This is a genomic window from Oceanicella sp. (genome assembly GCF_056449545.1).
Window position 1 is genome coordinate 1 of the sequence record NZ_JBWOMN010000093.1, and the last position, 41,005, is coordinate 41,005.

The following is a 41,005-nucleotide window of genomic DNA, read 5'->3' on the forward strand; positions in this document are numbered from 1 at the left end:
CGCCCCCGCGACGTCGCGGGGGCGGCGACGGGCGCGGATGGCGCCGCGCCAGACCCCGCCGCGCCCGAATCCCCACCCGAATCCCCACCCGACCCGGCGCGCGGCGCACAGGCGCCGCCGGATCTGAACCCGATCCTGCGCCCCCGCGGCCCGGCGCTGGACGGCGTCGCCGCGCGGCTCGACATCGGCGCGCTGCGCCTGATTCTGGTCAATCCCCGACTGCGCGACCCGGCATCCCCCATGCCCGCCTATTACGACGTGTCGCTGACTCAGGCCGAACGCACCCCGGGGCTGCGCCAGCCGTGGCTTTCGGCGCAGGACATCGAGGACCTCGTGGCCTTTCTGGCCACGCTGGACCGCCCGGCGGCGCCGGCGGCCGGGCCGTCCGCGGCGCCATCCGGTTCGCGCGACACGGGAAATTGAACCCCATGCGGCGCCGGACGCCGGTGACGCGACGCCCGCGATCGGCTAGGGAGGCTGTCTGACCGCGCAGACTGGAGCCCGACAGCATGGCCGATTTCGGCATCATCACCGCATTCCTTGGGGGATTGCTGAGTTTTCTATCGCCCTGCGTGCTGCCCCTGGCGCCGCCCTATCTGGCCTTCATGGCCGGGACCACCATGGATCAGCTCACCGGCGAATCCGAGACCGAGGTCGATGACGGGCTGGCCCGGCGGGTGCTGATCTCCTCGCTGTTCTTCGTCGCCGGACTGGCGACGGTGTTCGTGGCGCTGGGGGCCACGGCCTCGCTGATCGGGCAGACGCTGGCGCAGTACAAATACGAATTCGGCATGGTCGCGGGCTTCGTCATCTACGCGCTCGGCCAGCATTTCATCGGCTTTCGCAAGTCTCTGGCGACGGCGGCGGCGATCCTCGCGGTCTCGCTGCTCTACGCGCTGGCCAACGGCGCGGTGGATTCGGCCGCGGTGCTGTTCGCGGACAACTGGCAATGGGTCGCGGCGCTGATCGCGCTGGCGACGGCGCTGCAGTTCAGCGGCCTCGACCACCTGCCCTTCCTGATGCAGGAGGCCCGGTTCAACGCCAGCGGCTCGGCCGGCAGCTTCGCCGGCGCCTATGTGATCGGACTGGCCTTCGCCTTCGGCTGGACGCCCTGCATCGGGCCGATCCTCGGTTCGATCCTGTTCCTCGCCGCCCAGACCGAGACCCTGAGCACCGGCGTCGCCATGCTGTTCGTCTATTCCCTGGGGCTGGGCACGCCCTTCGTGCTGGTGGCGCTGTTCGTGAAGCCGTTCATGCGCTGGATGCGCGGGTTCCGCCGCCACATGGGCACGGTGGAGCGGGTCATGGGCGGGCTGCTGGTGGTGGTGGGCGTGATGATGCTCACCGGCAATTTCTCCAACCTGTCCTTCTGGCTGCTCGACGCGTTCCCGATTCTGGGCTCCATTGGCTGAGCGCGCCGCCGGCCGCCATTGGCGGACGGGTCAAGCGTCCGGCGCGCGGCCCGCCGCCTCAAGCGCCGCCTGGCGGATGGCGCTCGCCAATCCCAGCCCGGGCGGACGCGCCGCGTCGATTTCCGCGGCGAGCGCGTTCAGCGCCATGCCGCGCGCCGCCGCCATGGCGCGCAAGGCCTCCCAGAACATCGGCTCCAGCGACACCGACGTGCGATGCCCGCGCAGCGTCAGGGACCGTTTCCGCGGCGGCGCATAACCGGGGCCTTCAGTCCGGCGAGCGGTCATGCGTCGCCCGCCTCCTCGCCGTCGCCTTCAATGCGATCGCCGGCTCCCGGGCTCAGGCGATGCCCGTCCAGCCTGGCCTTGTCCAACGCGGCGAGCTTGTCGGCGCCCGCCTTTTCGGCCTTGCGGCGCCCGAACCTCACGGCGTTCTCGTCGCCCCGGCGGCGCGCCGCGTCGCGCGCCTTGCGCTTGCGGGCCTGTCGCAGATTCGTGATGTCAGCCATTGTCGATCCCTCCAGATTCCTGGCGAAACGCGCCCGGCCGAGAACCGGGCGGCGCTGGGCGGGGCGGATGTCATCCATGGGGCCGACGCCGCGACCGCCTCACTTCGGCCCGAGCATGTCTTTGGGCCGCACCACCCGGTCAAAGGTCTCGGCATCCACGAAACCCAGCGCGACGGCCTCCTGTTTCAGCGTCGTGCCGTTCTTGTGCGCGGTCTTGGCCACCTTGGTGGCGTTGTCATAGCCGATCTCCGGGGCCAGCGCCGTCACCAGCATCAGGCTTTCCCACATCAGTTTCGAGATCCGCGCCTCGTCGGCCTCGATCCCGACCACGCATCTGTCGGTGAAACACGCCGCCGCGTCGCCGAGCAGCTGCATCGACTGCAGCAGGTTGTAGATCATCATCGGCTTGTAGACGTTGAGTTCGAAATGCCCCTGCGAACCGGCGAACCCGATGGCCGCGTCATTGCCCATCACATGGGCGCAAACCTGGGTCAGCGCCTCGACCTGCGTCGGATTGACCTTGCCGGGCATGATCGAGGATCCGGGTTCGTTCTCGGGCAGGATCAGTTCGCCCAGACCGCAGCGCGGGCCGGAGCCGAGCAGGCGGATGTCATTGGCGATCTTGAACAGGGACGCCGCGACGGTCTTCAGCGCGCCGGACATTTCCACCACCGCGTCATGGGCGGCCAGCGCCTCGAACTTGTTGGGGGCGGTGACGAAAGGCAGGCCGGTGATGCGGGCGATGTTCGCGGCCACCGCTTCGGCGAAGCCCACGCGGGTGTTGAGCCCGGTGCCCACGGCGGTGCCCCCCTGCGCCAGCGCGTAGATGTTGGGCAGCGCCCGCTCCGCCCGGGCGACGCCCTGGGCGACCTGAAAGGCGTAGCCGCCGAATTCCTGCCCCAGCGTCAGCGGCGTGGCGTCCTGGGTGTGGGTGCGGCCGATCTTGATGATGTCGGCGAAAGCCTCGGATTTCGCCGCCAGCGCCGCGTGCAGCTTCTTCAGCCCCGGCAGCAGCACGTCGCGCATCGTGGTCGCGGCGGCGATGTGCATGGCGGTGGGGAAAGTGTCGTTGGAGGATTGCGACCGGTTGCAGTGGTCGTTGGGGTGCACCGGGGTCTTGGACCCGATCTCGCCGCCGAGCATCTCGATGGCGCGGTTGGCGATCACCTCGTTGGCGTTCATGTTGGACTGGGTGCCGGACCCGGTCTGCCACACCACCAGCGGGAAATGATCGTCGAGCTTGCCGGCGATCACCTCGTCCGCCGCGGCGGCGATGGCCTCGCCGATCGTCGGATCGAGATCGCCCGCCGCCATGTTGGCCTCGGCCGCCGCCCGCTTGATCACCCCGAGCGCGCGCACCAGCGCCACCGGCTGCTTTTCCCAGCCGATCGGGAAATTCATCAGCGAGCGCTGGGTCTGCGCGCCCCAGTACCTGTCGGCGGGAACTTCGAGGGGACCGAAGCTGTCGGTCTCGGTCCGCGTGGCGGGGGCGGTCATGCGCTGTCCTCCATTGGCTGCCTGTGGGCGGGTTCTATCGCGAGCGGCGCGCCCGGCGCAATGGCCCGCCGGGGGTGCATCGGGGGCCGACCCGGGTTTCGCGGGGCTTGCGCCGCGACGGCGCCGCTGCAAGGATCGCCCGGGGGATGAACGCCCGAGGCCCGGCGGTCCGGGCCCGCGATCCGGGCCCCCGATCCTGGTTTGCGATCAGGCGGCCCCCCGCCGCAGGAAACCGATGGAGAGCCGCGAATGCGCGCAGCGACTGAATGCCGGATCAGGGGCGCGGGCCGCCTTCGCGCCGCGGCGATGATCGGCGCGCTGCTTGCCGGAACCGCCCCGCCGCAAGCCGCGGGCGCCGAACCGATCCCGGAACTCGATTGCGTGATCAACCCGTCCCAGACCGTGCGGCTGTCCACCGCCGAACCCGGGCTGATCGCGCGTGTGCTGGCGCATCGCGGCGACGCCGTGGAAAAGGGCGACGTGGTCGCCGAACTGGTGGCGGACGCCGAACGGACGGCGGTGGACCTCGCCCGCGCCCGCGCCGGCGACGAAACCGAGCTGGCCTCCGCGACCAGCCGCGCGGCGATGCTGTCGCGCCGTGTGGCGCGCAGCGAAAAGCTGCTGAAATCGCGCATCGTGGCGGAATCGGCGCTGGACGAACTGCGCACCGAACTGCTGGTCGCCGAGCAGGAGGCCGAGGCCGCGCGCGCCCGCCTGGCGCTGGCGGCGCTGGAACTGCGCCGCGCCGAACAGCTGCTGGCGCGGCGGCGCATCGTCGCGCCGGTGTCGGGGATCGTGGTGGAGCGGCTGCTGTCGGCCGGCGAGTATTTCAACGAGACCGACAGCGTCGCCACCATCGCCGTGCTCGACCCGCTGCACGTGGAGACCTTCGTGTCGGTGACGCTGTTCGGGCGCATGCGCGAAGGCGACATCGCCCTGGTGCGCCCCGAGGCGCCGGTCGGGGGCGCCTATCGCGCCCGGGTCGACGTGGTGGATCGGGTGCTCGACGCCGCCAGCGGCACCTTCGGCGTGCGCCTGCTGATCGAGAACCCGGATTTCTCCATTCCCGCCGGGGTGAACTGCCGGGTGCAGTTTCCCGACGCGGCGAACTGAGCCCCGCCAGGGATCCTGCGCCGCGGCGATGAACGCGGCGCGGGCGGCGGTCGCCCCCGGTTCGCACCCCTTGCGCGACAGTCTCGCCGCCGCGGCGCAGCCTTGGCGCGAAGGCCGCGACGCAGGGTCGCGCCGCGCCCGGCGCCGCCGCCAGGCTCCCCGGAAAAAAGTGACACTTCTCTTAATGAATCGTTTATTCTGGCGGGTAGGGAGCGGCCCGTCAGATCGTGTTTTACTTCCCGTCAGGCGTGCATTTTCGGCCCTCTCTGCGTGAATTTAGTTCTTGGGGGAGACGTTCATGATGGAGTCACTGGATAAATCCGAAGGTTCGCTTGCTTGGGAAACTGACCCGGAAATCGATTCAGCAGACGGCGAGGGGCCGGACGCGCCGACCGCACGCGCCGGGGGGGCGAAAAAATTAACCAACGATCCCCTTGCCGAAGATGAGAAACTGTCGCGGGTGGTTCATTTTGAAACGCTCGACGACCGGGTGCTGCTCTCCGCCGACCTGATCCCCATCGAAGGCGCCATCGACCTGCCCGGCGAACAGGACGCCTACGTCTTCACCCTGACCGAACCTCAGGACGTGGTGTTCGACTCGCTGACCGGCGATTCGCAGCTGCGCTGGTCGCTGGAAAGCGAATCCGGCGCTCTCGTGTCCGACCGCCGCCTGGATCGGAGCGACGCCGGCGCGGTCTCCGACCCGATCCTGTCGCTGGAGCCGGGCGAATACCGGCTGACCATCGACGGCATCGGCGACCACACCGCGGATTACGGCTTCCGGCTGCTCAATGTCAGCAACGCCGAGACCCTGGTCTTCGGCGAGGTCGCGACGCCCGATCTGGACCCGGCCAACCAGGCCAACATCTTCACCTTCGACGCCGAGGCCGGGGACGAACTGATCCTCGACCTGCTCGACCGCACCGGCGGGTCGCCCAATGTCACGCTGGTGGATCCGTTCAACCAGGTCGCGCATAATCAGTTTTTCGGCCAGTCGCTCGAAATCCCGGTGCTGGCGCATTCGGGGACCTACACGCTGATCGTCGATTCGAACGCTTTCGACGCCTCGGCCAGCGCGATCCGCTTCCGGCTCGATCGCATCCTCGACATATCCCGCGACATCGCGGTGGGGGAGATGGTCGCCGACCGGCTGGCGCTGCCGGGCCAGACGGTGCGGCTGAACTTCACCCTCGACGCCGATGCGACGATCTATTTCGACGCCCTGACCGACAGCGACCTGCGCTGGCGGCTGACCGGCCCCTATGGCGAGGAATCCAGCACCGCCCCCTTCAGAAGCGCCAATATCAGCGGCGCCGTGAAGCTGTTCGACCTGACGGCGGGCGATTACGCGGTCGAGGTGACCGGGACGGCGGGGCTGACCGGCGATTTCGCCTTTCGCCTGATCGACGCCGCCGACGCCGAGGCGCTGGCCCTCGGCGATGGCCTGGAGATCACGCTGGGCGATCGCGGCGCCGCGAACGCGCAGGCGCGCGCCGCCGAGGCGCCGCCGGTCGCGGGGCTTGGCGGCGGCGCGCGATCGCTGCGCGTCAGCGCCTCGATCCCGGGCGCCAGCGTCCCTGACGCCCCGGCGCTGAACCCGGAAACGCTGACGCTGGAGGCCTGGTTCAATCCCGACCGCAACCAGCGCTTCAACGCGCTGGCGATCGGCAAGACCTTTCCGGCCTCGCTGTTCGACGGCTACGGGCTGGTGATGCTGGGCGGCGGCGAGATCGGGTTCTTCGTCGGCAATTCGGCAGGTTTTCCGGTGCGCGCCACGCTGCCCACCGAACAGTGGAGCCACGTGGCCGGGACCTATGACGGCAGCGTCATGCGGCTTTACGTGAATGGCGAACTGGTCGCGCAGGGCGATCAGGCGGGGCCGTATGATCAGAGCGCGGCGCCGCTGGGCATCGGCGGCGACGGCCTGGGCGGCGGCAACGATTTCGCCGGGTTGATCGACGAGGCCCGGCTGTGGGACGGCGCCCGCAGCGCCGCCCAGATCGCCGCCGCCTACAACAAGACCGTGGCCCCCGACGCCGCCGGGTTGATCGGCTACTGGAAATTCGACGAATCCGCCGGGCCTCTCGCCGCCGATTCCGCCGGCGATCTGGACGCGACCGCCGCCGCGCCGCCGCTGGAAACCCGCATCCTGCGCTTTGCAGGGACCGCCGGGCAGCAGTTGTTCATCGATGGCGACAACCCGAATTCCGCCCGCTTCGCCATGCGGCTGCTGGACCCCACGGGCAGGCAGGTCCGCCTGGAAACCGGCGACATCGGCGCGGTGACGCTGGCGCTGGACGGCGATTACCTGCTGCTGATCGAAGGCTACGACGCAAGCCGCGCCGCCGCGGCCTTCACGGTGACGGCGCGGGCGGTCCCCCCGGCGGCGCGGGCGACGACGGTGGGCGCCAAGGTGGAAAGCGAAATCGCCTTCCCCGGCCAGGTCATCGACTACGCCTTTGACATGGACGCCGCCGGGCCGCTGCTGATCGACCCGATTTCGGGCAGCGCCGCCATCTGGGCGCTGATCGACGGCGACGGCGCGGTCATCGACAGCCGCCGCTTCGATCAGTCGGAGTATTCCCAGGGCTTTGGCGACTGGCTTGAGCTGCCGTATCTGGAGGCCGGCGCCTATGCGCTGCGCATCTCGGGAAGCGGCGATCAGACGGGGGGCTTCGCCTTCGCGCTGCGCAGTCCGGGCGCCGCCGCCGCCTACACGCTCGGCGCCGACATCGACGCAAGCATCGCGCCGGGCGAGACCATCCTGCGCCGCTTCACCGGCTCGGCGGGCGACCTGCTGACGCTCACCCGGCGCGAGGGCATGGACCCCATTGTTTCGATCGGGCTCGCCGACGCCGAGGGGCGGATGCTGCTGCGCCCCGGCACGACGCCGGACGCGCAGTTCCGCCTGACAGCGGACGGCGCCTATTACCTGATCATCGAATCGCCGTTGTTTCTGACCGATGCGCGCACCGTGGCGGCGAAAGTCGCCGTGGAGGCCGGCGACGCCCCTGCGCCGCGCGGAACCGCGACCTCGATCGGCAGCGAGATCAGCGGCTCGCTGGCCAGTTCCGGCGATGTCGACGTCTTCAATTTCACCATCGACGCGCCGGCCTATCTGCGGTTCGATTCGCTGCTCACGTCCAGCTTCGATTTCCGCGGCCGATTGCGGCTGATCAGCCCCAGCGGCGCGCAGATCGCCGAGGGCAGGTTCTTCGATCTCGACGGGTTCTTCCAGTCCAACGATCCGGGCGGCTACCGGCTGACCCAGATCGGGACCTATGAAATCGAGGTGACCAGCCAGGCGGGCGCAAGCACGCTGGACTACGCCGTGCGGCTCATGGATCTCGACGCCGCCGCCGCCGTGACGATGGACGAGACCATCACCGGCGCCCTGACCCCGGGGCGGGCCGCGGCGGCCTATGCGTTCGATGCGACCGCCGGCGACCGGTTCGCCATCGAGGTCAACGAGGCCGGGGTCAGCAACGTCTTCGGCGCCGAAGTCCTGCTGATCGACCCCAAGGGCAAGCTGCTGGTTTCACGCCATTATCTGCGCGACCTGGCGCCTGTGGATCTGAGCGTCTCGGGAACCTACACGCTGATCGTCAAGGGCTCGCGCAACAACAACGACAACCCGTTCGTCTATGATTTCACCCTGCGCGCGCCGGCGGTTCAGGAAACCGCGATCAGCCTCGACACCCTGGTCGAGGACAGGTTCTCGCTGGCGAAGGGCGAGAACCGCTTCACCTTCGACATCGCGACGCGGACCCGCGTGGCGTTCGACGCCACGATCTACGCCAACCAGCTCTACTGGTGGCTCGAAGGCCCGCAGGGCGAAATCGTCACCCAGCGCTGGCTGCCGAGCGACGGTCAGGATTTCGGCGCCGCCAACCCGGCGCTGACGCTTGAGCCGGGCAGCTACACGCTGCGGGTCAACGCCCTGAACTCCGGCGTCGCGGACGTGGATTTCGCCTTCCTGCTGCGCGATCTGGGCGAGGGAGCGGCGCTGGCGGCTGACGATACGATCACCAGCGCCATCGCGTCGCGCCAGACGCTGACCTTCCGCATGACCCTGACCGCCGGGCAGGCCTATCTGGTGACCGCGCCTCGGCCCGCGGGCGCCGTGTATGAACCCTATCTGCGGGTGATCGACGCCAACGGGCGCCAGATCGCAGCCGGCCTGGCCAGTGATTTCCCGCCCTTCACGCCGGTGATCGGCGGCGCGCACACGCTGCTGGTCGAACGGCGGATCTTCGACAACGGCGCCGAGGCGGAGATCACCGTCGGGCTGCAGACGGTGGGCGTGGACACGCCGGTGGCGGTGGCCGTGGGCGATCAGACCGACGTGGAGGTCGCCCGCCCCTATCAGATCAAGACCTTCGAATTCACGCTCGGGGCCGACACCGACCTGTATTTCGACGCGCTGACCGACAGTTCCCAGCTGGAATGGAAGATCACCGGACCCGCGGGCGATCTCGCCCCCTTCCGCTCCTTCCAGCGGTCCAGCGGGGCCAATCTGTCCTCCGGTCTCAGTTCGATCTTCGCCGCGCCGGCGGGGGATTACACCCTGACCGTGCGCGGCCTGAACGGCCGCTCGGCCACCGGGGCGGCGCGGTTCCAGATCATCGACGCCGCCGCCGTCGCGCAGCCGACAAGCTTCGACGGCGTGACCCGCGCCACGCTCGACGCCGCGACGCAGACCCGGATCTACAGCTTCGACGCCGCCAAGGGCGATGTGATCTATCACGAATTGCTGTCCTCCACGCCCAGCTACCTCGACAGTTTCCGGCTCATCGGACCCGACAACCGCACGGTGGCCGGCCCATCGTCGTATTTCCGGTCTCTGGGCCGGGTGACGCTGCCCCGCGCCGGGCGGTACTATCTGGTGACCGAGGCGCGGCCCGGGCTGACCGACCCCGGGGTTTCCGTCGATTTCGCCATGCATCGCCCCGGCGGCGCCACGCGCGGCATCACGCTGGAAGGCCCCAACGGCCCCACCGGGCTGCTCAGCCGCGACGGGCGGGCGGGCAAGGCGGTGGCCTTCGGCGGGCATGAATACCTCGCCGGGGCGGCGCCGCTCGACGTGACCTCGGCCACCGATCTCACCGTCGAGGCCTGGATCCGCCCCGACCGGCCGCCCGCCACCTGGCAGCCGCTGGTCAACCAATACGCCAGCGGCGCGCGGGCGTTCTCGATCTGGCTGCGCAGCAACGGCGCGCTGTTCGTCAGCGCGCGCACCGCCTCCGGGGAGCAGACCTTCACCACCGGCGCCGGGCTGATCCGGTTCGAACAATGGTCTCACATCGCCGTCGTCACGGACCGCGCGGCGGGCACGCTGAAGCTCTATGTCAACGGCGCCGAGTCCGCGGCCTTCGCCATCAACGTCGATGCCGGCGACTGGACCGCGGACGGGGCGTTCCTGATCGGCGAATACGAAGGCGCGCGCAGCGGCTCCAACGCCTATTACGAAGGCCTGATGGATGACGTGCGGGTCTGGAGCGCGGCGCGCAGCGCCGCCGAGATCGCCGCCGCCATGAACGGCCCGCTGACCGGCGCCGAGGCCGGGCTGGCGCATTACTACGCATTCGACGATGCCGAGAGCGCCGCGCAGCTGACCGACGGCGGGCCGGGGGGCGTCGGGCTCGACAAGAAACTGCTGATCCCCACCGACGGCAACGCCGTCGCCGGGCGTTTCGCCAGCCCCGGCGACACCGATGTCTACACCTTCACGCTGGACGCGGACAAACGGCTCTATATCGACAATCTGATCAATGATTCCAATGTGGAGCTGGTGATCTCCGGCCCCGCCGGCCTGTCGATCACCCGCCGCCTGCACGCCGCCGACGGCAATGATTTCGGCGGCGGCGATCCCAGCTTCTTCGCGCCCGCGGGGGATTACGCGGTCACCTTGCGCGATCTGGGCGATGACAGCCCGACCTACGCCTTCCGGGTGGTGGATCTTGGCGACGCCACGCCGATCACCGGCTTCGAGGAGGTGCAGACCGGGATCCTGGCGCCGGGCAACGCCTCGTCGATCTTCAGCTTCAACCTTGCGGCGGGCGAACGGATCTATGTCGACTGGCAATCCACCGGGCTGGCGTCGCATACCGGGCGGCTGCGGCTGCTGGGGCCCAGCGGCGCGCAGGTGACCAGCGGCGGCTTCGCGGACCTTGCGCTGACGGCGCTGACCGGCGGGCGCTACACGCTGATCGTCGCCAGCGACGACGACATCCGCGACGCCAGCCGCGCCTTTCGCTTCGCGATCAACAAGTTCGCCGCCGAACCGGCCCCCAGCCCGCTGGCCGACGCGGTGGCGGTCACCGGCCCGGCGCGGGTCGCGGACCGCAACGGCGACCCGGGCGCGCTCGGGCTGAGCGGGGCCGAGTATTTCGCGGTTCCCGACGCGCCGGAACTCGACCTGATCGGCGACGTCACCGTCGAGGCCTGGATCCGCCCCGATCCGCAGCACACCACCTGGTCGCCGCTGATCGCCAAGGACGCCGAAGGGCGCAATGGCGGCTACGCCATGTATATCAACCGCAACGGCTCCATCTGGTTCGGAACCAGCCGGGCCAACGGGTCGAACGTCTCCACCCAGACCGCCGCGAACGCGACCGCCGTGGGCGAATGGGCGCATGTGGCCGGGGTGATCGACCGCACCAGCAACGAGTTGCGCATCTATGTCAACGGCGCGCTGGTCGCCAGCGCCGGCAACGTCGCCCCGGGCGGGCCGCAGGACGGGTTGGCGCTCGACAGCGACCTGCGCATCGGCTGGAGCACCCGTTCCTCGACCAGCTACCAGTTCTATGAAGGCGCCTTCGACGACGTGCGGCTGTGGTCCACGGCGCGCACGCCCGAACAGCTGATCGCGGGCCAGGACGGGGTGGCCCCCGACGCCCCCGGGCTGGTGCTGGATCTGGGCTTTGACGAGGCCGCGGGCGACGCCGCGCGCGACGCCACCGCCAACGGGCTCGACGCCGCCTATGCGGGGCTGGCCGAGGACGCGCTGCGCGGACGGATATCCCGCCCCAGCCAACGCGACGTCTACGAGTTCACCCTGACCGAAGAAACGCTGATCCGCTTTGACGCGTTCAACGACAACGACCGGCTGACGGCGACGCTGACCGGGCCGCAGGGCGTGGTGCTGAGCCGGGTTCTCAGCCAGATCGACGCCGCCGGGCTCAACGCTCCGGTGCTGCGCGCGCCGGCCGGGGATTATGCGCTGACCGTCAGCGGCGTCGGCGACGCCACCGGCTGGTACAATCTGCGGCTTCTGGACTTCGCCGCCGCCACGCCGCTGTCGCTGGGCACGGCGGTTGAGGCCGAGCTGAACACCGGCAAGCGCACCCATCTCTACAAGTTCACCGCCGCCGCCGGGGACCGGGTGTTTCTCGACAGCATATCCTTCGATCGCGAGATCAGCTGGCAATTGGTGGATTCCGCCGGGCGCCAGATCTATCAGCGCGACAGCAATCCCGTGGACGTGGAAAACCTGCTGCTGCGCGCCGGCGGAACCTATTACCTGCTGGTCGAAGGCAACGTCGCCTCGGACAAGAACTCCGCCTATTCGCTCGCCGTCTATCCCATGTCCGTGGGTCAGAGCGCGCTGACGCTCGACGCAAAGGCCGTGGGGGCCATCGCCACGCCGGGCGAGATCGACGAATGGGCCTTCACGCTCGACACGCCGTCGCGGCTCGTGTTCGACAGCCTCACCAATGATTCGGGGTTGCACTGGTCGCTCACCGGGCCCGAGGGCGTGGTGTTCGCGGGCCGGCGCATGGATCAGGCTGACTCCAACAGCTTCACGCAGGTGTCGCCGTTCTCGGGGTTCTCGGGCAATTACGACCTGCTGCCGGCGGGCGACTACGTGCTGCGCATCGACGGCGCCGGGTCGACCACCGGCGGCTACGCCTTCAGGATGATCGACCTCGCCACCGGGCCGCGATCCGTCAGCTTCGATTCGCTGATCGGCGGGGCCATCGGCGAAGACGGCCGCGAGACCGACGCGATTTCCTTCACCGCCGCGGCGCGCGAAACCATCCGCATCACGCTGCAGCCGGAAAGCTCCACCGAACCCTACTGGCGCCTGATCGGCCCCGACGGGGTCGAGGTGTTCGGCGTGCGGCGCATGGCCAGCACCGGGCTGATCACCCTGCAGCAGCCGGGCGACTACGTGCTGCTGATCGAGGGACGCATCACTTCCAGCGCCGATCAAAGCTACCAGTTCACCATCGAGAAAGAGAGTTTTCCCGCCGCCGTGGGCGAGACCGGCCAGACCTTCTCCGGCGCCGGCATGCCTTATGTGCTGTCCAACGAGGGCGGCGACGCCGCGACGCTGGAGCCGGGCGGCCCCACGGGCGCGTTCCTGCGGCTGGCCTCGCGCGACAGCGACAACGCCGCCAACGGCGTGTTCTTCTCGCGGGTCACGTCCGGGCGGCTCGACACGCTCGACATCGGCTTTGATCTGCGCATGACCCCGAACCCGGCGCTGAGCGGGCGCGCCGAGGGGTTCGGCTTCGCGCTGCTGCCGTCGTCGCTCTACGGCGACGGCGGCGTGGCGCCGTTGCCCACGGTGGAGCCCAATCTCACCGGCGCGCTGGGGCTGGGCTTCGACATCAACCAGGATGGCGGCGATCCCAACGATTCGGCGGTGTCGCTGCACTGGAACGGCGCCCGGATCGCCGACGCCGCCGATCCGGGGCTTGACCTGGCGTCGGGGGATTTCTTCCGCACCCGGGTCAGCCTGGAACGGGTCGCGGGCGGCGCGCTCGTCACCGTCGGACTCACGCCCGATGGCGGGGCGGAAAAGATCCTGTTCGATCAGGTGTTCCTGCGCGCGCTCGATCTGGGCGACAGCCGCATCGCCTTCAGCGCCCAGACCGACAGCCGCACCGCGCATCACGATCTGGACAACGTGACCCTGGCCGCCGCGGCCGCCGCCGATCCGGCCCCGACGGTGACGTTCGACGACGAGATTTCGGGCAACATCGTCACCGGCGGCGGCGTCGACCGCTTTTCGATGACCGTCACGGAACGCACGCTCGTGGCCTTCGACGCGCTCACCAACAACAGCGACCTGCGCTGGAACATCGCGCGGCCCGGCGGGGTCAGCGCCGCCGTCTTCACCGGCACCCGGTCCTTCACCGCCTCGGACGCCAACAACAGCACCCCGTTCGTGCTGGAGCCCGGAACCTACGAACTGCGGATCTTCGGGCGCACCGACGCCTTCACCGGCTCCTACGCTTTCCGGCTGATCGACGTCTTCGCGGGCGAGGCGATCACGCTGGGCGACACGGTGACCGGCGACCTGACGCCGGGGCGGGTGTCGCGGGCCTACAGCTTCGACGCCACCGCCGGGCAGCCGCTGTATTTCGACTATCTGTCCACCACCGACGGCAACATGGACTGGTCGCTGTTCGCGCCCGACGGCAAGCGGCTGTTCGGGCCGGTCAATTTCAACGCCAACGATCCGGGCACGGTGGTCGCGCCCGTCGACGGCGCCTACGCGGTGCTGGTCGAGGGGCGGATCTCGCGCGCCAACGCCATCGATTTTTCCTTTCGCGTCGCCGACGCCACCGCCAAGACCGCGGCGCTGACCCTGGGCGACATCGTCAGCGGCGCGGTGGATCAGCCGGGGCAGGCCGCGATCTACGCGTTCACGCTCGACGACGACGCGCGGCTGCTGTTTGACAGCCTCACCAACCGCTCCGACCTGAACTGGTCGCTGAGCGGGCCGGCCGGCGTGGTGGACGGGCGGCGTTTCGATCTGTCGGATTCGACCCGGCGCAGCGACGCGGCGACGATCTTCGCCCCCGCCGGCGCCTACACGCTGAGCGTCGCCTTCGATCGCGGCGCCACCGGCGATTTCAGCTTCGCGCTGCTGGATCTGGCCGACGCGACCAGCTTCGCGCCGGGCGAGGCGGTGACCGGCGAACTGGCCGCGCCCTTCGCAACCCGCATCTACAGCATGCAGGGCAGCGCCGGGGACGAGGTGTTCTTCGACCTGCGTTCGGTCGCCGGGCGCTACCTCACGGCGAAGATCATCGACCCGTTCGGCGGACTGGTGGATCGCGACACCTACAACCGCGACCCGGGCGCCGCCACCCTGCCCTTCGACGGCGTCTACACCATCGTGCTCGAAGGCCAGTTCGACATCAGCGAACCGATCAGCTTCGACTTCGCCCTGAACCCGGTGGAGCGCACGCCCGCGGCGCTGACCCTGGGGGACACCGTGTCCCAGACCCTGTCGCCCTCGGGCGACGTGGATGTCTACGCCTTCACGCTCGACGCCGAAACCCGGATCTACGTGGACCTGCTGAGCCCCGGCGACGGCAACCTGTCCTGGGTGCTGAACGGCCCCGGCGGGCGCATCGACGGGCGCGGCTTTTCCAATTCGGATTCCTACAGCGCCAATTCGGCGCCGATGCATCTGCTGGCGGCGGGCGCGTATTCGCTGACCGTCAGCGCCGCCAACGATTTTTCCAGCGGCTACCAGCTGCGGGTCCTGGACGTGGCCGACGCTGTCGCGCTGACCCCCGGCACGCCGGTGGAAAGCACCCTGGCGCCGGGCAGCGAGACCGAAATCTACGCCTTTGACGCCGAGGTCGACGACCGGTTCTTCTTCGACGCCATCTCCAATGCCGGCAACACCGCCTACTGGCGGCTGATCGGGCCGCGCGGCCAGCAGATCTTCGCCAGTTTCTTCCAGGACGCCGAAGACGTGCGCATGCCCGAGACCGGGCGATACCTTCTCGTCGTCGCGGGCAACATCTTCAGCTTCGCCGGCAGTTCGGACTACCGCTTCAACCTGCTGGCGGCGATCGACCGGGCGCCGATCCGCATCAACACGCTTGAAATCCTGCCCGGACCCGACCTCGCCCTGTCGGGGCTGGGGGCGGCGGCCGCGGGCGGCGGGGCCATCCGGTCGGGCGACGAGATCACCGTATCCTGGACCCTGAGCAATTCCGGCGACGAGCCCATGACCACGCCGATCGTGGAGCGCGTGCAGATCCTCAACGCCGCGGGCGACGTGCTGGCCGACAAGCTGGTGGATTTCACGCCGGGCGGCGGCGGGCTGGCGGTCGGGGGCGCAACCGCGCGCGCGACCGTCATGCAGCTGCCCGAGGGCGCCGCGGGCGCCGGCGAACTGACCCTGCGCGTCGAAACCGACGCCGAGAACGCGGTGGACGAATTCGCGCCGCTGGGCAACGCCGAGGCCAACAACGTCGCCACCTTCGGCTTCGTCTCGGCGCTGGCGCTGGACCCGGATCTGCGGGTGCGCGACCTGACCGCCGATCCCGCCGCCGGCTGGGCCCCGGGGGATTCGGTGACGCTGGCCTGGGTGTCGGAAAACATCGGCGGCGAGGCCACGGACGGCGGCTGGACCGAACGCGTCACCGTGCGCAACGTCAACACCGGGCAGGTGGTGGTCACCCGCGACGTGGTGACGCCGGCCGCCAACGGGCTGGACGCGGGCGCGGAGGTCGCGCGTTCGGTGCAGATCACCTGGCCGGGCGGGCGCAGCGCCACCGGGCGCTTCGTGATCGAGGTGACCACGGATTTCCTCAGCGAGATCCGCGAGACCGCGGAGGGCCACGACGCCGAGGCCAACAACGCCGCGCCGATCACCGTGTATTCGGCCCCGGATCTGGTGGTCGAGACCCTCGCCGTCACCGGCGCGCTGCGCGCCGGCGGGACCGTCACCGTCACCTGGGACGTGGTCAACGCCGGCAACGCCGCCACCGCCCAGGACTGGAGCGACCGGCTGTTCATCCAGCGCGTCGACACCGGCGAGACGCTGGCCGACGAATCGATTTCCCATGACGGCGCGCCGCTGGCGCCGGGGGCGCGCCTGACCCGCAGCGTCAGCGTCGCCCTGCCCGAAGGGCTGCGCGGCGTCGGCGCCCTGCGCGCCATGCTGCGCGCCGATTTCGGCCCCTTCGGTCAGAACACGGTGATCGAGGCGGCCCCGGGGGTCAACGCCGAGGCCAACAACCTCGCGCAGGTGGACTTCATTTCGGAAGAAACGCCTTACGCCGATCTGCGCGTCACCGCCGTGACCGCGCCCGCCACCGCGCGCGGCGGCGAATCCCTGACCGTGGGCTGGACCGTGCGCAACGCCGGCGGGGCCGCGGCCTCGGGCGCCGGCTGGGTCGACCGGGTGATCGTGTCGCGCAACGCCATCTTCGGCGACGGCGACGACGTGGCGATCGGCGAACTTGCCCGCGACGCGGCGCTGGCGGCGGCTGACGAATACACCGCCAGCCTCGATCTGATCCTGCCCACCGGGCTCGAGGGCCCGAGCTTCATCTTCGTGCTCGCCGACGCGGACGCGGCGATCATCGAACCCGACACCCGCGGCGACAATGCGTCCGCGCCGAAATCCATCACGCTCAGCTCCCCGGCCGCGGATCTGGCGGTGCAGGCGGTGTTCGGCCCCGCCGAGCAGGTGACCAGCGGCGAAAAGATCACCGTCGCCTGGCGGGTGCGCAACGCCGGCGCCGACGCCGCCGTCGGCGGCTGGACCGACCGGGTGATCCTGTCGCTCGACGGCGTGGCGGACGCCGATGACGTGGTGCTGGCCGACCTGGCGCGGGCCGCGCCGCTGGACCCGGGCGCCGAATACAGCGCCGCCGTCGAGGTGACGCTGCCGCTGTCGCTGTCGGGCGAATACCGGCTGCTGGTGCTGGCGGACGCCGACGGCGCGGTCTTCGAACGCGGCGACACCGCCAACAATCTGGGCGAGGCCGGGGCGCTGGTGCGCATCGCCGCGGCCCCGGCGCCGGATCTGGCGGTCTCCGCCGTGACCGGCCCGACCGAGGGCCGCCCCGGACAGGGGGTCGAGGTCACCTACACCGTGACCAACACGGGCGTCGGCCCGGCCCGCGCGCCCTGGTCCGACCGCATCCTGCTCAAGCGCCCCGGCGGCGGGCAGGACGCGCTGGCGGTTCTGGACCGCAGCTTCGATCTGGCGGTGGGCGAAAGCTACACCGACACCGTGACCGTGGTCCTGCCCGACCGCGCAGACGGCGAATACGAATTCGTGGTGGTCAGCGACTGGCGCCACGAGGTCTATGAAGGCGGGCTGGAGGCCAACAACACCGCCAGCCCGACGGCGCCGCTGACCCTGCGCCACCCCAATCTGGTGACCGGCGCGGTGTCAGTCCCCGACGGCGCGCATGATTCCGGCGACGTGATCACCGTGGCCTGGAGCGTCGGCAATCAGGGCGCGGCGCCCACCGGCGGCGCCTGGCGCGATGAAATCTGGCTGTCGCGCGACGACGTGCTGGACGGCGACGACATCCTGCTGGGATCGCTGACGCGGGACGCGGATTTCGCGCTCGGCGTCGGCGAAAGCTACGACGCCGCGCTGGACGTGACACTGGGGCTGGGGCTGTCGGGCGCCTACCGGGTGCTGGTGTTCGCCGACGCGAGCGACATCGTCGAGGAACGCGGCGACGAGGGCGACAATGTCGCGGGCGACGCGCTGTCGGTGACCCTGTCGCCCTTCGCCGATCTCGCGGTCACCGCCGTGACCGCCCCAACCCGCACCATTGGCGATCCGGCGCGCGTGAACATCGGCTGGACGGTCGAAAACAGGGGCACCGGCGCCGGCTTCGCCGCCAGCTGGACCGACCGGCTGATCCTGTCGCGCAACGATGTGCTGGGCGACGCCGACGACGTGACGATCGGCGAATTCCGCCGCGACGGCGCGCTGGAGGCGGGGGCGAGCTACGAGCGCATCGAAAGCATCCTGCTGCCGCCGGCCTTCCTCGGCCGCTTCACGCTCCACGTGGTCACGGATTCCGACGACGAGGTGTTCGAGAACGGCTCGGAAACCGACAACGCCCTGAGCTTCGCCGAGGATTTCGACGTGATGCCGCTGCCGTTCTCGGATCTGGTGGTGGAGAGCCTCGCCGTGTCCCCCGGGGCGCAAAGCGGCGATCGGCTGGAGGTGACATGGACGGTGCGCAATCAGGGCATCGGGCTCACCAACAGCTTCGCCTGGACCGATCAGGTGTATCTGAGCCAGAACCCCGACGGCTCCGACGCGGTGCGGCTCGGCGTGTCCGAACATCTGGGCGCGCTGGACGTGGACGGGCGCTACACCACGACGCTGGACGTGACCCTGCCCGACGGCATTTCCGGCACGTGGTATGTCCGGGTCGACGTCCCCGGGGGCGACCGGATCATCTCCAACCCCTTCGAATTCGTGTTCTCGGACAACAATTCCACGGTCTCGGCCGGGTTCGAGGTGGCGCTGGCGCCGACCGCCAACCTCAAGGTCACCGACGTGATCGCGCCCGACACGGCGCAGGAAGGCGCCGTGGTCGACATCACCTGGACGGTGACCAACGCCGGCGCCGAGACGGCGCGCGAAACCTGGGTCGACCGGGTCTACATGCGCCGCGCCGGCGATTCCGGGCTGGGGGCGCTGATCGGGACCTACACCTATGCCGAGGGGCTCGACGCCGGGCGCAGCTACACGCGCACGGAACAGATCAAACTGCCGAGCAAGACCTCGGACCGGTTCGAATTCTTCGTGGTCACCGACCAGACCGACAAGGTCTACGAACAGGGCGGCGAGAACGACAACACCTCGACCGCCGACGCCTCGGTGCTGGTCAGCGTGCTGCCGCGCCCGGATCTGCAGGTGTCCGGGATCGTCGCGCCGGACGTGGTGGACGCCGGCGGCACGGCGTCGCTGGAATTCACCGTCATCAATCAGGGGCCGGTGGCCACCAACGTGCCAAGCTGGACCGACGCGGTGTATCTGTCGCTCGACGCCAAGGTGACGGCGGACGACATCCTTGTGGGGCGCTACGCCAACGGCGCGGCGCTGGACGCCGGCGAACAGTATCGCACCATCGCCGACAGCTTCAGCATCCCGATCCGCTATCGCGGCACGGTCTACCTGATCGCCGTGGCCGACGATCAGACCCGCGTCGACGAATGGCCCAATGACGACAACAACCGCCGCGTGCACGAACTGTTCGTCACCCCGGCGCCCTTCGCGGATCTGGTGGTGTCGGAGGTGGCCTCGCCGGCGCAGGCCTTCACCACCAACACCATCGAGGTGAAATACACGGTCACCAATCTGGGCGCCGGGGCCACCAACACCGGGGCCTGGACCGAACAGATCTGGCTGACGCTGGACAAGAACCGCCCGCATCCGGGCCAGGGCGACGTGCTGCTGAGGACCATCCAGTACACCGACGGCGTGCTGGCGCGCGAGGCCGGCTACGACCGCACGGTGACGGTGACGCTGCCCGACAACATCCCCTCGGGCGAATATTTCATCACCCCCTGGGTCGATCCCTATGACGTGGTGCTGGAGGACACGCTGGCGATCAACGTCAACCCCGACGATCCCAACGAGATCGACAACAACAACTACAAGGCCGGCGGCGGCGACGTGATCGGCCAGAAGCGGCTGGTGCAGATCGTCGCCAAGCCCGCCGAGCCGCCCCTGCCCGTCGACGTGCGCGTGGAGACGGTGAACGCCACCGCCACGGCGCGCGGCGGCGACGTGTTCGAGGTGAGCTGGGAGGTCAGGAGCGTCGGCGAGGGCCGGGCCGCGGGCATGGAGGACTGGGTCTGGCTGTCGGACAAGCCGGGCTTTGACGACCCGGACGCCAGGATGACCTTGCTGGGCCGCTTCCCGGCCAGCGAAACGCTGGAGACCGGCGAAAGCTACACGCGCAGCATCTCGGTGACCCTGAACCCGTCGGCCCATGGCCAATACGTGTTCGTGCAGTCGGATTTCAGGCTGGACGAGACTCCGAACAACAATATCGCCGTCGGCGCCACTGCGGTCACCGACCTGAAGGCGGATCTGCAGGTGGCCTCGGTCACGCCCTCGGCGGGCGCGACCTCGGGCGAGACGGTGACCGTCGACTACGTGGTGGAGAACCGCGGAACCGACGCCATGTGGTCGGGCACCCAGTTCTGGACCGACCAGATATGGATCACCAAGGATTCCGAATTCATCCTCGAACGCGCGGTGTTCATGGCCAGCGAGCGCGTGGCGCTCGACGAACCGCTGGCCGCCGGGGACAGCTACGCGCGCAGCGTCGACATCACCCTGCCGCCGGGGATCGAAGGCGACTGGCATGTCTACGTCATCACCAATGTCAGCCCCCGGGCGCGCAATCCGCTGGATCACAGCGCGCCCGACAGCGGCGACAACGACACGCTCACGGAAGACTACACGCTGCGCCACGCCTACGAACCCGAGGCCGGCAAGTTTCTGACCGCCGACATGCCGGTCATCTACGCCGAACCGAACCTGACCATCTCGGACATCACGCTGCCCGACAACCTGCAGGCCGGCGCCCGGGTGGAGGTGACATTCACCGTCACCAACAGCGGCAACCGCGCCACGCGCGAGGACCGCTGGACCGACCGGGTGTATCTGTCGCTCGACGGATCGCTGGACCGGCAGGATTACGAATTGCCGCTGCCGGGCGTGAGCGGGCTGTTCGCCGCCAACATCCATTCCGGCGTGCTGGAGGCGGGCGAAAGCTACACCGCCACGGTGACGCTGGATCTGCCTTTCGATGTCGAGGGCGACTACAGCGTGCTGGTGGGCGCCGACAGCACCATCCGCCAGACCTTCCAGCGCCAGAGCAGCATTTCCCCCCGCCTGCCGGGGCTCGGCAATCCGCCGCGCGCCGATGGCGAGACCGGGGCATTCGATTCCACCGGGCTGGTGCGCGAATTCGCCGGCGAGGGCGACAACATCGCCGCGCGCGCCGTGACCATCGCCGCCTTCGACGGGCCCGACCTGCAGGTGACCGCGGTCGCGGCGCCCGAACGCGCCACCCGCGGCCAGCCCTTCGACCTGTCATGGACCGTGACCAACAAGGGCCAGGCGGTGTTCGCGAACCAGACCAGATGGACCGATCTGGTCTATCTGTCGCGCGATCCGTTTCTTGACCCCCGCGCCGATCTCTATCTCGGGTCGGTCGAACATGTCGGGGCGCTCGGGGCCGGGGAAAGCTACACGGTGGACAAGGCCTTCACCATGCCCGCCAATCTGGCGACCGAGGCGTGGTATGTGTTCGTGATCACCGACCCGACCCAGACCAGCGTCAGCGGCAAGGTCTACGAGGGCGGGCGCGAACGCAACAACAACCGCGCCGCCGACCTGCCGGTGATCGTGGAGCTGCCGCCGCCCACGGATCTGGAGGTGACCGCCGTCACCGTGCCCGCCAACGCCAAGGCGGGCGAGCCGATCTCCGTCACCTGGACGGTGACCAACACCTCCGACGAACCGGCCAAAGGCACGTGGTCCGACGCGGCGTTCCTCAGCACGGACGCCACCTGGGACATCGGCGACCGGCCGCTGGGCCGGATGCAGTTCACCGGCACGCTGCTGCCGGGCGAAAGCTATTCCCAGACCCTGACCGTCACCATGCCCGGCGTCGCCGGCGGCGATTACCGGATCATCATCCGCGCCGACATCTTCAATCAGGTGCATGAGGGCGATCAGGAGGCCAACAACCGCACCGCCTCGCCCGACGCGATCAGCCTCGCCGTCGATCCGATCTTCCTCAACACCCCGCTGACCACGCGGCTCGACCCCGGGCAGGAACGGCTGTTCCGCATCGAGGTGCCCCAGGACCAGACGCTGCGCGTCACCCTGTCGTCCAGCAGCGACGCGGCGGTCAACGAGATCTTCATCCGCCACGACGCGGCCCCGACCTCGGCGCAGTTCGACGCCACCTATGAAGGCATCGTGTCCAGCGACCTCACCGCCATCGTGCCCTCGACCGAGCCGGGGGTGTATTACATCCTCGCGCGCGGATTCTCGGGCGCCGCCGAGGGCTCCGACGTGACCCTGCTGGCGGAATTGCTGCCGCTGGTGATCACCGACGTGAAAACCGACACGGGCGGCGATTCCAAATGGGTCACCACCCGCATCACCGGGGCGCAGTTCAGCGAAAACGCCGTGGTGAAGCTGATCCGCCCCGGCATCGCCGAATACGAACCGGCGCAGTGGAAGGTGGTGAACTCGACCGAAATCATCGCCGCCTTCGACCTCTCCGACGCGCCGCACGGGCTGTATGACGTGGCGGTGATCAACCCGTCGGGCGACATCGCCTCGGCGCCGTATCGCTTTCTGGTGGAACGGACCATCGAAGGCGACGTCACCATCGGCATCGGCGGACCGCGCGCCATCCTCGCCGGGGACACCGAGACGTTTTCGATCGCGCTGCAGAACACCGGCAACATCGACGCGCCCTACACCTTCTTCCAGGTCGGGGCGCCGCAGCTCAACATCAACCCGCGGGTCTACGGCCTGCCCTATCTGGAGGTCGCCTCCAACGTCAACGGCACGCCCGAAGGCGCGGCGGGAACCGACAATGAAAACGTGCCGTTCTTCGACCTCGACGGGGTCACCAACACCAACGGCCAGCTGCTGAGCGAAGGGTTCCTTTACGACCAGCCCGCCGACGGCTTCGCCGGGTCCAGCTTCAACGTGTCCACCTATCCCGGCCTGCGCGAACTGCACGAACAGGCCTTCGCGGCGTTCAAGGACCGCATGGCGAACTATTTCCCCGATCTGGCGGAAGAATTCCTCACCGACGGGCCGGAGGGGCTGGAAGGCTTCTTTGACGCGGTGCAGGAAAAGGCGGCGGATATCGACCCGCGTCTGGGCCAGGCGCTGGCCGGGCTCGACCTGTTCGAGATGTATCAGGAGAACACCGCCGTTCCCGACAAATGCGCGCAGCTGTTCATCCCGTTCCGCTTCCACCTGTTCGCCACCGCCACCACCATGAGCCGCGAGGAATACGTCGCGTTCCAGACCGAGCGGGCGCTGGACCTGCGCCAGGCGATCCTGAACGCCCCGGCGGGCGAGGTGAACGCATCGCTGCTGGCGCTGGCGGGCGATTCCGGCGACTGGACGAACCTGTATCTGGCGGCGCTCGAAGACGCCGGGCTGCTGCGCCCGGACGGGGTCGAGCCGCCGATCCGCGAACGCCAGGAAATCATCAGCCTGATGGCCACCATCGCCTCGGGCGTGCTGTTCGGCCCGGCGGGGGCGGAGGTGCGCGGCGACGCCGACATTCTCGGCTTTTTCGAACAGCTGCGCACGCTTTACGGCCATGACCTCAACCGGCTGGCGGAGATCGAATTCTGGGAAGAGCGCGGCAGCATCGAATGCGGCTTCGGCGAAATCCCGGTGCCCGCGCTGCCGGATTTCGAAGACTACGATCTGGGGCTGGACAACCAGACCCATTTCGAGGCCTTCCGCATCTTCGTGCCCTGGATCGCCTTCGAGGAGCGCGGCGCCGGGCTGCCCGCCGATTTCCAGATCAACGGCCCGCCCCCGGTGGGCGGCGAGGGGTTCTCGGCGCTGGATTTCAGCGAATTCCTCGAACGCGAGGGCGCCACCGGCGCCACCGCCTCGATCACCGGACCGCAGACCGTCGACACCAATGGCTGGCTGCCCGCCGGGCAGGCCCTGCCCTACGCGGTGAATTTCGTCAACGACCCGTCCTCGTCATCCTTCGTCAACGAAATCCGCGTGGTCGCCACGCTGGACGAGGACGTGGACGCCAACAGCTTCCAGCTCGGCGACATCAAGATCGGCGAATTCACCATCGACGTGCCCGACGGGCGCTGGATGTTCCAGCAGGATTTCGATTTCGTCGATCAGCGCGGCTTCATCCTGCGCGTCAGCGCCGGCGTCGACCTGTTTCAGGACCCCAAGGCGGCGAGCTGGCTGCTGCAGGCCATCGACCCGCTGACCGGCGAACTGATGCAGGATCCCTCCAAGGGCCTGCTGGCCCCCAACGACGCCTTCGGCAACGGCGCCGGCTTCGTCAGCTGGACCGTGAAGCCCGCCGCGGACATCGAGACCGGGCGCGAGATTTCCGCCTCGGCGCGGGTGATCTTCGACACCCAGGCCCCGGCGGACACGGCGGTGCTGTCGCAGATGGCGGACGGGCGCGCGCCGGTCACCAGCCTGAGCGCGACGCGCATCGGCGCGACCCGAAATTTCGTGATCAACTGGGAGGCGAGCGACGATTTCTTCGGCTCCGGCGTCAAGCACGTGACGCTCTACGTTGCCCAGGACGGCGGCGATTTCAAGATCTGGCAACGCCGACTGACCGAATCCTCGGGCGAACTGGTCTATGAAGGCGAGGCCGGAAAAACCTATGAATTCCTGGCGCTTGCCACCGACAACGCCGGCAATCAGGAACAGCCGGAGGCCGGGGTCAACGCGGTTTCGGACGGCTCGGAGGTCAATCTCGGGGGGACGCCCGCCGTCGCCGGCACCACGCCGCCGAATTTCGGCATCCCGCCGGAACCCACGCCCGTTCCCTCGACCAACCCGCTGTTCACCGCGGCCGAGGACGGCATCCCCTCGGCGCTGGTCCACATCAACCCGGCGGCCTTCGGCGAGACCCTCGCCCCCTTCGCGGCGCGCGCCTTCGCGGTGGGGATCCCGGCGAGTTTCTCGGGCATTGCGCCCATGGCGATCGCCGAAACCCCGGACGGCGATTTCCTGATTTCCGGCGGCGCCAATCGCGGCAGCATCTTCCGCGTCGATGCGCTGGGCGGCCCGGTGGGCGATCCGCTGATCACGCTCGATTTCCCGGTGTTCAACCTGCTGTTCGACCATGACGGGCGGCTCTGGGCGACCACCGGCGGCGACAAGCTGCTGGAACTGGACCCGGCCACCGGCGGCATCCTCGCCGAGCACGGCGTCGGGGTGTCCATGGGGCTCGCGGTCGATCCGGTGTCGGGCGATCTTTACGTGGGCACAAGCCAGGGCGTGGAGATCTTCGACCGCGCCGCCGGCGAATTCAAGAAATTCAGCCGCGACCAGAACCTGCGCGTGGGCTCGCTGGCCTTCGCCGGGGACGGCACGCTCTGGGGCGTCACCTGGCCGGACCGCGAACAGGTCGTCAGCTTCAACGACCGCGGCCGCGCCGAATTGCAGCTGAAATTCGACGCGCCGGTGGACAGCCTGGCCTTCGGGCAGGCCGGCACCGATCTGGAGGATCTGCTGTTCGTCACCCACACGCGCGGGCTGGCCGACGCGGCCGGGGCGGCGATCTCGGGATCGACCCTGACCATGGTCGACGTCGCCACCCTGCGCCGCGTCGAAGTGGCCCGCAAGGGCGAACGCGGCGACGTCGTCATCACCACCTCGGACGGCCGGATCATGGTCAGCCAGTCGAGCCAGGTGGACGTGCTGAGCCCGATCTTCGCGCCCTCGGTCGTGGCCACCAATCCGCCCGATCAGGGGGTCGCGGCGCTGCCCATGCCGTTCCTGCGGGTGACCTTCGACATCGACATGCTGGCCGGCGACGCCAACGCCTCGGGCTCGGTGCTGAACCCCGACAACTACGCGCTGACCGGCGCCGACGGCGACGCGATCGAGGTCAAGGGCGTGGTCTACGACGCCCAATCCCGCACCGCGATCCTGACCTTCGGGGCGCTCAATCCCGACGAATACACGCTGGTGGTGTCGGATCGGGTGTCCTCGGCGTTCGGGCAGACGCTGCTCGACGACTATCGGACCAGCTTCACCGCCGTCACCGACCTGTCAGCGGTGCTGCGCGTGACCTTCGCCAACACCCGCTTCGATCGCGCCGCCGGCGCGGTGTCCTATGACGTGGAGATCACCAATGCCGGCAACCGCCCGGTGGCGCTGCCGGTGGTGCTGGCGCTGGACCCGCAGGACGGCTACGAGGGCCTGCCGCTGGGCGTCGTCGCGCCAGGCGCCGACGGGCGCTGGCTGATCGACCTTTCGGACGCGCTGCCGCCGGGCGGGCGGCTGGAGGCCGGAGAGACCGCCGCCGGGCGCACCGTGTCCATCGTCACCCGCAACCGCGCGCCGGTGGCCTTCGACGTGGATCTGCTGGGCAGCGCCCCGGACAACACCGCGCCGGAGATCACCTCGACCCCGCCCGAGACCGCCGAGATCGGCCAGCCCTTCGCCTACACGGTCGAGACCAGCGACGCCGAGGGCGACGCCATCGCCTTCCACCTGCTCGGCGGCCCGGCGGGCATGACCGTCGACGCGCTCACCGGCGCGATCGCCTGGACCCCCGGCGCCGAGACGCCGGAAACCGTCGAGGTCTCGGTCATGGCCTTTGACAGCCTCGGCGCGGCGGTGATCCAGGGTTTCGCGCTCAGCGTCGAGGGCGGCAACCGGGCGCCGGAATTCCTCGCCTCCTCCACGCGGCTGCTGCTGGTCGAGGGCCAGCCCTTCGAGATCGCCATCGCGGTCAGCGACCCGGATCTGGACGACATCACCGTATTCGCCGACGGGCTGCCGCGCGGCGCCAGCTTCGATTCGCAGACCCGCAAGCTCAGCTGGACCCCGGATTACGACAGCGCCGGGACCTATCCGAACGTGCGCATCATCGCCACCGACGGCACGGCGGAGGCGATCCTGAACCTGCCGATCACCGTGGCCCCGCATGCGCGCCCGCTGGACCTGATCGCGCCGGCGGCGCGCACCCTGGCCGAGGGCGACCGCATGGTGCTGCGCCTGACCGCCAACGCCGACGAGGGCGCGCCGCTGCAATTCACCGCGCTGCGCGGCGCCCTGCCCTACGGGGCCAATCTCGACCCGGACACCGGGGTGTTCACCTGGTCGCCGGACTTCGCCTCGGCCGGCGAATACGACATCGAATTCGCGGTCAGCGACGGCGAACAGGCGGACACCGTCACCACCCGCATCACCGTGCTGCCCGCCAACGGCGCGCCGGAATTCGAACCGCTGGACGGCTGGCGGATCTTCGAGGGCCAGCTGCTGAACGTCCGGGCCTTCGCCTTCGACCCGGACAACCCGTTCTACGTGGCCCCGGAACGCTACGCCAACGGCGACCTGGCGCCCTTCGCGCTGAGCGACCCCACCGTCACGGTCAAGGTGATCGGCGACCTGCCCGACGGCGCGACCTTCGACGCCGACACCTGGGAAATCCGCTGGCGCCCGGGCGCCGATCAGGCCGGGGTCCACGCCATCACCCTTGAGGCCACCGACGACGGCGGCGGGGTCGGCGACCCGCTGAGCGCCCGCACCACCTTTGAGATCGAGGTGCTGGACCTCAACATCACCCCGAGCCTCGCGCCGCTGGACCCGGTCTCCGTCGCCAAGGGCGAGGTGCGCGAGATCTCCATCGCCGCCACCGATCCCGAGGGCGGCGCGCTGACCATCCTGGGCGAGAGCGAGAGCCCCGGCTTCCCGCTGCCCGATTTCATCACCCTGACCGATCACGGCGACGGCGCCGCGACCCTGCGCATCGCGCCGGGGGCCGGGGATCGCGGCGATCACCCGATCCGCATCATCGCGCGCGACGACGGCAACGGCGACCCGGACGCCATCGGCGAGACCGAATTCGTGTTCGTGGTCACCGCCACTTCGGACAACGAGGCCCCCGAGATCGGCTTCATCGGCGACGTGGTGGCGATCCCCGGGCAGGCGATGCGCCTGGTGATCCCGGTCACCGATCTTGACGGCGACACGCTCGGCTACAGCGTCGCGGGCCTGCCCGCCGGCGCGGTCATCGCGCCGGATCCGGCGATCTACGGGCTGGCGGCGCTGACCTGGACGCCCACGGCCGGCGACATCGGAACCTACGCGGCCGTGGTCACCGCCACCGACGCCGGCGGCGGCGGCGCGGCGGCGCCGGCCTCGGCGACGCTGGGCTTCAACGTCATCGTGCGCGCCGCCAACGCGGCCCCGCTGCTGGCCCCGCCCGACCCGCTTCTGGCCGTCGAGGGGCAGGAATTCGCCTTCACGCCAGCGGCCTTTGACGGCGACGGCGACGCGCTCACCTTCAGTTCGAGCGACCTGCCCCCGGGCGCCTCGCTGAACCGCGCCACCGGCGAGATCCGCTGGACGCCGGGGCTCAACCAGGCCGGGGTCTACAGTTTCGAGATCAGCGCCAGCGACGGCGCGGCGGTGGACGTGCAGACCGTGCAGATCACGGTCGAGAACCAGAACCAGGCGCCGGAATTCGTCACCGTCGCCACCCAGCTGGCGCGGGAGGGTCAGGAGATCCGCTTCGCCATCGCCGCCGGCGACGCCGACGGCGACACGCCGGCCCTGGCGGTGATCGGCGACCTGCCGCGCGGCGCGGCGTTCAACGAACTGACCGGGCAGTTTTCCTGGTTCCCCTCCTTCGATCAGGCGGGCGAGCACGAAATCGCGCTCTCGGCCACCGATCCCAGCGGCGCCCGCGCCGAGGTGCGCTTCATCATCGACGTCGCCAACGTCAACCGGCCGCCGGTGCTGGCGGCCTCGGACCGGGCGGTGCTGATCGGCGAGCCGACGCGCTTCAGCGTCGCCGCCACGGATCCGGATTCCGGCGACACGCTGAGCTTCGCCGCCATCGGCCTGCCCGACGGCGCCACGCTGGACGCCGCCACCGGCGAGGTGGCCTGGACCCCGACCGCCGGCCAGCAGGGCGACCACGTGGTCACCTTCATCGCCTCGGACGGCCAGGCCACGGACCGCCAGACCATCGTGCTGCGCGCCGATCTCAGCGCCCAGCCGCCGGCGGTGCGCATCGTGCTCACCCCCGGCTTCGCGGCGCTGCCGGGCCAGCAGGTTCTGATCAACCCCATCGCCGTCAGCCTCGCGGACATCGAAAGCGTCACCCTGTTCGTCAACGGCGCCGAAGCGGCGCTGGACGAGGAGGGCCGCGCCCGCGTCACCGTCGAGGCCCCCGGCAAGCTGACGGTGCGCGCGGTGGCGCTGGACGCCGACGGGCTGCGCGGCGAGGCCGAGACCGTCATCAAGGTGCGCGATCCCGCCGACAGCGCCCCCCCGGCGCTGACCCTGACCGGTCTGCTGGCGCGCGACGACGTGGCCGCGGCGCGCGAAGTGCTGATCACAGTCGCCGATGTCAATCTCGATGACTGGAAGCTGGAGATCCTGCGCCGCGACGGCGCCGGCGACCCGATCCCGCTGGCCAGCGGCGGCGAGACCGTGGACCAGCTGGCGGTGACCCTGGACCCGGGCGCGCTGGCCAACGGGTTCTACACGCTGCGCCTGACCGCGGCGGACATCGGCGGGCGCGTGGCGGTCGGGACCGTCGATTTCGCGGTGGATTCGGCCGTGAAAACCGGGCGCCACGCCCGCGAAATCGCCGATCTGTCGGTGATGCTGGGCGGCGAGGCCTTCGCGCTCACCCGCATCTATGACAGTTTCGGCGGCGACGCCTCCGGGCGCGGCAAGCTGGCCTCGGGCTGGTCCTTCGCCGGGCTCGACATGGACATGGAAAGCGACGCGCCGAAAACCGGGCGCGAGGCGCTCGGGGTGTTTTCGCCCTATCGCATCGGGCAGCGGGTGTTCCTCACCCTGCCCACCGGGGACCGCGTGGGCTTCAGCTTCACGCCGCAAAGCGAGATCATTCGCGGCAAGACCTTCTGGACCCCGTCCTGGACCGCCGACGGCGGCCATGGCTGGTCGCTCGGATCGGCGCCTGCGGTGCTGACGCGGGCCGGATCGGCGTTCTTCGCCGCGGCCGACGGCTTTCCCTACAACCCCGAACAGACCGGCGACGCGGCGAAGGGCTTCACGCTCACCGGGCCCGACGGCGCGCGCTACGATTTCGAAACCAGCCGCGGCGTCAATCGCATCGTCACCGCCGGCGGGCGCAAGCTGTTCGTCTCCGATGACGGGATCACCGCCGAAAACGGCGAACGCATCGCCTTCCTGAAGAACCCTGCGGGGTTCATCGACCGGGTGAGCGCGCCCGACGGCGAGACCCTGGTCTACGCCTATGACGAGGCCGACCGGCTGGTCGCGGTGCGTTCGCTCAATGACGGATCCGGCCAGCGCTACGGCTATGCCGACGGGCGGCTGGTCACCGCGGTGACCATCGGCGGCGCCGGCGAGCGGGTGGATTATCCCGACGGCGCCGCGCCGGCGGCGTCGCCCATCGCCGAGGATCTGGGCGGGCTCGGCGATTTCACCGGGCGCGCGGTGGCCGGCGATCTCGGGGGCGGGGGCGACCTGTCCTACGCCTTCGCCATCCGCAAGAGCGAAATCGCCTCGGCGGCGGGCGGCGCGGTGCTGCTGCGGGTCGAAATCGACGGCGCCGGCCTGACCGGGGTCGCGCTGGCGGGCATCGCGCCGAGTTCGGTGGAACGCCGCGGCGACGTCACCGTGGCGCTGTTCGCCATCCGGAACAGCGGCCTGCACCGCATCACCCTCGACGGCGCCGGGGCGGTGACGCTGCGGCTGTCGGCGGCCGGCGATCTCGATCTTGACGGCGACGTGGACGGCGACGACAGCACCGCGCTGTTCGCCGGCGCGGCGGGCGCCGACATCGACGGCGACGGGGCCGAGGGCTTTGCCGACCGGCTGGCGCTCAACGTCAATCTGGGGCTGACGAGGAACGCCGGGCCGGAGATCGACGCGGCGGCGCTGGACGCGCTCACCCATGTGGATCTGCCCATCGAGATCGACCTGAACGCCATCACCGCCGATCCCGACGGCGACCCGCTGTTCTACCGGGTGATCAATGAGGTCAACGGGACCGCGCGGCTGTCCTCGACGCCCGGCGGGCTGATCTTCACCCCCGATGCGGGCTTCACCGGCGAGGCGCGCGTCACCATCGTCGCCGATGACGGCTTCAACGCCTCGGCCGAAACCGAACTGGTCGTCACCGTGTCGGCGGCCAGGCTGGTGGCGATGCGGTTTTCGGAAACCGAGATCCGCACCCCGGGCGCGGGCGTGGTCAAGGTGGTGACGCTGCGGGGCGATTTCGCCGATCAGCAGGATGTGGAACTGCCCCTCGACTACGCCAGCGTCTCGGTGCTGGATCCCGACATCGCGCAGGTGTCCTCGCGCGGCGTGCTGACCACGCTGGCCAACGGGCACACGGTGCTGAGCGCGGCGCGCGACGGCATCAACGCGGCGACGCTGGTCGGGGTCGGCACGACCACCAGGCTCGACGATCTGCTGACCATTCTGAGCGGCATCGACGCCTACCCGGACGCGGTCACCATCCTGCCCGCCGGCGGCCAGCGCCAGATCGTCACCCGCATCGGCGCGGAGCGCGAGATCTATGTCGGCAAGGCCGATCAGGGCACGCTGTATTTCGTCGGCAACGAACGCATCGCCACCGTGGACGAAAACGGCTTGATCACCGCGGTCGGCGCCGGCGTCACCACCGTCACCGTCATCCACGCCTACGCGCAGGAAACCATCCTGGTGCAGGTCGAGGCCCCGGTGCAGGCGGTCGCGGCGACGATCGACGCGGGCGGCGGCATCCTGCAGGTTCCCGGCGGGGTCGAGATCGCCTTCGGACCGGACCAGATCAAGGGCAATGCGCTGATCGCCGCCGAGGCGATGCCCGAGGCCGACCTCGCCGTGCCGCCGCCGCCGGATTTCGAATACGGCGCGGCCTTCGCCTATGATTTCGGCGACGCCGAGATCGACGGGCCGATCCAGCTGGCGGCCAGGCTGGCGCCCTCGGTGGCGGTTCCGGGCGACCAGGTGTTCTTCTTCCGCGAGATCACCCTGCCGATCGGGCCGGGCGGCGCCAACCAGACCTACTGGTCGGTGATCGACAGCGGCAAGGTGGATTCCAACGGCGTGGCGCGCACCGCCTCGCCGCCCTATCCGGGGCTGGACGCGGGCAAGGGCGAATTCAAGAACAAGGGCAACATCCTGGTGGCCCGCGCCAGCAAGCCGGTCGGCGTGCTCTACATGAATCTCGGGGTCACGGCGGCGATCGGCGCGGTGGCGCTGGTCGCCGGGTTCGCGGTGGGCGGCCTTGCCGGCGTCGCCGTGGGGCTGGGCGTCGCGGCGCTGGCCTTCGCGATTCCGGTGATCTCCAACCAGTTGGACATGAGCATCTATCGTCAATACGAGAAGGAAGGCGCGTATGACGAGGTGACCTACACCTATGACGCCGCAAATCCCGGCGCCGCCATAGATCAGATCGACGTGGAACTGCCGCCGCCCTCGATCGAGATGCAGCAGTCGCACGCGCCCGAGATCACCAATGTGCCGGCGCCGGTTCTCGACGCCGACGGCAATGCGAAGATAACCATCTTCGGGCGCAAGATCTTCAACGCCGAAGGATCGGCAAAAGATCTGCGCGTGGCGTTCAAGGTCTTCGACAAGTCCTACTACGTCTATCCGCCGGCCTTCACCGACAAGAACGGCGACGACGAGCTCGGCGATTTCACCATCACCGCGCCGCGGGATTTCCTGCTTGGCGCGGCCGAGATCCGGCTGGAGCGCGCGCGGGTCGCGTTCAACGTGGACGGCGTCACGCCCTGGGAGGACAACGTCACCTTCGTCAGCAGCCAGAGCTTCAAGATCGCCAACAAGGGCGGATTCGGCTTCGTGGGCACCTTCGTTCCCGGCGGCGGACAACCGGCGGTGGACGTGTTCGACGCCTCGCGCATCGGCGAGATGGAGGGCGGCGAGCAGGCCCCGGACCGGCTGCTCAAGCAGATCGTGCTGCCCGCCGGCGTGTCCTCGGTGCGCGACATCGTCACCGCCAAGGACCTGTCGGCCATCTACGTGTCCACCGGCGACGGCGTGCACGTGATCGACGGGCTGTCATTGCAGCTGGTGGACGTGCAGGCGGGCGACGGCGAGGATTTCACCATCGACATGCCCGGCGGCGGCGGCTTCAGCGACCTGGCGCTGGATCCTGCGGGCAGGTTCCTCTACGTCGCGGGGCGCGGCAAGATCCATGTGATCGACCTCGACCCGTCATCGGACAGCTATCACCAGGTGGTGGATTCGATCGCCGTGGACGCGCCCTATAACGGGCTGATCTACGAGATCGAGCTGAACGCCGACGGCACCCGCCTGTTCGTGGCGATACCGGGAACCTCGGGCGCCAATGGCGGGTTCCTTGGCGGCATCTGGCGCAACAGCGGCACGATCGCCATCATCAACGTCGATTCTGGCGATCAGCCCAAGCTGCCCACCGATCCGAATCCGAAGAAATGGCGCGACGTGCTGCAATACGTGGAGGTTCCGCGCGGACCGCGGGCGATCATCTCCACCCTGCGCTCGGACACCATGCTGTTCACCTCGATCGGCGACACCCGCAACGGGCTGCGCCGCATCAAGATCGTCAACAACGATCCGCTCGCCTTCAACGCCAAGAAGGAGGAGACCGCGCCGCTGCACGTCAACAAGGGCGACCTCTCGGTCACGCCGGTGGCGTCGTTCCTGAATTTCTTCAGCTACATCAAGGCCTCGTTCCAGAAATACGATCTCGACATCTCCGCGCCGGCCGGGATCGCCATCACCCCGGACGGCAAATACGGCTTCGTGGCCGACTGGTACCTGTCGCGCTTCCTGCGCTTCAGCGACGCCATGTACGCCAACGCCATCGAGGACCTGTTCGAGACCGGTTCCAAGATCGGCGTGATCCGCGATCCACTGGGGCTGGAGGGCAAGACCAAGTATCTCGGCGCCACCACGCCGATCCCCAACACCTACCTGCAGGACATCGCCATCAGCGAAAGCGGGCTGAAGCTCTACGCCTTCTTCCGCAACGCCGAGACGGTGGCGGTCTACGACGTGCAGAAGCTGACCGAGACCGCCAACCCGCCAGATGGGCAGGATCCGAACGGCGGCCCGGGATTCGACGACGCGGTCACCACCGGCGCGGACCGCAAGCCGCTGGACCTGATCAACGGCGCCATCAACCTGCAGGCGCTGGAGGTCGCGACCCGCGGCCGCGCGCTGGCGCTGCAGCCCAACGCCCGGCTGACGCTGGTGTCGCCCGAAAACGTCAACATCCACAACGAGGCCTCGCCGACGCCGATCACCCTGTCCTGGCGGCTTGACGTCGGCGCCGGCGCCGCCGCGCCCTACACCAGCGCATTCAACCTCGCGACCCTGCAATCGGGCGCCGGGCTGTGGCCGGACGACCCGCATCGCGCCGGCGCATACGAAGACGACGTGGGCGGCGGTCCGTTCATCGGCCAGGACCAGCATCCGGGGCGGCTTTACACCTCGCCCGAGGATTTCAATTTCGAATCCGGCCGCAAATACAGGATCACCGCCGATGGCGGCTACGAGGACATCGGCGCCGCCGAGGTCCCCGCCGGCGAAAGCGGCACGCCCGAGGAATACACCCAGATCGTGCTGGAGGAAAAATTCGCCAACCTGCTGACCGGCGGCAACGATTTTTTCTGGGGCGTGCGGATCGTCGAAACCGAGGAGCGCGCCTCCTCCCAGTTCCGCGTCAAGGTCGACGTGGACACGCCGGACCCATACGCCTCTGTCACCGTGCTCACCCACGGGTTCCAGCCAACCACCTTCTTCGAAGGCGATTTCCTCAATCGCTGGGGCTCGCCCGACATGGTGGAAACCGCGCGCCTGATCACCGAGGCCGGCGACGAAGGCGTGGTGCTGCTCTACGACAAGAAGACCGGCGACTGGGTGGAAATCGACCCGAGCATCGATCGCACTGACGGGTCCTTTCAGCCCAACTCGGCCAATCGGGGCGCGGACGCGCTGGCGCTGGCCGCCGGCCGCCCGGTGGTGCTGATTTCCGATTGGCGCAACGAATCCAACTTCTCCTACGCCGGCTGGTCCGAGGCGGCGGCGGATTCGCATTTCGCCGCGCTGGCGGATCTCAACGCCCAGACCGAAGGCAAGCTGTTCGGCTCGCCGCTGCACTTCATCGGCCACAGCCGCGGCGCCTCGGTGAATTCCGAGATCATCCAAAGGCTTGGAAAGTATTTCCCCGGCATCGCCGACATTCAGATGACCACGCTGGATCCCCATGACTTCAACCAGCCGTCGCTGAATCTGAAGCTGTCGGAAGTGGCGTCTGCGGTCGCCTCCTTCGCCAGCGGCGGGCTGTCCAACTACGTGGCCTCGGCCGCCAGCTTTCTGGGCGGCGTCGCCGCCGATGCGGTCAGCCTCATGCTCAGCAACATGTCCGCCGGCCTGATCGACATCGACGTCGCCGAAGCCCTGGGCAGCATCAGCCTCGACGACATGGTGTTCGGCGATTTCAAGGATCCCAACGTTCAGGTCTGGGAAAACATCACCTTTGCCGACAACTATTATCAGGACCGCGGCACCCCCACCGGGCTCACCATCACCCCCAACGGCCGCGCGCTGGGGGACGCGGCCAATATCGATTTCAATCTGAGCGCGCCGCCGCTATCCGCCTTCCAGTCCGACGATTTCCTCGTCGACGGCCAGCCGTTCGGCGCGGCGGGCGTGCATGGGCGGCCCTGGACCTGGTATGTGGGCACCATCGACGCCTCGATCACCTCGGTGTCCAACAACGGCACGATCGAACCGATCTGGCGCGAGGCCGGCGACACCGGGCTGGTGGTGGAAACCTTCGGCTTCAAGAGCGAAAACCATTTCACCGAAACCCCGTGGTATTTCGCCAATCCCGACCTTCTGGCCAATCCCGATGATGACGAACTGCGCGACTGGCTCAGCCACAAGGCAGGGCTGGAATATGACGATTCGATCAAGGCGGCGGTGGGACAGGGCTGGTATTTCAGTCAGCTTGGCGGCGGCGAGGACCGGCGCCCCGCCGCGCCCGGCGACGGCGTCGCCAGCGAACAGGGAACCCTTGGCGACGAGGACCGCCCGGATCTGTCCCCGGCGACGAACACCAGCAAGATCAAGGTGACCGCCGCCGATCCCGAGGCCGCGGGACAGGTGCGCACGGTTTCGAAATTCGATCCCTCGGGCGCCGTCGTCTATGTCGAGGAAACCGAAGCCATCGAGACCGTTTTCAACGGCGGCTTCGACTATGGCCAGGAATCGCTGCCAAACCCGGACGATCCCGGCGGGCTGGTGATCCCCCTGCCTTTCAGCGACGGCCAGAGCCCGCTTGATTTCTCGTTGCCGGGCTGGACCGCGCATGGCGGCTCGGGCTTTGGCTTCGACGCCGGCCCCGGGGCCGCGCTGCTGGCCAGCGTGCTCACGGCGGCGTCGGGCGGCGCGTTGGCGCCGGTCGCCGTCCCCGGCGCGGTCGCCGTGAATTTCCTGCCGGATTTCGACGTCACCAGCCTGTTCGTCTGGGATCGGAAGATCGATTTCGACAGCGCCTCGGGCATCACGCTCAGCCTCGTGGACATGCTTCAGGGCAACAGCCTGTCACTGCTGTGGACGGCGCTGGAGGCGATCGCCGGCGCAGGCGTGGCCGGCCCGATCATCCAGGCGCTGAACGAAGCGCGCGAAGCCCTTGGCATCGAATACTATCCGTATGAGAACGTCTATGACCTGATCCGCGAATCGCACGCGGTTTCGGTGCTGCACGAAAAAGGCTTCACCACGCTGCCGTCGGCGCAGGCGGATGACGCGATGGGGTATTTCCGACCGTTGTTCGAGAAATACCTCAACCCGGCGCTGCAAGGCGGCGACAACCCGCCGCCCAATCCCAACGACTACGCGTTCACCCACGGCGATCTGCTGGTTCTGCCCAAGACGCTGGATGATTTCCTTGTCTACGAACCGCTGGAAGTGCCGCTGCTCGGCGACATCAACAACGCCGTGCTCGACTGGCTTGGCGGCGACAACGCCGGCTATGATTCCGACGCGATGGAGTCGCTGAAACGCTACATCAACGATCTTGGCAAATACCTTGCCGCGGATTGGGAATCGGGCGGCGGGCGCGGCATCCTCATGGGATCCGACAAGGCGCTGAGCGAAACCGTCGAGGCGATCGGCGCGGTGATCGGCACCGTCGCCAGCATCATCGCCGGGCTTGTCGCCACGCCGGCGACGGGCGTCGCGGTCGGCCTTGTCGCGGCGATCGGCGTGCCGGTCATCACCTATCTGGTGGACCTGTCGACCAAGCTCGATTCCATTTCCCACAACAGGCTGTTCATCCCCGATGACGCCGGGTATCTGAATTTCGAGGTCTGGTCGCCGATGATCGTCGAGAGCGGCGCCAAGCTGGTCATCGAGTTCTGGGAGGGCGACGACGACGCGGCCAACGGGTATCGCAAGGTGGTTCACACCGCCGAGCAGACGCTCAAGACCTCGTTCTATCAGGCGCGGCCCTATTCGGTGCAGATCCCCGAAAGCCTGCGCGGCAAGACCCTTGGCATCACCTTGAAGAAAGAAGGGTTTTCGGCGGTCACCGATCTGTTCTGGGACGTGGTCAACGAAAAGCTGCTCGGAATCCCGGCAGGCGAGCTCAGTTCCGAAGGCGGCGCGCTGGAATCCGCCATCACCAACAAGGCCACTGATGCGCTCGGCGGCCTTCTCTCGGACCATCCGGATAAGGTCGCGCCGATCGTCGAGAAACTGGCCAAGGGCGCGGCCAGGATCGCCGACGAAGCGCTGCAATTGCTCTCGGGCGGTCAGTCGCTGGCGCCCGCGCTGAATTTCATGAAGACCCGGTTCGGCCCGCTGATAGACGACATCGCCGAATTGCTGAGCAAGGCGGGCGTCGGCGTGTCCAAGGTCGGGGCGATCAAGCTTGTGGGCAACATCATCGGCCCGCTTTTCGCGGCCTTTGACGTTGGCGACAGCGTCAACGCCACGCAGCAGATCTTCATGCTCGACAATCTGCGCCTCGGCGCCGCGCCGATCGACGGATCGGGGGCGCTGACGGTGTCCGGCGAGGCCGATGGCGGCGCCGATCTGACCCAGGATCAAGCCGAGGACTTCCTCGCGCTGGCCAAGGACATGTGGCGCAGATCCGACGTGCTGGACGACGCCCAGATGGCCGCCGTCGAGGCCGCCACCGTGCGCGTCGGCGATCTGCTCGAAGACGCCGTGGGTTTCCTCAAGGACGGCGAGATCCTGCTCGATCCCACCGCCGCCGCGCATGGCTGGTTCGTGGACGCCACGCCGGACTCCAACGAAGAATTCCTCGCCACCGCCAAGGCATGGGCCTTCGAGCGGCTCAACGGATCGGATGCGGCGACGCAGGTCGACCTGCTTACCGCGCTGGCCCATGAACTCGGCCACGCCGCCGGGCTGGATCACGGCGCGGCGCAGACCTCGGCCTCGGCGCTGATGTCCGGCGCGCTCGGGCTCGGGGTGCGGCGGCTGCCCTCGGCGCAGGACCTGCCCGCTGAAGACGCCCCGGCGCCCAGCCCCGAGCAAAAGGCGGTCGCCACATATTTCGCGCGCCTCTCCAACGGCTTGCAGCAGGATCCTCAGGCGGAATCCGCGGCAAGACTGGTGGTCGCCGGGCCGCTGGTCAACGGCGATTTCGCCGTGACCGACCCCAGCGCAGCCGGCTTCGGCTGGACCCTGACCGGCGCCGTGAGCACCGCTGCGGGCGCGGCGGCGCTCGGCGAATCCACGCAGGCGTTCTCGGGGATCTCCCAGACCTTCGCGGTGGAGGCGGGCACGCCCTCGCTGTCCTTCGCCATCTCCGGCCTGTCGCTGCAGGCCAATGACGGCGCCCCGCCCGACGCTTTCGAAGTGGCGCTGACCGACCAGAACGGCGATCCGCTGCTGACCGGCGGCATCCCGGACATGCCGCTCACCGACGCGCTGCTCAACATCCAGGCCGACGGCACGGTGCGCTTCGCCAGCGGCGTCAGCGTCGATGCGATCGCCGCCTCGGGCGACAAGCTGCCCGACGGGGTTGAGTCGCTGCTGGTCACGGTGTCGCTCGACGCCGCCGACCCGACCGCGGCCTATTCGATCATGTTCGATCTGCTGGGCTTCGCCGAGACCGGCAGCACGGTGACCGTGGACGACGTGATCATGGCCGCGCCCGCCGCCCCCGAGGCGGCGGATGACGACGCGACGGTGGACGAGGACACCGCCACCGACATCGACGTCAAGGCCAATGATTCCAGCGCCGGGACCACGGTCCAGATCCTCGCCGCACCGACCCACGGCACGGCCGAGGTGACGGCGGAGGGGCGCATCCGCTACACCCCCGACGCCGATTACAACGGCCCCGACAGCCTCACCTACCGCCTGACCCGCGGCCAGCAGACGAGCGACGCCGCCACGGTGTCGATCACCGTCGCGCCTGCGAACGACGCCCCCACGGCGGCGGATTCCAGCGCCGCGACGCCCGAGGACACGCCGGTCGACGCCGACGTGCTGAGCGGCGCCGCCGACGCCGATGGCGACGATCTCACGGTGTCCATCGTCACCGGGCCGAGCCACGGCGCGGCGGAGGTCACCGCCGGCGGCGAGATCCGCTACACCCCGGCGGCGAATTACAACGGCCCCGACAGCCTCGCCTATCTGGTCAGCGACGGAACCAGCCCGAGCGCCGCCGCGACGCTGACGCTGACGGTCACGCCGGTGAATGACGATCCGACGGCGCTCGACGCCGCGGCGACCACCCCCGAGGATGTCGCGATCACCGTGGCGCTGGCGGGCAAGGGGTCGGATCCGGACGGGGACGCGCTTGCCGTGACGCTGGTCGGGGATCCGTCGAGCGGCGCGGCTTCGATCGACGCGGCGGGCAACGTCACCTTCGTCCCGGCGGCCGGCTTCAACGGCGACGCGACGCTGCGCTATCGTTTCGACGACGGCAATGGCGGGCGGGCCGAGGCGGCGCTCACCGTCACCGTGACCCCGGTCAACGACGCGCCGGTGGCCGTCGACGACGCGGCGACCACCGCCGAGGACGCCGCAATCGCCATCGACGTGACCGCCAATGACAGCGATGCCGACGGCGACGCGCTCAGCGTGACGATCCTCAGCGGCCCGGCCAACGGCGCGGCCAGCGTCGCCGCCGACGGGCGCATCGTCTACACGCCGGAGGCCGATTTCTTCGGCGCCGACAGCATCGCCTACCGGATCGTCGACGGCGACGGGGCCAGCGCCGACGCCGTGGCGTCGATCACCGTCACCCCGGTGAACGACCAGCCCGTGGCGCGCGGCGAGGCGGCGGCGACCCTGGAGGACACGGCGATCCTGGTCGACGTGCTGGCCAATGACGTCGATGCCGAAGGCGACGCGCTCAGCCTGAGAATCCTGTCCGGGCCACGCCACGGCACGGCGGAGGTCACCGCCGACGGCCAAATCCGCTACACCCCCGACGCGAATCGCTTCGGCGCCGACAGCATCAGCTATCTGGTGTTCGACGGGCTGCATCGCGCGTCCGACGGCGTGGCGGCGCGCGCTTCGGCGACCCTGTCGATCACCGTCGCCCCGGTCAACGACGCGCCGCTGGCCGCCGACGACGCCGCGACGACCGACTGGCTGACCCCGGTCACGGTGGCGGTCATGGGCAATGATTCCGATCCCGAGGGCAGCGACCTCAGGATCCGGATCATGAGCGGCCCGACCTATGGCGAGGCCGCGCTGACCGCCGATGGCGGCATCCGCTACGAACCGCGCCGGGGCTATGTGGGCACGGACAGCCTGCGCTATCAGGTGCTGGATTCCGACGGCGCCGCCGCCGAGGCGACGCTCGCCATCGAGGTGACGGCGGCGGAGGTCATCAACCCGGATCCCGAACCCGATCCGTTCCGCCCGGCGCCCCCGCCCCTGTCCGAAGGCGTGTTCGGCGGTGGCGGCGATGACCGCGCGAACGGGGGCGGCGGGACGCTCGC

7 protein-coding genes are annotated in these 41,005 nt (G+C 69.2%); 4 read left to right on the plus strand and 3 right to left on the minus strand.

Translation table 11 applies throughout. The features are described 5' to 3' along the window. Together AC1HC7_RS12865 and AC1HC7_RS12870 are read left to right on the plus strand one after the other, a co-directional pair. The coding region (locus tag AC1HC7_RS12865; protein WP_479499079.1) for a cytochrome c family protein at positions 1-423 on the plus strand (423 nt) is incomplete at its 5' end. Positions 424-509: 86 nt separating this feature from the next. Continuing rightward, positions 510-1,412, plus strand: coding sequence for a cytochrome c biogenesis CcdA family protein (locus AC1HC7_RS12870; RefSeq protein WP_479496465.1), 903 nt, complete (start codon positions 510-512; stop codon positions 1,410-1,412). A 30-nt stretch (positions 1,413-1,442) separates the two neighbouring features. Here AC1HC7_RS12870 and AC1HC7_RS12875 read toward each other — a convergent pair whose 3' ends face one another. The 3 genes from AC1HC7_RS12875 to fumC form a co-directional block, all read right to left on the minus strand. Further along, complete coding sequence (locus tag AC1HC7_RS12875) at positions 1,443-1,697, minus strand: ribbon-helix-helix domain-containing protein (protein ID WP_479496466.1); 255 nt, start codon at positions 1,695-1,697, stop codon at positions 1,443-1,445. Continuing rightward, positions 1,694-1,918: a DUF4169 family protein gene (locus AC1HC7_RS12880; protein WP_479496467.1), complete on the minus strand. Its 225-nt coding sequence runs from the start codon at positions 1,916-1,918 to the stop codon at positions 1,694-1,696. The genes AC1HC7_RS12875 and AC1HC7_RS12880 overlap by 4 nt, the downstream gene beginning before the upstream one ends. A gap of 99 nt (positions 1,919-2,017) precedes the next feature. After that, positions 2,018-3,415, minus strand: a complete 1,398-nt coding sequence (gene fumC / locus AC1HC7_RS12885) for a class II fumarate hydratase (protein ID WP_479496468.1) — start codon at positions 3,413-3,415, stop codon at positions 2,018-2,020. Positions 3,416-3,664: 249 nt separating this feature from the next. Between fumC and AC1HC7_RS12890 the strand changes: the two genes are divergently transcribed. Both AC1HC7_RS12890 and AC1HC7_RS12895 read left to right on the plus strand, forming a co-directional pair. Next, complete coding sequence (locus tag AC1HC7_RS12890) at positions 3,665-4,528, plus strand: efflux RND transporter periplasmic adaptor subunit (protein ID WP_479496469.1); 864 nt, start codon at positions 3,665-3,667, stop codon at positions 4,526-4,528. A 460-nt stretch (positions 4,529-4,988) separates the two neighbouring features. Beyond that, the coding region (locus AC1HC7_RS12895; RefSeq protein WP_479499080.1) for an Ig-like domain-containing protein at positions 4,989-41,005 on the plus strand (36,017 nt) is incomplete at its 3' end.

Coding starts and splice junctions, on each gene's coding strand:
- AC1HC7_RS12870 (WP_479496465.1), top strand. CDS start 510: ATGGCCGATTTCGGCATCATCACCGCATTCCTTGGGGGATTGCTGAGT.
- AC1HC7_RS12875 (WP_479496466.1), bottom strand. CDS start 1,697: ATGACCGCTCGCCGGACTGAAGGCCCCGGTTATGCGCCGCCGCGGAAA.
- AC1HC7_RS12880 (WP_479496467.1), bottom strand. CDS start 1,918: ATGGCTGACATCACGAATCTGCGACAGGCCCGCAAGCGCAAGGCGCGC.
- fumC (WP_479496468.1), bottom strand. CDS start 3,415: ATGACCGCCCCCGCCACGCGGACCGAGACCGACAGCTTCGGTCCCCTC.
- AC1HC7_RS12890 (WP_479496469.1), top strand. CDS start 3,665: ATGCGCGCAGCGACTGAATGCCGGATCAGGGGCGCGGGCCGCCTTCGC.